48 protein-coding genes (1 of these 48 running past the window's edge) are annotated in these 57671 nt (G+C 73.4%); 30 read left to right on the plus strand and 18 right to left on the minus strand.

Annotation, left to right across the window (positions count from 1 at the left end; translation table 11 throughout):
* Positions 1-90: 90 nt before the first annotated feature.
* Complete coding sequence (locus AB0B83_RS13825) at positions 91-1266, minus strand: acyltransferase (RefSeq protein ID WP_357578470.1); 1176 nt, start codon at positions 1264-1266, stop codon at positions 91-93.
* A 231-nt stretch (positions 1267-1497) separates the two neighbouring features.
* Between AB0B83_RS13825 and AB0B83_RS13830 the strand changes: the two genes are divergently transcribed.
* Together AB0B83_RS13830 and AB0B83_RS13835 are read left to right on the plus strand one after the other, a co-directional pair.
* The gene (locus tag AB0B83_RS13830) at positions 1498-3063 is read left to right on the plus strand and encodes a glycosyltransferase family 4 protein (protein WP_357578517.1); all 1566 of its coding nucleotides are present in this window, start codon (positions 1498-1500) and stop codon (positions 3061-3063) included.
* Positions 3064-3078: 15 nt separating this feature from the next.
* Complete coding sequence (locus AB0B83_RS13835; RefSeq protein WP_357578471.1) at positions 3079-4890, plus strand: hypothetical protein; 1812 nt, start codon at positions 3079-3081, stop codon at positions 4888-4890.
* 15 nt (positions 4891-4905) lie between these two features.
* Here the strand turns inward: AB0B83_RS13835 and AB0B83_RS13840 are convergent, their stop codons facing one another.
* On the minus strand, positions 4906-6258 hold the full coding sequence (locus AB0B83_RS13840; RefSeq protein ID WP_357578472.1) for a hypothetical protein: 1353 nt from the start codon (positions 6256-6258) through the stop codon (positions 4906-4908).
* Positions 6259-6544: 286 nt separating this feature from the next.
* Here AB0B83_RS13840 and AB0B83_RS13845 point away from each other — a divergent pair, with 286 nt between their 5' ends.
* The 4 genes from AB0B83_RS13845 to AB0B83_RS13860 all read left to right on the plus strand — a co-directional run bounded on the left by AB0B83_RS13845 (position 6545) and on the right by AB0B83_RS13860 (position 12893).
* On the plus strand, positions 6545-8116 hold the full coding sequence (locus tag AB0B83_RS13845; RefSeq protein ID WP_357578518.1) for a glycosyltransferase family 4 protein: 1572 nt from the start codon (positions 6545-6547) through the stop codon (positions 8114-8116).
* Positions 8113-9684, plus strand: coding sequence for a glycosyltransferase (locus AB0B83_RS13850; RefSeq protein WP_357578473.1), 1572 nt, complete (start codon positions 8113-8115; stop codon positions 9682-9684). Before AB0B83_RS13845 ends, AB0B83_RS13850 begins: the two co-directional genes overlap by 4 nt.
* 4 nt (positions 9685-9688) lie before the next feature.
* Positions 9689-10972: a nucleotide sugar dehydrogenase gene (locus AB0B83_RS13855; RefSeq protein WP_357578474.1), complete on the plus strand. Its 1284-nt coding sequence runs from the start codon at positions 9689-9691 to the stop codon at positions 10970-10972.
* A gap of 175 nt (positions 10973-11147) precedes the next feature.
* Entirely contained in the window at positions 11148-12893 is a 1746-nt protein-coding gene (locus tag AB0B83_RS13860; protein ID WP_357578475.1) for a CDP-glycerol glycerophosphotransferase family protein, read from the plus strand.
* Positions 12894-12950: 57 nt separating this feature from the next.
* On the opposite strand, the gene AB0B83_RS13865 is transcribed toward AB0B83_RS13860, so the two are convergent.
* Both AB0B83_RS13865 and AB0B83_RS13870 read right to left on the minus strand, forming a co-directional pair.
* Positions 12951-13493 (minus strand): acyltransferase, encoded by a 543-nt coding sequence (locus AB0B83_RS13865; RefSeq protein WP_357578476.1) that lies wholly within the window; start codon positions 13491-13493, stop codon positions 12951-12953.
* Between the two features lie 159 nt (positions 13494-13652).
* A complete protein-coding gene (locus tag AB0B83_RS13870; RefSeq protein WP_357578477.1) occupies positions 13653-13991 on the minus strand; it encodes a DUF952 domain-containing protein in 339 nt (112 codons plus the stop codon).
* Positions 13992-14105: 114 nt separating this feature from the next.
* Between AB0B83_RS13870 and AB0B83_RS13875 the strand changes: the two genes are divergently transcribed.
* The 3 genes from AB0B83_RS13875 (at position 14106) to AB0B83_RS13885 (ending at position 16676) form a co-directional block, all read left to right on the plus strand.
* Entirely contained in the window at positions 14106-14417 is a 312-nt protein-coding gene (locus tag AB0B83_RS13875) for a hypothetical protein (protein ID WP_311412826.1), read from the plus strand.
* Positions 14418-14558: 141 nt separating this feature from the next.
* Positions 14559-15215 (plus strand): response regulator transcription factor, encoded by a 657-nt coding sequence (locus AB0B83_RS13880; RefSeq protein ID WP_357578478.1) that lies wholly within the window; start codon positions 14559-14561, stop codon positions 15213-15215.
* A gap of 9 nt (positions 15216-15224) precedes the next feature.
* On the plus strand, positions 15225-16676 hold the full coding sequence (locus AB0B83_RS13885) for an ATP-binding protein (RefSeq protein WP_357578479.1): 1452 nt from the start codon (positions 15225-15227) through the stop codon (positions 16674-16676).
* A 35-nt stretch (positions 16677-16711) separates the two neighbouring features.
* Here AB0B83_RS13885 and AB0B83_RS13890 read toward each other — a convergent pair whose 3' ends face one another.
* The 4 genes from AB0B83_RS13890 to AB0B83_RS13905 all read right to left on the minus strand — a co-directional run bounded on the left by AB0B83_RS13890 (position 16712) and on the right by AB0B83_RS13905 (position 21079).
* Positions 16712-17677, minus strand: coding sequence for a TAXI family TRAP transporter solute-binding subunit (locus AB0B83_RS13890; RefSeq protein WP_357578480.1), 966 nt, complete (start codon positions 17675-17677; stop codon positions 16712-16714).
* 146 nt (positions 17678-17823) lie between these two features.
* Positions 17824-18498: a hypothetical protein gene (locus AB0B83_RS13895; RefSeq protein ID WP_151454376.1), complete on the minus strand. Its 675-nt coding sequence runs from the start codon at positions 18496-18498 to the stop codon at positions 17824-17826.
* Positions 18499-18600: 102 nt separating this feature from the next.
* Positions 18601-19398, minus strand: a complete 798-nt coding sequence (gene yaaA / locus AB0B83_RS13900) for a peroxide stress protein YaaA (RefSeq protein WP_132235796.1) — start codon at positions 19396-19398, stop codon at positions 18601-18603.
* Positions 19399-19459: 61 nt separating this feature from the next.
* Positions 19460-21079, minus strand: coding sequence for a hypothetical protein (locus AB0B83_RS13905; protein WP_357578481.1), 1620 nt, complete (start codon positions 21077-21079; stop codon positions 19460-19462).
* A 210-nt stretch (positions 21080-21289) separates the two neighbouring features.
* Between AB0B83_RS13905 and AB0B83_RS13910 the strand changes: the two genes are divergently transcribed.
* Positions 21290-22330, plus strand: coding sequence for a phosphatase domain-containing protein (locus AB0B83_RS13910; RefSeq protein WP_311412832.1), 1041 nt, complete (start codon positions 21290-21292; stop codon positions 22328-22330).
* A 28-nt stretch (positions 22331-22358) separates the two neighbouring features.
* On the opposite strand, the gene AB0B83_RS13915 is transcribed toward AB0B83_RS13910, so the two are convergent.
* Positions 22359-22808: a pyridoxamine 5'-phosphate oxidase family protein gene (locus AB0B83_RS13915; protein WP_357578482.1), complete on the minus strand. Its 450-nt coding sequence runs from the start codon at positions 22806-22808 to the stop codon at positions 22359-22361.
* 365 nt (positions 22809-23173) lie between these two features.
* Between AB0B83_RS13915 and AB0B83_RS13920 the strand changes: the two genes are divergently transcribed.
* The 6 genes from AB0B83_RS13920 to AB0B83_RS13945 all read left to right on the plus strand — a co-directional run bounded on the left by AB0B83_RS13920 (position 23174) and on the right by AB0B83_RS13945 (position 29009).
* Positions 23174-23551: a PadR family transcriptional regulator gene (locus AB0B83_RS13920; protein WP_357578483.1), complete on the plus strand. Its 378-nt coding sequence runs from the start codon at positions 23174-23176 to the stop codon at positions 23549-23551.
* The gene (locus AB0B83_RS13925; RefSeq protein ID WP_357578484.1) at positions 23470-24225 is read left to right on the plus strand and encodes a hypothetical protein; all 756 of its coding nucleotides are present in this window, start codon (positions 23470-23472) and stop codon (positions 24223-24225) included. Before AB0B83_RS13920 ends, AB0B83_RS13925 begins: the two co-directional genes overlap by 82 nt.
* Before the next feature lie 103 nt (positions 24226-24328).
* Complete coding sequence (locus tag AB0B83_RS13930) at positions 24329-24817, plus strand: hypothetical protein (RefSeq protein ID WP_357578485.1); 489 nt, start codon at positions 24329-24331, stop codon at positions 24815-24817.
* A 142-nt stretch (positions 24818-24959) separates the two neighbouring features.
* The gene (locus tag AB0B83_RS13935; RefSeq protein ID WP_357578486.1) at positions 24960-25457 is read left to right on the plus strand and encodes a hypothetical protein; all 498 of its coding nucleotides are present in this window, start codon (positions 24960-24962) and stop codon (positions 25455-25457) included.
* A 178-nt stretch (positions 25458-25635) separates the two neighbouring features.
* Positions 25636-27660 carry a family 10 glycosylhydrolase gene (locus AB0B83_RS13940; RefSeq protein ID WP_357578487.1) on the plus strand — a complete coding sequence of 675 codons (2025 nt, stop codon included), beginning with the start codon at positions 25636-25638 and terminating at the stop codon, positions 27658-27660.
* 101 nt (positions 27661-27761) lie between these two features.
* Positions 27762-29009 (plus strand): PQQ-binding-like beta-propeller repeat protein, encoded by a 1248-nt coding sequence (locus AB0B83_RS13945; protein ID WP_357578488.1) that lies wholly within the window; start codon positions 27762-27764, stop codon positions 29007-29009.
* A gap of 43 nt (positions 29010-29052) precedes the next feature.
* Here the strand turns inward: AB0B83_RS13945 and glgB are convergent, their stop codons facing one another.
* The 3 genes from glgB to AB0B83_RS13960 form a co-directional block, all read right to left on the minus strand.
* On the minus strand, positions 29053-31155 hold the full coding sequence (gene glgB / locus AB0B83_RS13950) for a 1,4-alpha-glucan branching protein GlgB (RefSeq protein WP_357578489.1): 2103 nt from the start codon (positions 31153-31155) through the stop codon (positions 29053-29055).
* Positions 31143-33236: a maltotransferase domain-containing protein gene (locus AB0B83_RS13955; protein WP_357578490.1), complete on the minus strand. Its 2094-nt coding sequence runs from the start codon at positions 33234-33236 to the stop codon at positions 31143-31145. Before AB0B83_RS13955 ends, glgB begins: the two co-directional genes overlap by 13 nt.
* A 333-nt stretch (positions 33237-33569) precedes the next feature.
* A complete protein-coding gene (locus tag AB0B83_RS13960) occupies positions 33570-33797 on the minus strand; it encodes a winged helix-turn-helix domain-containing protein (RefSeq protein WP_327027548.1) in 228 nt (75 codons plus the stop codon).
* 517 nt (positions 33798-34314) lie between these two features.
* Between AB0B83_RS13960 and AB0B83_RS13965 the strand changes: the two genes are divergently transcribed.
* Positions 34315-35547 (plus strand): helix-turn-helix transcriptional regulator, encoded by a 1233-nt coding sequence (locus tag AB0B83_RS13965; protein WP_357578491.1) that lies wholly within the window; start codon positions 34315-34317, stop codon positions 35545-35547.
* On the opposite strand, the gene AB0B83_RS13970 is transcribed toward AB0B83_RS13965, so the two are convergent.
* Positions 35544-36182 (minus strand): class I SAM-dependent methyltransferase, encoded by a 639-nt coding sequence (locus AB0B83_RS13970; protein ID WP_357578492.1) that lies wholly within the window; start codon positions 36180-36182, stop codon positions 35544-35546. The genes AB0B83_RS13965 and AB0B83_RS13970 overlap by 4 nt on opposite strands.
* Here AB0B83_RS13970 and AB0B83_RS13975 point away from each other — a divergent pair.
* Positions 36084-36323, plus strand: coding sequence for an AbrB/MazE/SpoVT family DNA-binding domain-containing protein (locus tag AB0B83_RS13975; RefSeq protein ID WP_357578493.1), 240 nt, complete (start codon positions 36084-36086; stop codon positions 36321-36323). The genes AB0B83_RS13970 and AB0B83_RS13975 overlap by 99 nt on opposite strands.
* Positions 36324-36353: 30 nt before the next feature.
* Here the strand turns inward: AB0B83_RS13975 and AB0B83_RS13980 are convergent, their stop codons facing one another.
* A complete protein-coding gene (locus tag AB0B83_RS13980; RefSeq protein ID WP_357578494.1) occupies positions 36354-36908 on the minus strand; it encodes a Uma2 family endonuclease in 555 nt (184 codons plus the stop codon).
* A gap of 69 nt (positions 36909-36977) precedes the next feature.
* Complete coding sequence (gene glgA, locus AB0B83_RS13985; protein WP_357578495.1) at positions 36978-38177, minus strand: glycogen synthase; 1200 nt, start codon at positions 38175-38177, stop codon at positions 36978-36980.
* 95 nt (positions 38178-38272) lie between these two features.
* Between glgA and glgC the strand changes: the two genes are divergently transcribed.
* Positions 38273-39505 (plus strand): glucose-1-phosphate adenylyltransferase, encoded by a 1233-nt coding sequence (glgC, locus tag AB0B83_RS13990; RefSeq protein ID WP_132235810.1) that lies wholly within the window; start codon positions 38273-38275, stop codon positions 39503-39505.
* A complete protein-coding gene (pgm, locus tag AB0B83_RS13995; protein WP_357578496.1) occupies positions 39502-41148 on the plus strand; it encodes a phosphoglucomutase (alpha-D-glucose-1,6-bisphosphate-dependent) in 1647 nt (548 codons plus the stop codon). The genes glgC and pgm overlap by 4 nt, the downstream gene beginning before the upstream one ends.
* Before the next feature lie 635 nt (positions 41149-41783).
* Here the strand turns inward: pgm and AB0B83_RS14000 are convergent.
* Positions 41784-42713: an NAD(+)/NADH kinase gene (locus AB0B83_RS14000; protein WP_357578497.1), complete on the minus strand. Its 930-nt coding sequence runs from the start codon at positions 42711-42713 to the stop codon at positions 41784-41786.
* A gap of 212 nt (positions 42714-42925) precedes the next feature.
* Here AB0B83_RS14000 and AB0B83_RS14005 point away from each other — a divergent pair, with 212 nt between their 5' ends.
* The 6 genes from AB0B83_RS14005 to AB0B83_RS14030 all read left to right on the plus strand — a co-directional run bounded on the left by AB0B83_RS14005 (position 42926) and on the right by AB0B83_RS14030 (position 50133).
* Positions 42926-43870, plus strand: a complete 945-nt coding sequence (locus AB0B83_RS14005) for an NAD-dependent epimerase/dehydratase family protein (protein WP_357578498.1) — start codon at positions 42926-42928, stop codon at positions 43868-43870.
* A gap of 223 nt (positions 43871-44093) precedes the next feature.
* The gene (locus tag AB0B83_RS14010; RefSeq protein WP_357578519.1) at positions 44094-45032 is read left to right on the plus strand and encodes an NAD-dependent epimerase/dehydratase family protein; all 939 of its coding nucleotides are present in this window, start codon (positions 44094-44096) and stop codon (positions 45030-45032) included.
* Positions 45033-45046: 14 nt separating this feature from the next.
* Positions 45047-46444 carry an oligosaccharide flippase family protein gene (locus AB0B83_RS14015; RefSeq protein ID WP_357578499.1) on the plus strand — a complete coding sequence of 466 codons (1398 nt, stop codon included), beginning with the start codon at positions 45047-45049 and terminating at the stop codon, positions 46442-46444.
* Positions 46441-47772: a glycosyl transferase family 1 gene (locus AB0B83_RS14020; protein ID WP_357578500.1), complete on the plus strand. Its 1332-nt coding sequence runs from the start codon at positions 46441-46443 to the stop codon at positions 47770-47772. Before AB0B83_RS14015 ends, AB0B83_RS14020 begins: the two co-directional genes overlap by 4 nt.
* A complete protein-coding gene (locus AB0B83_RS14025) occupies positions 47769-48977 on the plus strand; it encodes a glycosyltransferase (protein ID WP_357578501.1) in 1209 nt (402 codons plus the stop codon). Before AB0B83_RS14020 ends, AB0B83_RS14025 begins: the two co-directional genes overlap by 4 nt.
* Complete coding sequence (locus tag AB0B83_RS14030) at positions 48964-50133, plus strand: glycosyltransferase family 4 protein (protein WP_357578502.1); 1170 nt, start codon at positions 48964-48966, stop codon at positions 50131-50133. The genes AB0B83_RS14025 and AB0B83_RS14030 overlap by 14 nt, the downstream gene beginning before the upstream one ends.
* Here AB0B83_RS14030 and AB0B83_RS14035 read toward each other — a convergent pair.
* The gene (locus tag AB0B83_RS14035; RefSeq protein WP_357578503.1) at positions 50020-51270 is read right to left on the minus strand and encodes an O-antigen ligase family protein; all 1251 of its coding nucleotides are present in this window, start codon (positions 51268-51270) and stop codon (positions 50020-50022) included. The two genes, AB0B83_RS14030 and AB0B83_RS14035, sit on opposite strands and share 114 nt — an antisense overlap.
* Before the next feature lie 293 nt (positions 51271-51563).
* On the opposite strand from AB0B83_RS14035, the gene AB0B83_RS14040 reads away from it, so the two are divergent.
* From AB0B83_RS14040 to wecB, 4 genes are read left to right on the plus strand one after another with little or no spacing between them, the layout of a single operon-like run.
* Entirely contained in the window at positions 51564-52604 is a 1041-nt protein-coding gene (locus AB0B83_RS14040; RefSeq protein ID WP_357578504.1) for an SDR family NAD(P)-dependent oxidoreductase, read from the plus strand.
* Positions 52598-53725, plus strand: a complete 1128-nt coding sequence (locus AB0B83_RS14045) for an NAD-dependent epimerase/dehydratase family protein (protein WP_357578505.1) — start codon at positions 52598-52600, stop codon at positions 53723-53725. Before AB0B83_RS14040 ends, AB0B83_RS14045 begins: the two co-directional genes overlap by 7 nt.
* Positions 53722-54960 (plus strand): glycosyltransferase family 4 protein, encoded by a 1239-nt coding sequence (locus AB0B83_RS14050; RefSeq protein ID WP_357578506.1) that lies wholly within the window; start codon positions 53722-53724, stop codon positions 54958-54960. The genes AB0B83_RS14045 and AB0B83_RS14050 overlap by 4 nt, the downstream gene beginning before the upstream one ends.
* Positions 54957-56081, plus strand: a complete 1125-nt coding sequence (gene wecB / locus AB0B83_RS14055; RefSeq protein WP_357578507.1) for a UDP-N-acetylglucosamine 2-epimerase (non-hydrolyzing) — start codon at positions 54957-54959, stop codon at positions 56079-56081. The genes AB0B83_RS14050 and wecB overlap by 4 nt, the downstream gene beginning before the upstream one ends.
* Positions 56082-56142: 61 nt before the next feature.
* Here wecB and AB0B83_RS14060 read toward each other — a convergent pair whose 3' ends face one another.
* Positions 56143-57671, minus strand: partial view of a nucleoside-diphosphate sugar epimerase/dehydratase gene (locus AB0B83_RS14060; protein WP_357578508.1) — the 3' portion only. 343 nt of this gene lie beyond the right edge of the window; the window shows 1529 of its 1872 coding nt (coding positions 344-1872); the start codon falls outside the window, past its right edge — the gene reads right to left on this strand; the stop codon is at positions 56143-56145.

Below are 57671 nucleotides of genomic sequence, written 5' to 3' on the forward strand. Positions count from 1 at the left end.
ATGCCGTCCAAGATGGTGGTCAGGTTGTGGTGGAAGGTCTCCTCGGCGTTGAGGTGAGCGCCGTCGACGACGAGCCGGGCGATGGTGGGGTCAGAAGACCGCGCGGACGTACGGGATCTTCGACGCCAGCATGGAGACGGCGAAGGAGATGACCAGCACGGCCGGGTAGGTCAGCCCGATGACCACCAGCGACCGTCCGGCCTCCACGTCGGGGATGAGCTGCCGGAAGACCTCGAAGACCAGCAGGTGGATCAGGAACACCCCGAACGAGGCGTCGGAGAGGCGCGTCACCAGGCGGCCCACGGCGGGGCGCCAGGTGACCCGGGACCCGATGCTCACCGAGGCCATGAAGATCAGCAGGGTGGCGGCGGCGACCAGGGTGCCGGTCGCCATCACCGGGAAGGTGGCCTGGAGCAGGCGGTGCTCGGGCGCCACCCCGAACTGCCAGATCGCCTCGGCCAGCAGCAGGCCGGCGCCGAGCAGGGCGAGCGCCGTCCAGAGCCGGTTGAGCACCACCCGGCGCAGGGCCCAGCCGGCGATGAAGAAGCCGACGTACGGCCACCACCGGTTCCAGCTGGTCAGGATGTTCGGCCGGGAGTCGCCCAGCATCAGGGCGATGCCCGGGATCATGTACGCCACCATGGTCCAGCCCAGCGCCACCCCGGCGGTGACCAGCGCGCGGTGCCGCCCGCCGGCGTGCAGGAACGGCGCGATGACGGGCGCGAGCACGTAGAGCCCGGCGATCAGCCAGAGGAAGTACAGCGCGGTGAAGACCTTGCCGTCGATCAGCAGCCGGGTGAGCAGGGTGAGGCTCACCTCCTCGCCCCGCATCGCCATCCGCACCACGACCACGTACACCACGTGCCAGACGATCATGGCGGGGAGGATCCGGGCGAACCGCTTGCGGTAGAACGCGGCCGGGCCGGCCCGGTGCGCCCGCGGATCGAGCACGAACGCCCCGCTGATCATGATGAACGCGGGCACGGTCCAGATCGCGCCGATGTCGATCGCGGTCGCGACCCACCAGCCGAGGTTGCCGCGCAGGTCGTCCTGGCCGACGACGACGCCGAAGACGTGGATCGCCACCACGCCGCAGATCGCCACGACCCGCAGCGCGTCCAGCCCGTACTCGCGGGGTGGTGGTCCGCCGGCCCGGCCCTCCGGGTGCGCGGTGGCGACGGCGCCGTCCGACCGGGGCGGGGCCGGTGACGGTGCGGGGCCGGCCCCGACGGCCGGCGCGACGTTGACAGGGTGGGAGGCGGTCACCGGGCCATGCTAGTGCCCCGGGCGGGGGTGTCCGCCGACGCCGCCGCGGCCGGTGGGTGGACCGCCGCGCGACGGCCGTCGACCGCCCCGGCGCACCGGGAGCGTGGCGTCCGGGCGGCCGCCGCTGCCGTACACTCGCCGGGGCCCGACGGGGCCGCACGGACGGAGGAGACACCCATGACCGACGGCGCCGCCGGACCGGCCACCCCCGCCACCCGGGGTCGGGTGGTCATGCTCGTGGACAACGCCGTCGAGGGCGACTCCCGGGTGCAGAAGACCGCCGCCTCGGCCGCCGAGGCCGGCTGGGACGTGGTCCTGCTGGGCCGCTCGGCCACCGGCAAGGTCAAGACCTGGCAGCTCGGCGGGGCCGAGGTCCGGCTGCTGCCGATGACCACCTCGCTCGCCCGGGCGCCGCACGAGTTCCGCCGCCACTGGGTGCGCGGCCCGCTGGCGTACCCGCCCACCGGCATCGCCGCCCGCCGCGAGCAGGAGGTGCGCGCCCGTCGCGCCGACCTGGAGGCGCGGCTCGGCGCGCTGAGTCAGGCCCGGGGGGAGGGGCGCTCCTCCGCCGGGCTGACGCTGAGCCGGCAGCTGCTGCGGGGTGAGCTGCTGGCGACGAAGGTGTCGCGCCGCTGGGTGTCGCTGCGTCGCCGCCAGCTCAGCCGGGCCCAGGAGGCACGCAAGGACCTGGCCACCCCGGTCGACCAGCTCTACACCAAGTTCTGGCAGACGGTGGCCGGCGACCGCGCCTGGCGCCGGCTCGACCCGGCGCTGTGGGACTTCGAGCTGGCCTACGGGCCGGTGGTCGACAAGCTGCGGCCGGACCTGATCCACGCCAACGACTTCCGCATGCTCGGGGTCGGCGCGCGGGCCAAGCTGCGGGCCGCCGCCAAGGGCCGGCGCGTCGCGCTGGTCTGGGACGCCCACGAGTTCCTGCCCGGCATCCGGCGCTGGAACGACAGCCCCCGGTGGCTGCCGGCCAACACGGCCCACGAGCGGGAGTACGCCCCGTACGCCGACGCGGTGCTCACCGTCTCCGACGGGCTGGCCGACCTGCTGCGCGAGCGGCACCACCTGCCCGAGCAGCCCACAGTCGTGCTGAACACCCCGAGCAGCGCGGACGCGGCGGGCGGCGGCGACGGGGTGCCCGACATCCGCCAGCTCTGCGGGATCGGGCCGGACGTGCCGCTGCTGGTCTACAGCGGTGCCGCCGCAGAACAGCGGGGCCTCGGCATCATGGTCGAGGCGCTCACCGAGCTGCCCGGCGCGCACGTGGCGCTGGTGGTGCCCCGCCCCGCCGCCCCGTACGTGCAGGGGTTGGTGGTGCGGGCGGGTGAGTTGGGGGTGGCTGAGCGGGTGCACGTGTTGTCGTACGTGCCGCATCATCAGGTGGTGCCGTTCTTGTCGGGGGCTTCGGTGGGGGTCATTCCGATTCATCATTGGCCGAATCATGAGATTGCGTTGATCACGAAGTTCTTCGAGTATTCGCATGCGCGGTTGCCGTTGGTGGTCAGTGATGTGCGGACGATGGCGGAGACGGTGCGGTCGACGGGGCAGGGTGAGGTGTTCCGGGCGGAGGATGTGGGGGACTTCGTGCGGGTGGTGCGGGGGGTGTTGGGGGATCCGGGGCGTTATCGGGAGGCGTACGAGCGTCCGGGGTTGTTGGAGTCGTGGACGTGGGAGGCGCAGGCGCGGGTGCTCGACGGTGTCTACTCCCGGCTGCTGCCCGACCACCCGCCCGCTCCGACGCAGCCCCCGGCGGCCGGAGCGGAGGCACCGTGGAGCACGTCGCCATGAGTAGGATCGGGCACCGTGACCGCAGCGCATCCCCCGGCGACAGACCTCTCCACCGACGCCGCCGAGGAGCGCGCGCCGGCTGATCCGCCGCGGGAGCCCCGCCGGCGCCGGCCGGACCTCCTCGCCGTGCTCGTCCTCCTCGCCGGCGCGCTCTGGGTGACCGCCCGGGGTTGGCGCGACGTGCACGGCCGGGTGCTCGGCGCGCAGCCGGCGGACCAGGACTTCAACGAGTGGATGCTGGCCCACGCGGCGCACGCGGTGGCCAACCTGGAGAACCCGTTCTTCACGACGTTGCAGAACGCGCCGGACGGCGTGAACCTGATGACAAACGTGGGCATCCAGTTGCCCGGCATCATGCTCGCGCCGGTCACCCTGCTGGGCGGCGCCTCGCTGTCCTACCTGGTGCTGATGACCCTCAACCTCGCCGGCACCGGCTTCGCCTGGTACTGGGTGCTCTCCCGGCACGTGGTCGGCAACCGCGCGGCGGCGCTGGTCGGCGCCGCCTGCTGCGCCTTCGCGCCGGCCCTCATCTCGCACAGCAACGGTCACCCGCACATCACCGCGCAGTGGCTGGTCCCGCTCATCGTGTGGCGGGTGGCCCGGCTCACCCGCGGCGGGCGCCCGCTGCGCGACGGGCTCATCCTCGGTGCGCTTGTCTCCGCGCAGTTCTTCGTCAGCGTCGAGATCCTCTTCATCCTCGCCCTGGCCTGCGTGATGGCGCTGCTGGGCCACGTGCTGTTCCGGCCCCGGGCCGCGCTGGCTGCGGCTCCCCGGGCGCTGGCCGTGCTGGGTGTCGCCGGCGCGCTGACCCTGCTGGTGACGGCGTACCCGCTCTGGATGCAGTTCCTCGGCCCGCAGCACCGCAGCGGACACCCCACCGACCCCGACAAGTACGCCCTGCGGCTCGCCTCCTACTTCAGCTACGCGACCGAGTCGCTCGGCGGCGGCCCGCAGGGTGACCGCCGGCTGGCCGCCAACGTGACCGAGGAGGCCAGCTTCTACGGCTGGCCGCTGGTGCTGGTGGCGGTCGCCGCGGTGGCCTGGCTGCGCCGGGAGCACCTGGTCCGGGTGCTGGGGTTCACCGCGGTGCTGGCGGCGCTCTTCTCGCTGGGCAACACGATCAACTGGGCGGTCCGCGGGCCCGGGGTCCCCGGGCCGTTCCGGCTGTTGAACGGCCTGCCGGTGGTCGACGCGATGGTGGTGGCCCGCTTCGCCCTGATCACCACGGCCGCCCTCGGGGTGCTCGTGGCGATCGTGGTGGACCGGTTGCTCTCCGGCCGGGTCCCGGCCCGGGTGGGCGTCGTGCCGGTCCGGCCGCTGGTAGCGGTGGCGCTGGCCGTCGCGCTGGTGCCGCTGCTGCCGACCCCGCTGCCGGCCGTGGGCCGCCCGGAGGTGCCCGACTTCGTCACCGCCGGCGGGTGGCGGGAGCACGTCGCGCCCGGGCGGACGCTCGTGCCGGTGCCGGTGGAGAACATGACCTCGGTGCGCTGGGGCGCCGCCGCGGGTGTCGGCTTCGCCGTGCCGCAGGGCTACTTCCTCGGACCGACCTCCCCCACCGACGACACCGGCCGGTGGGGGGTGGACCCCCGGCCCACCGCGGTCCTGCTGACCCAGGTGGCCACCGGGGAACGCCCGGCGCCGGTCACCATCACCCCCGCGGAACGCGCGCAGGCGGAGCTGGACGTGCGGCACTGGCGGGCGGACGCCGTGGCGCTGCCCCGGCATCCCCGCGCCGAGGCGCTCCGCGCGGTGCTGGACGCGTGCTTCGGTCCGGGCCGCCGGGTCGACGACGTCTGGCTCTGGGACGTCCGCCCGCTGACCCGCTGACCGCCCGGGCGGTCCCTACTCCGAGGGCTGCCGCCCCGACCCGGCCGCCGTGTCCGACCCGGCCGCCGTGTCCGACCCGGCCGCCGTGTCCGACCCGGCCGCCGTGTCCGGCCCGCCCGCCGTGTCCGGGGCGGGCGCCGGAGCGGGTCGGGCGGGTCTGCCCAGCAGCATGGCGAGGCCGACCACCACCGGCAGCCAGATGACCAGGACCAGCCGGTCCGCCTCGGACTCCTTGGGGTGGGCCACCAGCGTGAGCAGTCCGGTCGCCCCGGCCGTGGCGAAGAGCAGCGCGGCCCGGCCGGGCAGCGCCCGGAACAGGGCGGCGAAGCCGATCAGCAGCAGGGCCAGGAACGGCGACGCGGCCAGCGGCGCGCCCTCGTTCCACCAGGCGTTGAGCTGGGCGGGCCAGAAGTCCCGGTTCAGCTCCACCAGGCGGGGCCACGGGTCGGGCACGTCCGGCCGGGTGAAGTGCACGGTGAACTTGTCCTGGAGCGTCTCCGCCGCGCCGGGGATGTCCAGCGCGGCGCTGAGGCCGAGCCAGACCGCCGTGGCCACGCCGCAGGCGGCGGTGAGCACGACCAGCCCCGGCTCCCAGCCGGCCCGGCGGCGGCGCGCCAGGGTCAGCGCGCCGAGCACCGCCGTCAGCGCGCCCGACAGCAGCAGGCCGGTCGCCGGCCGGGTGACGGTCGAGCCGAGCAGCCCGGCCAGCACCGCGCCGCCGAGCAGGAGCCGGCCGCGCGTCGGGCCGCCCGGCCGCAGCAGGGGTACGGCGGCGCAGAGCGCGGCCAGCGCGAACGCCGTCGCGCCGGCCTCGGCCAGCAGCCGGCTCAGCCAGAACCCGGTGGGCAGCAGGAAGAGCAGCGCGGTGGCCGCGAGCGAGCTGACCAGGCCGCCACCGAGCAGCCGGACCGCCAGGGCCGCCAACACGCCGGCCAGCACGGCGAGCGCGGCCGTGGCCAGCACCATTCCCCGCTCCCCGAAGGCCAGCACGAACGGTGCCACGGTCAGCGAGTAGCCGGGCCGGGTGGTGAAGATCCGCTGGTAGCGCGGGGGCATGCTGGCGGCCCACTGCCGGGTGGCGGCGACGCAGGAGACACCCGGGCGCGGGCTCGGCATGCCCTGGCGGCAGACCAGCCGGGCGGCGAACCGGTCCGCCTCGGCGGACGGCGTGCCGGTCATGGTGACCGCCTGCCGGGCGTACCAGTAGGTGTCCGGGTAGGCGTGCTGCGGCGCGGTCTCCCAGCGGGCCACCCACAGCAGGCTGCCGAGCGCGGCGGCGGCGAGCAGGCCGAGCACCAGCCGGACGCGGGCCCGGCGGGCGTCCGGCGCGGCCACCGGCGCGCCACCGAGGTTTTGGCTACTCGACATCTCGCCCTACTTCCGGCGGAAGGTATCCGGCTGACAGTTTCCTCGCGCGGAGCGCGCATCGACGCGGTCGGCGCCGGGACGGACAGCGGGGAGGGTACGCTCCGGGGCGCGCGGAGGCGAAGTCGACCCGCGCTTTCCCACATCCATGGTGCGAGGGTGCCGGCCGGCGGTCTCGTACAATCGCTCGGGATCCGGGCCGGGTGACCCGGCCGGACGGCACCGGGCAGAGGCGGAGTAGCAGACGATGGGGCTGAACGGCGGCGCCGGCGCCCGGGGGCGTGTTGTCATGCTTGTCGACAACGGGGTCAACGGTGACTCCCGGGTACAGAAGGCCGCCCGTTCGGCCGCCGACGCCGGCTGGGAGGTCGTCCTGCTCGGCCGCACAGCCGCCGGGCGCGAACAGAGCTGGCACCTCGGCGACGCCGAGGTGCGCCTGTTGCCGATGCCCGAGCCGCTGGCCAAGCGCCGGCACGAGTTCCGCCGTGGCTGGCTGCGCTGGCCGCTGGCGTACCCGCCCACCGGGATCGCCGCGCACCGCAGCCAGGCGATGAAGGCCTGGCGGGCGGACCTGACCTTCCGGCGGGCCGCCCTGACGGTGGCCGCGCGCGCCGGTGGCGCCGGCCGCCCGTCACCGCTGCGGTGGCACGCGCTGCGCGCGGAGGAGCTGGTCGCCGGGGCGACCCGCCGCTGGGTCTCGTTCCGCCACTGGCAGCTCACCCGGTCCCGGCGCGGCCGCAAGAAGCTGGACGGGCCGCTGGACCGGGCGTACACCAGGTTCTGGCAGGCCGTGCAGGGCGACGGCGCCTGGCGGCGGCTGGAGCCGGGGCTGTGGGACTACGAGCTGGCCTACGGCCCGACGGTCGACGAACTGCGGCCGGACCTGATCCACGCCAACGACTTCCGCATGCTCGGGGTGGCCGCCCGGGCCAAGCTGCGGGCCGCCGCCAAGGGCCGGCGGGTCGCGGTCGTCTGGGACGCCCACGAGTACCTCCCCGGCGTGCAGGCGTGGCGCGACAACGTCCGGTGGCTGCCGGGCAACATGGCGCACGAGCGGGAGTTCGTGCCGTACGCGGACGCGGCGACGACCGTCTCCGGCGGGCTGGCCGACCTGTTGCAGCAGGAGCACGGTCTGGCGGAACGGCCGGAGGTCGTGCTCAACGCCCCCTCGCTGGCCGAGCTGCCCGGCCCCGGTGACGAGCCCGCGCCGGACATCCGCCAGCTCTGCGGGATCGGGCCGGACGTGCCGCTGCTGGTCTACAGCGGTGTCGCCGCCGCGCGGCGGGGCCTCGACGTCATGGTCGAGGCGCTGCCGCAACTGCCCGGGGCGCACGCCGCCTTCGTGGTCAACAAGCCCGACTCCGCGTACGTGCAGGGGTTGGTGGTGCGGGCGGGTGAGTTGGGGGTGGCTGAGCGGGTGCACGTGTTGTCGTACGTGCCGCATCATCAGGTGGTGCCGTTCTTGTCGGGGGCTTCGGTGGGGGTCATTCCGATTCATCATTGGCCGAATCATGAGATTGCGTTGATCACGAAGTTCTTCGAGTATTCGCATGCGCGGTTGCCGTTGGTGGTCAGTGATGTGCGGACGATGGCGGAGACGGTGCGGTCGACCGGGCAGGGTGAGGTGTTCCGGGCGGAGGATGTGGGGGACTTCGTGCGGGTGGTGCGTGGGGTGTTGGGGGATCCGGGGCGTTATCGGGAGGCGTACGAGCGTCCGGGGTTGTTGGAGTCGTGGACGTGGGAGGCGCAGGCGCGGGTGCTCGACGGCGTCTACTCCCGGCTGCTGCCCGCCGGTCGCGGTGCCGGCGGTGACGACACCACCCCGGGCGCCGAGCCGCCAGCCCTGCGGGTCGGCGCGTGACCACGCCCGACGTGACGGTGGTGACGGCCGTCTACAACACGATGCCGGACCTGACCCGGTGCCTGACCTCCCTGGTGGAGCAGACCATCGGGCTGGACCGGCTGGAGGTCGTCGCGGTCGACGACGGCTCCACCGACGGCAGCGGCGCCGAGCTGGACCGCTTCGCGGCGGCGTACCCGGGCACCGTGAAGGTGCTGCACCAGGCGAACTCGGGTGGCCCCGCCGCCCCCAGCAACCGCGCGCTGGAGCACGCCACCGGCCGCTACGTCCTGTTCATCGGCGCCGACGACCACCTCGGGCCGGAGGCACTGGCCCGGATGGTCGCCGCGGCCGACGAGTGGGGCTCCGACGTGCTGCTCGGCCGGATGGTCGGGGTCAACGAACGCTACGTCCACCAGGCGATCTTCGAGAGCACCCGGGCCGAGGTGGACCTCTTCTCCTCCGCGCTGCCGTTCGCCCTGTCGAACACCAAGCTGTTCCGGCGCGACCTGATCGAGAAGTACGCGCTGCGCTACCCCGAGGACATGCCGGTCGGCAGCGACCAGCCGTTCACCCTGGAGGCGTGCCTGCGGGCCGGGCGCATCTCGGTGCTCGCCGACTACGACTACTACTACGCGGTCAAGCGGCTCAACGCCGGCAACATCACCTACCGCAGCAACCACCTCGCCCGGCTGCGCGGCGTCGAGCGCGTGGTCGAGGTGGTGGCGGAGCTGATCGAGCCCGGCGAGCGGCGCGACGCGGTGCTGTACCGGCACTTCACCTGGGAGATCGCCAAGCTGCTCCAGGACGACTTCCTGACGCTGGAGCCCGACGTCCAGGAGCAGGTCCGCGCGGGCGTGGCCAACCTGGCCCGCAAGCACCTCACGGACCCCATCCGGGACCGGCTGGGCGTCACCGCCCGGGTGCGCATCGGCGCCGCCTGGCTCGGGTCGCTCGCCGACCTGCGGGCGGTGATCAGGCAGGACGTCGAGGAGGGGCTGCCGCCCACGGTGGTGCAGGACGAGCGCTGGTACGCCCTGTACCCTGGCTTCGGCGACCCCCGTTCCGCCCTGTCCGAGGAGTGGTTCGAGGTCAGCCGGTCCGACCCCAAGTGGCTCGCCCGGCTGGAGGCGGTCTCCGCGACCTGGTCCCCCGACCGGGGCGGGGAGAGGACGCTGACGGTCGCCGCGCGCAGCCCCTGGCCGGAGCTCGCCGAGCTCGCCGACGGCGGGCTCACCTTCAAGGTGGGTTCGGCCGCCGGCACGGTCACCGGCCTGACGGAGGACCCGCTGGGGACCACCGTCCGGGTCACGTTCCGGGCCGTCGACCTGCTCGCCGGCCTCCCGCCGGGAGGCCGGACCCGGACCGTCCGGGTCACCGCCGTGGCGGCCGGGGAGAGCGGTTCCACCCCGCTGCGCGGGCCACGTCCGCCGGTCCGGCAGCGGGTGCTCCACCGACACGGCGGACAGCTGTACGTGTTCACCACGACCACGAACCACAAGGGCCACCTGGTGATCGCCGTCTCGCCGGTGACGCTGCGCCGGGTGGTGGCCCGCCTGCGACGCAGGCTTCCACTAGGAGGAAAGTAGTTCCATGAACATCTGCGTCGTCGCGCTGGGGAAGATCGGTCTGCCGCTCGCCGTGCAGTTCGCCACGAAGGGCCACCGGGTGATCGGTGCCGACGTCTCCGAGCGGGTCGTCGGGCTGGTCAACGACGGGGCGGTGCCCTTCCCGGGCGAGACCGACCTGGACGTCAAGCTCAAGGAGACCGTCGCCGCCGGGCTGCTGAGCGCCACCACCGACACCGCCGCCGCGGTCGCCGAGTCCGAGGCGGTCGTGGTGGTCGTGCCGCTCTTCGTGGACGCCGAGGGCGTGCCGGACTTCGGCTGGATGGACGACGCGACCCGCGCCATCGCCGCCGGCCTCAAGCCGGGCACCCTGGTCAGCTACGAGACCACCCTGCCGGTCGGCACCACCCGCAACCGCTGGGCGCCGATGCTCGAGGAGGGCTCGGGGCTGACCGCGGGCAAGGACTTCCACCTGGTCTTCAGCCCCGAGCGGGTGCTCACCGGGCGGGTCTTCGCCGACCTGCGCCGCTACCCGAAGCTGGTCGGCGGCGTCGACGAGGCGTCGGCGCAGCACGGCGTGCGCTTCTACGAGGCGGTGCTGGACTTCGACGAGCGGCCCGACCTGGAGCAGCCCAACGGCGTCTGGGACCTCGGCTCCGCCGAGGCGTCCGAGCTGGCCAAGCTGGCCGAGACCACCTACCGGGACGTCAACATCGGGCTGGCCAACCAGTTCGCCCGGTTCGCCGACACCGTCGGCGTGGACGTCACCAAGGTCATCGCGGCGTGCAACACCCAGCCGTACAGCCACATCCACCAGCCGGGCATCGCGGTCGGCGGGCACTGCATCCCGATCTACCCCCGGATGTACCTGTGGAACGACCCGGCGGCCACCGTCGTCCGCTCGGCCCGCGAGGCCAACGCTGCCATGCCGGAGTACGCGGTGGACCTGCTCGCCGCCGCCTACGGCGACCTGACCGACGTCGGGGTGCTGGTGCTGGGCGCCGCCTACCGGGGCGGGGTCAAGGAGACCGCCTTCTCCGGTGTCTTCCCGACCGTGGAGGCGCTGCGGCAGCGGGGCGCCCGGCCGTACGTCTCGGACCCGATGTACACCGCCGAGGAACTCACCGCGCACGGCCTGCCGCCGTACGACGGTGAGCCGCTCGGCGCGGCCGTCGTGCAGGCGGACCACGCGGAGTACCGCACCCTCAGCCCGGCCGACCTGCCCGGCGTGACCGTCCTGGTCGACGGCCGCCGGGTCACCGACGCGGCCCGCTGGGCCGGCGTGCGGCGGGTGGTCATCGGCGGCTGATCCGCCGTCGCGTCACGGGGCCCCGGTCGACAACGGCCGGGGCCCCGTCGCGTCGAGCGGGATGCCGCCGTGGCCCGCTGGTGGGCTGCGCGACACCCCGGCAATACTCGAAGGACATGCCACGTTAAGGTCGCACCTGCCCGGATTCGCCGGTGATCGATAGGGGAGTGTGTCTTTGTTCAGCAAACTGCGCAGGCAGCCGGACGCCGGCCTCATCGGCGCGCTACTGCTGTCGTACGCCGTCATGGTGCTGGCCGGGGCCCTCGGCTGGATGATCCCCTTCGCGGTCGCCGGCCTGGCCGTGGTCGCCGGTGAACTCACCCTGCTGCGCCGCCCGGCCGGCGGGGAACTGCTGGACAAGGCCGGGATCGGGAGCCTGTACCGGCACCTGGCCCGGGACCTGGCGGTCGTCCTGCTGATCGTGACGACGGTCCGCCCCGGCCCGACGGCGCTGGTCCTGGTGCTGCTGCTGCCCGCGGCGCTGCTGGCGCTCGCCCTCGGCACGGGCGTGCTGGCGCGCCTCGGCGAGCGGGGCGCCGCCGCCGTCGCCTTCGTCCGCAACATCGAGGTCGGGCGGTCCTCCGGGGCGCCCCGGCCGCCGGCCTGGGCCGTCGCCGTCGAGGGCGACCGGCTGCCCCTGCTCAACCTGGCGCTGGTGCCGGCGGCCGTGATCGCGGTGCTGGCCGACGACGTGGCGCCGGTGGTGCTCACCGCGGCGGTCACCCTGGTGGCGGGGGCGCTGGTCGCCGCCGTGCTCGCGCTGACCTGGCTGCGCGGGCGCGGCCGGGCCACCTCGGCGCTCCCGGCGGTGCAGAGCTGGCTCGCCCGCGAGCAGCCGGACCTGGCGCTCTACTTCGCCGGCCCCGTCAAGGACGTCTACCAGGCCAACATGTGGCTCGCCCCGGTCGAGGCGACCGGCCGGCGGGCAGTGGTGCTGATGCGCCAGGAGGAGGCGTTCCGGGCGCTCGCCGACACCCGCCTGCCGGTGGTCTGCGTACCTGCCGGCACCGACTTCATGAACCTCGAACTGGGCAGCCTCCGGGCCGCCCTCTACGTGGCGAACGTCGGCGCCAACATCCACCTGCTGCGCGAGCCGGGCGTGAAGCACGTCTTCGTCGGCCACGGCGACAGCGACAAGCAGGCCAGCGTCAACCCCTACAGCAAGGTGTACGACGAGGTCTGGGTGGCCGGTCCGGCGGGGCGGGAACGCTACGCCCTCAGCGGCGTCGGCGTGCTCGACCGCGACATCGTCGAGATCGGCCGGCCGCAGCTGGCCGGCGTGCACACCTTCGGCTCGACGGCCACGGAGCGGCCGTTCACCGTGCTCTACGCCCCGACCTGGGAGGGCTGGCTGGAGGAGGAGGTCTACCACACCTCCGTGGTGCTGATGGGCGAGCGGATCGTCGCCGGCCTGCTGGCGACCCCCGGGGTGCGGGTGATCTACAAGCCGCACCCGCTCACCGGCAGCCGGTCGGCGAAGGCCCGGTCGGCCAACGACCGGATCGTCCGTCGGATCCGGGCCGCCGGCGGGCAGAGCGACGCGACCTCGCTGGCCGGCGACGCGCACCTCGTGGTCACCGGCCGGGCGCCGGGGCTGTTCGACTGCTTCAACCAGACCGACCTGCTGGTCAGCGACATCTCCAGCGTCGTCTCGGACTTCATGCAGAGCCAGCGGCCGTACGTCGTGGCGAACCCGGCCGGGCTGCCCGAGGACGAGTTCCGCCGCCGGTACCCCACCGCGCGGGCCGCGTACCTGCTCGGTGCGGACTGCGGGGAGCTGCCGAAGATCGTCGCGGTGACCCGGGCCGGTGACGACCCGATGACCGAGGCGCGTCGGGAGCTGAAGACGTACCTGCTGGGCCCGGACGAGCCGAACGCGATGGACCGGTTCCGGGCGGAGATCGACCGGCTCTGCGGCTGACGCGTTGACGCGGGGGCGGTGACCGGCACGACCGGACACCGCCCCCGCGTCGTCCGTTCAGCCCCGCTGCGGCGGGTTCTCCACGTCCCGCGAGACGACCTCGCCGCGCTCGTCGACCCAGCCCTTCGGGCGCGCCGGGTTGCCGGCGACGAGCTGGTACGGCGCCACGTCCCGGGTCACCACGGAGCCGGCCGCGATCATCGCGTACTCGCCGACCTCGATGCCGCAGACGAGGGTGGCGTTGGCGCCGATCGAGGCGCCCCGGCGGACCAGGGTCGGCGTGATCGTCCAGTCCGGATTCTGCGCCCGGGGCCGGAAGTCGTTGGTGAAGACCGCGCACGGGCCGACGAAGACCTCGTCCTCGATGGTGACGCCCTGGTACACCGAGACGTTGTTCTGGATCTTGACCAGGTCGCCGACCGTCACGCCGGCGTCGACGTACACGTTGCGGCCGATGACGCAGCCGGCGCCGACCTGCGCCGAGGACCGGATGTGGGCGAGGTGCCAGACCTTCGTGCCGTCGCCGACGCGGGCACCCTCCTCGACGTCGGCCGTCGGGTGGACGAAGACGGAGGGGGGCAGGGAACTGTTGTCAGTCATCCTTCAACTCGCATGGCTCGGGGCGCGGCGTCGCGCCGTCGGTGATCCGCGTCGGCGTACGCCGGGCGGGCGTCGATCGCGCGGATCGGTTCTGCCACACCCGCCCCGGGGCGCGCGGGCGAGGCCGGGGGAGCGGACTCGGCGTAGCATAGCGACCCGTCAGGCGAGCAGCGCCGCCACCGCGTCGGCGACCGGCCGGTCCGCCGGCAGCGCGTCGGCGGCCACCACGGCGGGCACCGGCAGCGGGCCGTACAGGTGCGGGAAGAGCGCCCCGTCGCGCGCCGGCTCCCAGCGCAGCGCGTCGCCCAGCCGCTCCGGGTCCACCGTCAGCAGGGTCAGCCCGGTGGCGCCCGCGAAGTACCGCCGGGCCGTACCGACCACCTGGTCGGCGCCGGAGAGGTGGATGAACCCGGACTGCCGGTCCAGCGCCGTACCGTCGAGGTGGCCGGCGGCCAGCGCGTCGTCCCACTCGGTGGTGGTGAGGAGCTTGTAGATCACCCCGGCAGCCTACGCGCGGCCGGTCCCGCCGGCGGCCGTCCCGGTTTCCCGGTACCGCCCCGGTGCCCGCCGCCGCCCGGCATGCTCGGGGCAGCGGGTCGCGGAGGGATGGCGATGGAGAGCTACGACGAGGACTGGACCGACAGCCAGCGGGCGCTGTACGACGAGTGCCACCGGGCGGGCGGCGAGTGGGCCGGCGACCCGGACACCCCGACCGAGGACGTGCAGCACGTGATCAACCTCGGCCAGGCGGACGACGACACCCTCCCGGACGCCGAGATCGACTATCCGCCCCTGGTCGACGCGGTCACCCAGGCCACCGGCGAGATCGTCACCAGCGTGCCCGCCAGCCACGACGACCCCGGCTTCCGGGGCTTCGTCGACGGGGTCCGCGACGCCACGGCCGACGAGGTCTTCGGTCTCTGACCTGCCGGTCGACCATCACCGGCGCCCCCGCGCCGGCGCGCCGACGGGGCTGTCGCCGGGTCGGTGCGGGACCGGCCCTCCCGTCGCGGGCGTACTTCTGCCACCATTCGGGGTCGACGGACCGACGAATGGGGGCCCCGGGTGCGCATCCTGCTGGTCGAGGACGACCGCCGGGTGGCCGCCGCGCTCTCCTCCGCCCTCACCCGCCGGGGGTACGAGGTGGAGCACGCCGCCACCGTCGCCGCGGCCCTCTGCGCCGCCCCCTGCGACCTGGTGCTGCTGGACCTGACCCTGCCCGACGGCGACGGCACCGACCTGTGCCGGGAGCTGCGGCGGCGCAGCAGCCAGCTCGGCATCATCGCGGTGACCGCCCGGGGCGAGGAACGGGACCGGGTGCTCGGACTGCGGCTCGGCGCGGACGACTACGTGGTCAAGCCCTTCTCCATGACCGAACTCCAGGCGCGCATCGAGGCGGTGCTGCGCCGCGCGGCGCACGCCGTGCCGGAGCGCAACCTGATCGAGGTGGGGCCCGTACGCGTCGACGTGGCCGCCCGGACGGTCACCGTCGAGGGCCGGCCGGTGGCGTTGACCCGCAAGGAGTTCGACGTCCTGCTCTCCCTGGCCCGGCAGCCCGGCGTGGCGGTGGCCCGGGAACGGATCCTGCTCGACGCGTGGGGCTCGACCTGGGGCGACGGGCACACGGTCGAGGTGCACGTCGGCTCGCTGCGTGGCAAGCTGGGCGACCCCGGCCTGGTGGAGACCGTACGCGGGGTCGGCTACCGCCTGCGCGGCGAGTGAGGGGACGCCGTGCGACGTCGGCTGGTGATCAGCTATCTGCTGTTGATGGTGCTGGTGCTGATCGCGTTGGAGACCCCGCTGGCGGTCACCCTGGCGAACCGGGAGACCGACCGGGTACGCGCCGACCGGCTCGCCGACGCCACCCGGTTCGCCTCGTTGGCCGGCCCGGCGCTGCGCGGCGGCCCCCCCGGCCCGCTCGCCAACGAGCTGCGCAGCTACGACGCCCTGTACGACATCGGCGCGGCGGTGGTCGACCGGGAGCGTCGGACGGTGGCGGCCTCCGGGAGTTGGCGGATGGCCCCGGGTTCCCGCGAGGCGTTGGACATGGCGCTCTCCGGCCAACAGGCCAGCGGGCCGGACTCGGTCTGGCCGTGGGTCGACGGGCCGATCGTCGTGGCGGTGCCGATCAACGACGGTGGCGAGGTGCTCGGAGCGGTGGTCATCACCACCCCCGCCGATCAGGTCCGGCGGGCCGTGACCGTCTGGTGGCTGGCGCTGGCCGGAACGGGCCTGCTCGCCGTGCTGGCCTGCGTGCTTACCGCGTTCGGGCTGGCCGGCTGGGTGTTGCGCCCGGTCACCGAGCTGGACGCGGTCACCCATGAGATCGCCGAGGGGGACCGTGGCGCGCGGGTGCAGCACCGGCTCGGCCCGCCGGAGCTGCGTCGCCTGGCGACCAGCTTCAACCACATGGCCGACGTCGTCTCCGACGTGATGGACCGGCAGCGGGCCTTCGTCGCCCACGCCAGCCACCAGCTGCGCAACCCGCTGACCGCGCTGCGGCTGCGCGTGGAGGAGCTGGGCCCGAGCCTCACCGACGCGGACGGGCGGGCCGAGCACCAACTGGCCCTGGAGGAGACCGACCGGCTGGCCCTCGTGCTGGACGCGCTGCTGACCCTGGCCCGCGCCGAGCGGCGGGAGAACCAGCGGGTCACCGTCGACGCGGCGGCCGTCGCCGCGTCCCGGGTGGCCGCCTGGGAGCCGCTCGCCCGGCACCACCGCATCACCCTCCGGCTGGTGGCCGGGGACGCCCCGGCGTACGCGCGGACCGTGCCGACCGCCATCGACCAGGCCCTGGACGCGCTGATCGACAACGCGGTGAAGTTCAGCGACGCCGGTGGGGAGGTGACGGTGACCGTCCGGCACGACGGCGACGGCACCGCGCTGGAGGTCCGGGACACCGGGCCGGGCATGACGGCGAGCCAGCTCGGGCAGGCGACCGAGCGGTTCTGGCGGGCCCCGGAGGTGCAGAACATCGACGGGGCCGGGCTGGGCCTCACCATCGTCGCCGTGCTTGTCGACGCCTCGGACGGGCGGCTCACCATGCGCGGGGGCGAGCCGCGCGGCCTGGTCGCCGGCCTCTGGTTCCCCGCCCCCGCCGCCGCTGGCCCCGCCGCACTCGCCCCCGCCGACGCCGCCCCCACCCTCGCCGACGCCGCCGCTGGCCCCGCTGACGTGCCGTAGGGCGGGCCTGGCGGCGGGCGCGGGGGTGCCGCGGGTCAGGGCTTGGCGGCGCGGTACCAGTCGGCGGCGCCGGGGTGCAGCGGCAGGGGGGCGGTGGCGATGGCCGAGCGGGGGCTCATCCGCCCGGCGGCCGGATGCGCGGCGGCCAACTCCTGGCGGCGTTCCATCAGCAGTCGGGTCACCTCCCGGATCAGCGGCGTCGGCAGGTCGGCCCGGACGATCAGGAAGTTCGGGTTGGCCACCGTGGTCACCGGGTCGGTGCCGTACACCGAGCGGGGGATGTCCCGGGAGACGTAGACCTCCGGGTTGCTCTCGCGCAGCGGCCCGGTCCACTCGCCGAGGTCGACGATCCGGGTCGCGCTGTCGTCCGTGAGCTGCTCCAGCGCCCTGACCGGCAGCCCGCCGGAGAAGAAGAACGCGTCGATCGTGCCGGCCCGCAACGCCGCGACCGAGTCGTCGAGGCCGAGGTGCTCCTGGCGTACCCGGTCACCACCGAGGCGCGCCACCTCCAGCAGCCGGACGGCGGTGATCTCGGTGCCGGAGCCGGACGCGCCCACGGACACCCGCCGCCCGCGCAGGTCGCTCAGGGTGCGGACGGGACCGCCGGCGGTGGTGACCAGGTGCAGCAGGTCGTCGTAGACCCGGGCGACCGCGACCACGGACGGGTGCGTCGCCGGCGCCGCCGGCAGCACGTCGGCCTGGGTGAAACCCAGCTCGGCCTCGCCGGAGCCGACCAGCCGGACGTTCTCCGCCGAGGCGGCGGTCACCACCACGCTGGCCCGGACGTCCGGCAGCTCCCGGTTGAGCACGGCGGCCAGGGACTGCCCGAAGGCGTGGTAGACCGCCGTCGGGCTGCCGGTCGCGATCCGGATCCGTACCGGTGGCTCGGGAGCGTCCTGGCAGCCGGCGACGCCGGGCAACGCCACCACCAGCAGCAGCGCCAGCAGCGCCGGCGGGCGGACACGGCGCGGGCGGACACGGCGGAACCCGGTGCGACTCACGCGCTGCACTCTGCGCCGTGCGGGCCGTCGCCGCAACCCGCCGCCCACCGACCGGGCTAGGAACCCGGCGGCGGGTGGGTGACGATTGTCAGCTCGCTGCGGTACGCGGCCGGTCCGCAGCGCCGCCGAACGTGCTCATCCGGCAATCACGACCGCTCGCGCAGGTGGGCGGGATCCAGCGCGGTGCTGTGCAGGATCCGCTGGCGGTCCGGGCCGTCGGCGACACAGACCAGGTAACAGCCGGTGCCGGGGCGTAGCAGCGCCGGAACGTCCAGCAGGGCGGCCCCGCGTACCAGGATGGCGGCCAGTTCCCGGTCGGTGATCCGGACGCCGAGGATGTGCCGGCGGACGTGCCGCCCACCGGCGAGCAGGGCGGCCCGCCAGGCGGCCGCCGCCAGCCGGGGCCGCCACGCCCGCCGTACGGTCGACGCGCCCGGGACCGGCCCGCCCAGCAGTTCGCGCCGGCCCTGCCGCCAACCGGCCTCGAGCGTCCTCGCGTACGCCGGCCGGTGCTGGTGCGGCACGGAGAGCCGGTGCAGCTCGAAGCGGCGGCGCAGGCCGCCCACGGTCACCTCGTGCTCGATGGGGACGTCCAGCCGGTGGAGGAGCTGACGCATGCGGTGCGCCGCCTCCTCCCGGTTGAACTCCACCGACGGGGGGCGGTGCTCCGCCGCCGGCCGGCGGGTGCCGACGACGGCCGGCGGCGGCGTGCAGCGCAGCAGGCAGGCGGCCTCGAACGCGTCGGCCAGGGTGGACCAGTCCAACGGCGGCGGCGTCGCGGGCAGGCGCGGCCGATCGAGCAGGATCTGTTCGGGAGCCAACGTGGGCACTCCTTGTCGGCGTCGGGGGTCCCTCTACCGTGGTCGCTCGACGCCGCCGGGGAAACCGATCGGCCCCAGCCTTGAGGAAATCTTGCGGCTGTCCTACAGCTCCGTGACGATCACGTCGACCTGGCGTGGCCGACCGGGCGGGGCGGGCTGCTCCAGTACCGGATACTTCAGGTCGCGCAGCGCGGTCAACAGCCCGCCGACGGTACGCGGCCGGGCGCCCGCGGTCAGCAGGTCGCGGACCAGCCGGCCCTTGGTCGCCTTGTTGAAGTGGCTCACCACCGACCGGACGGGCACGCCGTCGACCTCCCGCTCGTGCAGCACCCGGACGGTCACCGTGCGGTCGGCCACCTCGCCGCGCGGCGCCCAGGTGGCCGCGTACGCGCCGGAGCGCAGGTCGAGCACCGGCCCGTCGCCGGCCGCCGCGGCCATCGCCGGTGCGAGCGCCCGCCGCCAGTACGCCGACAGCGCGCCGAGCCCCGGCAGCCGCGCCCCGATCGGGCACCGGTAGGGCGGGATCCGGTCGGTGAGGCGTACCGCACCCCAGAGCCCTGAGCTGATCAGCACCGACCGGCGGGCGGCCCGCTGCGCGGGCGCCGGCAGCGAGGCGAGATCGAGCGCCTCGTAGAGCACCCCGGTGTAGACGCGGCCGGCGGGCGCGGTGGCCGCCGCCCGCAGCCGGGCGTTGCGGCGCAACTCGCCGCGCTGGCCCTCGCTGATCCCCAGCGCCGCCAGGGCCGCCCCCTCGTCGCCGTCGGCGCTGAGCGCGACAAGCGCCGTCAGCACCTCCTCCCGGGCGCCGGTCAGCTCCGGCAGGGAGAGCCCGGCGAGGTCCAGCCGCCGGCCGGTGCCGGCGTCGGCCTTCCCCTCGGAGGGCGGCAGCAGGATGAGCATCGGTGACTCCTCGGCTCGGTGCGGCGTCCGCGCACCGGTCCGGCCAGCGTACGGGCCGGCCCTACCGCCACGGCCGCACCGGCGTCTCCGGGTGGTACACGCGATACCCGCCCACGTCGGCGATGAGCGCGGCGTCGGCCCGGTCGCCCAGCAGCCGGCGCAGCCGCCGCTCCGCCGCCGAGCCGGCCGCCAGCACGTACCCGGGCCGGTCGGCCCGCCCCACCTGCCGCCAGTACGCCGGATAGCGGTTCTGCCCGGGGGTGAGGTCGCCGTCGAGCACCGCGCACACCACCGCCTCGGCCGTGTTGAAGATCAGTCGGTTGCAGGTCCAGTAGTCCCCGTACACCTCGCGGGGCCCGCCCGCGCGGAGCGTGTCGGCCAGCTCGCGGGCCTGCCGTTCCTCGGTCCGGGACGCCGCGGTGCCGGTGACCGCGAACAGCACGGTGACCACCAGCGTGGTCGCGGCCAGCGCGGCGAGCACGGCGGTGGCCAGCGCGCCGGCCAGGCGGCCGAACGCGCCGACCGTGCCCCGCCAGCAGGCGACCGCCGCCACCCAGAGCGGCCAGAGCACCGCCGGCAGGGAGAGCTGGAGCACCGACAGGTAGCGGGCGTTGTCCAGGGGGCTGGTGGCCGCGAGAGGGCTGCGCACGTACGACAGCAGGGTCAGCGCCGCGCCGACGACCAGCGCGAGGTGCACCACCGGGCCGACCCGCTCGCCGCGCGGGGCGCCTGCGGCCCGGCGGTACGCGAGGACGGCGAGCGCGGCGGCGACCGCCAGCAGCACGGGGTAGAGCAGCCCGAACCAGCCCTGCCAGCGGGCGCAGCCGTCCACCGGGCAGAGGCCGGCGGCGAGCGGCACACCCTCCAGCAGCCCGCCGTCGAGGCGCCGCGACCACGGCGGCGTCGGCCCGGCCTTGGTGCTGATCTCGCGGAACACCGACAGCGAGTCCTCGCCGGGCGGGGCGAGCAGGTTGTCCCGGATCATCGGCGCGATCCCGACGGCGAACCCGGCCAGCAGCAGCGCCCCGGCCCAACCGAGCAGCTCCCGGCGGGCCACCCACGCCAGCACCAGCGCGGCCACCGCCAGGTAGGGCAGGATCAGCCAGTCCGACCAGACGGACACCCCGGCGAGCAGGCCGAAGAGCCCGACGGCCAGCCGGCGGTGGCGCACCGTTCCCCGGGCGAGTCCCACCGCGATCAGCAGCATCAGCAGCACCGCGACCTTGACCTCCGGGCGGCCGCCGACCGCGGTCAGCTGATCCCGGACGACCCGTTCCCCGCCCAGTGCCAGCAGGCCGACGATCCCGGTGGCGAACCAGGGCGAGCCGATCCGCCGGGTCAGCCGGTGGATCAGCCAGAGGAAGAGGGCGTAGAGCAGCAGCAGCGGCAGGCGCAGCAGCGGCCAGCTCGGCCCCGCCACCGCGATCAGCGGCGCGGCCAGGTACGACTCCAGCACCCCCATGTAGCGCTGCCCGTAGAGGAAGACCGGCAGCTCGCGGCCCTGCGCGATGTGCAGCGCGGCCAGCCCGAACGTCGCCTCGTCGCTGTTGGAGACGGGCACCGTGTGCAGGGTCAGGACCAGCCGGTAGCCGACCCCGGCGAGCCCGAACAGCAGCGCCACGAGCGCCGGCCGGTCGAGCTGCGGGCGCCACCGCCCACGCTTGCGCACTGGTTGCGACACGACCAACGCCCCCGTCGTCGTCCCGACCGGAGTGTTTCACGCCGTCGGGGCCGGCCGGGGCGGATCGGCGCAGCGCGGACGATCCGCCGGACCACGGCGGGCATGGCGTCGGGCCTCCCGGCGGCCGGGGAGGGCGTCGGGCCCTCCCGGCGGCCGGGGGAAGATCGCCTCGCGTGGCCGAGGTGGCCAGGTTGTGGCAGGGTTGCTGGCGTGCCACCCACTGCCGCCGGCCAGTTGGCCGTACCGAACCTGCACCGGGCCGCGCGGATCGAGGACGCCGTGCACTCGCTGGTCGAGCGCCGGCTGCGGCGCACCGGCTGGCGGACGAACGTCATCGCGTACACCGGCTACGGCGCGCCCGGCTGGGTGCGGGTGATGTGCCGGGTGCTGCTCAGCCGGCCGGACACCCGCCAGCGTGGCCGGCTGGAGAAGGTGCGCGGGTGGCGCAGCTTCACCACGCTGCCGGCCAAGCACGTCACGGTCACCATCGAGGCCGGCGGGGAACGGCACGAGGCGCGGGCCGACCGCAGCGGGTTCGTCGACGCCGTGGTCGAGGCGGACCTGCCGCCCGGCTGGGGCTCGGTGCGGATCAGCCTGCCGGACGCCGAGCCGGTCGAGGCTCCGGTGCGCATCCTCGACCCGGAGGTGCGCTTCGGCATCCTCTCCGACATCGACGACACGGTCATGGTCACCGCGCTGCCCCGGCCGCTGCTCGCCGCCTGGAACACGTTCGTCCTCGACGAGCACGCCCGCAACGCCGTGCCCGGCATGGCGGTGCTCTACGAGCGGCTGGTCACCGCGCACCCGGGCGCCCCGGTCTTCTACCTCTCCACGGGCGCCTGGAACGTGGCGCCGACGCTTACCCGGTTCCTGTCCCGGCACCTCTACCCGGCCGGGCCGCTGCTGCTGACCGACTGGGGGCCGACCGCCGACCGCTGGTTCCGCAGCGGGCGGGAGCACAAGCGGGTCACCCTGGCCCGGCTGGCCAAGGAGTTCCCGGACGTGAAGTGGCTGCTGGTCGGCGACGACGGGCAGCACGACCCGGAGATCTACCGCGAGTTCGCCGCCGCCCACCCGGAGAACGTGGCCGGCGTCGGCATCCGCCGGCTCTCGCCCACGCAGGCGGTGCTGGCCGGTAGCCTGCCCACCCCGGCCGGCGAGTCGTCGGCGGGGCCGGTGGGGCAGAAGTGGCTCTCCGCGCCTGACGGCGCCGGCCTGTGGAAGCTGCTGCGCGACGCCGGCCTGGTCTGACGCTGGCAGCCCGGAGGGCGCCTGCGGGTCAGACGAGCCAGCGGCCGTCGCGCATGAGCTCGCGACCGGGCAGTTCGTTCTCCTCCCGCCATGCCAAGATCCGCTGCGGGGTGACCTGGTAGTAGCTCCAACGAGTACCGCCGTTGCGGGCCTCCCACAGCTTCGCGGCGAACGCGTCGGCCAGTTCGGCGGGCACGGTGTTCGCGGAGAACGCCTCGACGGTCCCGTTGACGAGGACGACATCACGGGTCGGACCGATGGCCATCCGCACTGTCGGGCGCGCTCGCAGGTTGCGGCCGGTCACGCTGGTGGGGCCTGTCGCGAACGTGAGCGTCCCGCCGTCCCAGAGAAAGGACAGGGGCACCAGGTGGGGAACGCCGGTGTCGCTCGCCGTGGTGACCCAGGCGTCGAGGTCCTTGCCAAGGCGGACGAGAGTGTCGTGCTTGCGCTGTTCGAGGGTTCGCGGTTGCGCTGCCATCCGGTGTCCTCCTGCCGATGGTGACGGTGACGGCGGCGACCAGGCAGAGCCCGGCGTTGCGCCCGAAGGGCAGGTTGCCACTTGAAGCAGGCTTCAGCTCAACCCAGTCCTCGCCGGTCCGCCTGGCACACAGCGCCCCCGGCGAACGACCGTGGAACCTGTAACAGCCATGTAGTTACGGGAAGTAGCTGGTTTCGGCTTCTGCCTACCTCGCTCCGCTCGCTTTGGCATCCACATGACCGGGCCCCGCCGGGGTCGCACGGCATCGAGCCTGCCCCGCGGGCAGGTACCGCTCGCATCGCACTCATGGCCCCGCCGACCGTAACTACTTGGCAACGCATAATAGTCGAGGTAGTGTGTGCCGCATGATAGCGGTCGGCTCCGGGGCCTCCGACGACGGCGACAGGCAGACGCAGTTGCTGCGTGGCGCCCTCGACATGTGTCTGTTGGCCCTGCTCGCCAGGCGGGCGACGCATGGCTACGAGCTGGTCGGCCGACTTGAGGCGATCGGCATCGAGGGCGTCGGCTACGGCACGATCTACCCACTGCTGACCCGCATGCGTCGTCTCGGCCTCGTCGTCGACGAGGTGCAGGCCAGCCCGACAGGGCCGCCCCGCAAGGTCTACGCGGTCACCGACGCCGGCCAGGAGCGTCTGGACGCGTGGCGGCGGCAGTGGACGCGGTTCGTCCACACCGTGAACACCGCTCTGACCGACTCCACCTCCGAAAGCGCAAGGAGTTGATTGTGGACGCCATCGACGAGGCCATGGTGGCTGCTGAACGGGAATGGCGGGCGTACGGCATTCGTCGCCGGGATCGCGCGGTGCTCGCTGCCGATCTCCGGCTGGAGTTGCGCTCAGCCGCCGCCGACGGTGTCACGCCGGAGCAACTCCTGGGCTCCGACCTTCGGGGGTTCGCGCGACAGTTGGCCGACGAGGCCGGAGTGCAGCGCGTTCGACACGAGTACGCCCGCCTGACGCGGACCGCCCTGACCGGCGCCGTACTCGGTGCCTGCGTCGGCGCGATCGCGCTTGTCCTCGTCTACCCGATCCTGGTCGCGTGGATCGACGTGCCGCGCGGGTTCCGGATGCCGACCGTGCTGGCGGTCCTGCTCTACTACGGCACCGCAGCCGCGCTCGCCGTCGGCGGCGCGGTCATCGCGGTACGGGCGCGGCTGGGGCATCTGCCACGGATCCGGCAGACCGCGAACGCCATGATCGTGCTGCTGCCGATCGGCGGCGCGATCGCCGTGCCGATCACCATGGGGTTCGCCAGGGCGGTCGGCTACAGCACCCACCCGCTCATCGTGGCCATCGAGGCCGCGCTCGTCGCCGCCGCCGTCACGGGTGCCACCCTTGTGGCCCGCAAGTGGTCGCTGCGTGACGGTGGCGGGTACGAAAGGGCGGTAGCGGCGTGAGGCCGGCTCAACGCATTCACGCTGCCTGCTGCGACGTGGTCGTGGGTGTCCCTCTCCTGCTGAGAAGCGGATGAGGAACAGAACGAATTGGGCAGGTGGCCTGATGCTGTGGCTGCTGTTCGGATTCATGATGATCATGTTCAGCCTGAACCCCGCCAATGACTGGGGCGAGCTTGTCGCTGTCGCGAGCTTCTTCGGCGTCATCTGCTACCTGGTGTCCCTGGCATCGATGTTCTCCCTGGTGAAACCCCAGCGGAAAGCCTTGCTAGTGATCAACCCCGGAGCGGCGGTCACCGTGCCGTGGAGTCGGATCCGGTCGATCGACGCGCAGAACGGCCTCGTGGTGCAGGTGGTGGGCGCGAAGGAAGTGGTCTGCCACGCCTTCCAGGGGTCGTTGGTCGGCAGGATTTTCGGTGCCGCCAGCGCCAACCGTGCCGCTGACTCTATCGAGAGATATCGGACCAGGAGCGCCTCCCTCGAGGCGAGCGACGAGGTGGAGTCGAGGGTGCCGTTGAGGCGGCACCTGCTGTGGCTGACCTCGATCTGGTCCGTACTGGCTATTGCTGTCCCCTTGGGGGTGCGGCTTTTGTAGCACCTTCATTGGGCTGTGGTCGGGCAGTTCGACGGTGGCCTGCTGCGGGACCACCTCGGCCAGCCGGGCGGGGCGCCCGGGGCGGCGCCGGGTCAATGTCTAGCATCAGCAGAAACTTCCACTGGTTCGAGGCGGTCGCCAGTTGACGGCAGCGCAGAAGGTCCGGCGCGACTCTCGCGGCGTCAACGCTCTGCTCATGGCAGGGGTCTGCTTGATCGCGAGCGTCCTTCTCGGTGTCTGCGGGCAGACGGAGCCACCGCCGATCAAGGCCGATGACGTGCCGGGGACCTGGTGTTCCGGAAGCGGAGACCTGTTGACGGTGAAGAAGGAAGGTGGATTCGTTCTCGCGAAGTTGTCGCATCACTACTTCACCGTTCTTCGCGAGGATGACGAGTTCGTCGAAGGGTATGTGCTGGACCGGGATTTCGATAGCAGGCGGCCTGCGGGCGGACATGGCCGTTGGTCCTATGATGATGCCCGATCGCCCAGCCTCGATCTGGAATTCGAGGTGCTCGGCTCGTCGGTGAATGCAAGGTCTGCCGAGCTCAAAGTTCGCACAGTTGACGGCGAAATCGGGCTTTTTGGCTACGACGGTGATCCTGACCAGGGTTATACCGTCCGATTCCTCCGCTGTAAGTAGGGGGCCTACTCCGGCATTCGGTGCCGCTCGATCGGCGGCAGGGCGGTCGGGGGCCCACGGCCTGCGATCGCCCACAGGCTGGGTCGGCAGCCTCACCGTCGGGTGCCGACGCGACCCCGGTCGGTGAAAATCGTGAAGGATACTTGCGAAACGGCGTGGCAACGCTGAACATCTTTTCGTGCGTAGAGATTATGGTCGATACCTGTCCGGGCTGGCGCTGGTAGCGGCGCTCGCCCTCGGCGCGGCCGCCCCCACGGCCGCCCCCGCCTCCCGTCCCGCCACGCCGGACACCGTGCCCGTCGCCGCCCAGGCGGCGTGCGTGACCGACCCGGCCACCCCGAAGCGGCAGCTGCGCGGCATGTGGATCGCCAGCGTGGCCAACATCGACTGGCCGAGCCGCACCGGGCTCACCCCCGCCGCCCAGCAGGCGGAGTACCGGGGCTGGCTCGACCTGGCCAAGCAGCGGCGGATGAACGCCGTCGTCGTGCAGATCCGCCCCGCCGCCGACGCGTTCTGGCCGTCGACGTACGAGCCGTGGTCGCAGTGGCTGACCGGCACCCAGGGCGGCAACCCCGGCTACGACCCGCTGGCCTTCATGGTGGCCGAGGCGCATGCCCGCAACCTGGAGTTCCACGCCTGGTTCAACCCGTACCGGGTGGCGAACCACACCGACCTGACCAAGCTGGCGGCCAGCCACCCGGCCCGCAAGAACCCGGGCTGGACCGTCACCTACGGCGGACACATCTACTACAACCCCGGCATCCCCGCCGTCCGCGCCTTCGTGCAGGACGCGATGATGGACGCCGTCAAGCGCTACGACATCGACGCGGTGCACTGGGACGACTACTTCTACCCGTACCCGGTCAGCGGGGTGGCCTTCCCCGACCAGGCCACCTACGCCCAGTACGGCGCCGGTTTCAGCACCATCGGCGACTGGCGGCGCAACAACGTCAACCTGCTGGTCCGGGAGATGCGTGACAAGATCCGGGCGGCCAAGCCGTGGGTGAAGCTGGGCGTCAGCCCGTTCGGCATCTGGCGCAACGCCGGCACCGACCCGCTCGGTTCGCGCACCACGGGCCTCCAGTCGTACGACGCGATCTACGCCGACACCCGGCGCTGGGTGCGGCAGGGGTGGGTCGACTACATCGCCCCGCAGATCTACTGGCACATCGGCCACCCGGCGGCCGACTACGCGGAGCTGGTCCGCTGGTGGTCCGAGACCGTGACCGGCACCGACGTGCAGCTGCTCGTCGGGCAGGCCACCTACCGCGCCGGCGCGTCCGGGCAGGACGCCGCCTGGCAGGACCCGGCCGAGCTGACCGACCACCTCACGCTGAACCGCAGCTACCCGAGGATCGTCGGCGACATCCACTTCAGCGCCAAGGACGTCCGCGCGGACCGCATCGGCGCCGTCTCCCGGACGGCGACCGACCACTACCGCCGGCCCGCGCTGGCACCGGCCGGGGTGGGCGGCACCGCGCCCGCCGCCCCGAACCTCACCTCGGCGGTACGCGGCACCGGCGGCGTGACCCTCACCTGGCAGCGCGGCGCCACCGGCAGCACCGCCGCCTACGCGGTGTACCGGCTGCCCGGCGACGGCGCGGTCGACGCCTGCGACCTGGCCGACGCCCGCAACCTGCTCGGCACGGTCCGCGCCTCGGGCGGCACCGGGACGTTCACCGACGCCACCGCCGCAACCGGCTCGACGTACCGCTACCTGGTGACGGCGCTGGACCGGCTGCACCACGAGAGCGCCGCCAGCAATGCGCGGGTGGTCACCGGCACCGGCGGTACGTTCAGCGTGATCGTGGACAACGCCACGGCCGGCGGCTTCACGGCCGCCACCACCTGGGGCACGTCGTCGTACCTCCCGGCGCGCTACGGGGCCAACTACCGGTTCGCCAGCCCGCAGGCGGTCAGCGACCCGGCCTGGTTCACCGCGACGCTGCCCGCCGCCGGCTCGTACCGGGTCGAGGTCTGGTACCCGGCCGACCCCGGCTACAACAGCGCCACCCCGCACCTGGTGGCGACGGCGAACGGGAACGTCACCGCCACCGTCGACCAGCGCAGCGGCGGCGGGCAGTGGCGGGTGCTCGGCACCTACGACCTCGCCGCTGGCACGCGCCAGGTCGTCGGGGTCAGCCGCTGGACCAGCACCCAGGGGTACGTCGTCGCCGACGCCGTCCGGATCACCCGCCTCTGAGCGCGTGCCCGTTCCCCGGGGCGTCCCGCCGCCCCGGGGAACTGGCCGGCCGACGATAGGGTCGGGCCGATAGATACGTTTCCGGGACCGCGGGAGGGCTCATGCGTCGACGTGTTGTCGCCGTTTCGGCAGCCGTGCTGGCGCTGGCCGTGGGCGTCTCGGGATGTACTGACGACACGCCACCGCCGCCGCCGAAGACCACCGCCACCGCGAGCCCTTCCGAGTCGTCGCCACTCGACCCTCCGCTGGCCTTCGCCGCGAAGCCGGTCCGGATACCTCTGCCCAGCAGGATGTTCCAGCTCCGGGACGGGGCCGCCTACCTGCTGGAGGGCAACAAGGCCCTCGCCGCGTACGACCTGGCCACTGGCGCGCGTCGCTGGAGTGCGCCGCTGCCCGGTCGGCCCGTCAGGCTGGGCAACACCGGGCCGATGATCGCGCAGGTGGACGGCAGGCCGACCGCCTTCGTGACCTATCGGGTGCAGATCGCAGGCAGCGGAACGGTTCCCGACCGCACCGTGCTGCGGGTGGCGAGCTTCGGGCTGGCCGATGGCGCGCCCGGCTGGCAGTCGGACGTGGACGACAGGGGCATCCCCAAGGACGGCAGCCTCGGGGTCGACAAGGTGGTGGCGGCCAGCCCCGACCATGTCGTGCTGTCCACCGACTCGTACGACACGGGCGTCAGCGGCGACTTCACCGCCGTCCTCGACGCCAGGACCGGCAAGATCAGGTGGACGAAGCCCGACTTTCAGGCCCGAGCCCTCGACGGCGACGTCGTCGCCGGCATGACGTCCGGAGCGGATGCGTACAAAGTCCCGAGTTCGACGATCGGGCTTGCCGCGTCGGACGGTGCCCAGGTGTGGGCCCAGGAGGAGACGAGGCCCGCCGGCAACCTGATCAACGGCCCACTCGGCGGCGGGCTGCTACAGGTGTACCCGGTGGGCCGCCGCGGCGACGGGCCCAACGGGATCGTCGACATCAGGACCGGTCGCGAGGTCATCCGCCTGGAGACGGGAGGTGGCGCCAGCGTCTGTCGATACGACGACGAGAGCGTCGTCGTCTGCTCGCAGCACCTCACCAACCGGAACGGGACCATGGTCGCGTACGACGCCACGTCCCACGAGCGACTGTGGCAGGTGTCCGGGAAGGGTTCCGGACGGGAGGCGCCCAGGATCACGGCGGCCCGACGTGGCGTGGTCTACGGAACCACCAGCAACGGGCCGCTGATCCTCGACGCGCGCACGGGGCAGGACAGGCTCACGGAGCTCCCCTTCGCCCCCGAGGTCGTCGTTCCGGGCTTCGGGATCGAGGTCGAACAGAGGGAGATGACTGTCCATCCCGCGGTCGGCTGAGCCGTGCAGCGAGGAGGACGGCCGAGGCGTCTCCGGCGTACGGTCAGTCGCGGCGTAGCCAGAGCACGCCGAGCGGGGGCACCCGCAGCGCCGCCGAGGCGGGCAGCCCGTGCCACGGCACGTCCTCGGCGTGCACGGCGCCCAGGTTGCCGACCCCCGAGCCGCCGTAGTGGTGGGCGTCGGTGTTGAGCACCTCCGCCCACGTGCCGCCGGCCGGCAGCCCGATCCGGTAGTCCTCCAGCGGCAGGGCGGAGAAGTTCGCCACGCAGACCAGGGTCGCGCCGTCGGGGGCGATCCGGACGAACGAGACGGTGTTGTTGGCGACGTCGTCGCCGGCGATCCAGCGGAAGCCGGCCGGCTCGGTGTCCTGCGCCCACAGCGCCGGGGTGTCCCGGTAGACGCGGTTCAGGTCGCCGACGAGCCGCTGCACCCCGGCGCGGGCCGGGTCGTGCAGCAGGTACCAGTCGAGGCCCCGCTCCTCGCTCCACTCCCGGTCGTCGGCCAGCTCGCAGCCCATGAAGAGCAACTGCTTGCCGGGGTGCGCCCACATGTACGCCAGCAGCGCGCGTACGTTGGCCAGCCGCTGCCAGGTGTCGCCGGGCATCTTGCCGGCCAGGGAGCCCTTGCCGTGCACCACCTCGTCGTGGCTGATCGGCAGCACGTAGTTCTCGCTCCAGGCGTACGCCAGGGAGAACGTGAGCTGATGGTGGTGGTGCTGCCGGTGGACCGGGTCCTTCGACGTGTAGAGCAGGGTGTCGTGCATCCAGCCCATGTTCCACTTGAAGCCGAAGCCGAGCCCGCCGTCGGCCGTGGCGCGGGTGACCCCCGGCCAGGCGGTGGACTCCTCGGCGATCATCGTCACCCCGGCGTGGTGCTTGTAGACCGTCGCGTTGACCTCCTGCATGAGCGCGATGGCCTCCAGGTTCTCCCGGCCGCCGTGCCGGTTGGGCAGCCACTGCCCCTCCTGGCGGGAGTAGTCCAGGTAGAGCATCGAGGCGACCGCGTCCACCCGCAGGCCGTCGACGTGGAACTGGTCGCACCAGTAGAGGGCGTTGGCGACCAGGAAGTTGCGCACCTCCGGGCGGCCGAAGTCGAAGACGTACGTGCCCCAGTCGGGGTGCTCGCCCCGGCGCGGGTCGGGGTGCTCGTAGAGGGCGGTGCCGTCGAAGCGCCCGAGGGCCCACTCGTCCTTGGGGAAGTGCGCCGGCACCCAGTCCAGGATGACGCCGACGCCGGCGGCGTGCAGCGCGTCCACGAGGTGACGGAACTCGTCGGGGTCGCCGAAGCGGGACGTCGGCGCGTAGTAGCCGGTGACCTGGTAGCCCCAGGAGCCGCCGAACGGGTGCTCCATCACGGGCAGCAACTCCACGTGGGTGAAGCCCAGCTCCGTGACGTACGCGGTCAGCTGCTCGGCCAGCTCCCGGTAGCTGAGCCCGGGGCGCCACGAGCCGAGGTGCACCTCGTAGACGCTCATCGGCTCCTGGTGCGGCTGCCGCCGGGCCCGCCGCGCCAGCCAGTCGGCGTCGCCCCACTCGTACGTCGAGTGGTGCACCACCGACGCGGTGGCCGGCGGCACCTCCGCGTACGCCGCCAGGGGGTCGGCCTTGTCCCGCCACTGCCCGTCGGCGCCCAGGATCCGGTACTTGTAGCGGGCCCCGGCCCCGACGCCCGGGACGAACAGCTCCCACACCCCGCTGCCGCCGAGCGAGCGCATCGGCCAGCCGTCGTCCGGCGCCCAGCCCGCGAAGTCCCCGACCACCCGCACCCCGCGCGCGTTCGGCGCCCAGACGGTGAACGCCACGCCCTCGTCGAAGACCCGCGCGCCGAGCGCCTCCCAGAGCCGCTCGTGCCGGCCCTCGCCGATCAGGTGCAGGTCCAGCTCGCCCAGGGTGGGCGGGTAGCGGTACGGGTCGTCGTGGGTCCGGCCGTCGACCTCGACGCGGTAGTCGAGCACCTCGCCCGCGACCTCCGCCTCGAAGACGCCGACGTCGTGCACCCGCCGCATCCGGTGCCGCTCGCCGTCGACGACGAGGGCGACGTCGGCGGCGCCCCGGCGCAGCGTCCGGACGACCGTCCGCCCGTCGGCCGGGTGCGCGCCGAGGACGGCGTGCGGGTCGTGCGTGGCGCCGGCGATCAACTGGTCCATCGGGCGTCGTCCTTCTGGGCGGGAGTGGTGGGGGCGGTGCCGCCCGAGAGGTCGTCGGGGACGTCTTCGACGGTCAGGTCCGGCGCCGCCTGCGCCGGCACGGGGCCGGCACCGGGCGCGGGTCGCCGCACCGTCAGCACGTGCGCCGGTTGCAGGTACGGGTCGAGGCGCACGGCGTTGCGCTGCCCCCAGTCGTAGCTGGCGCCGGTCAGCTCGTCGCGCACGGTGAACCGGTCGTGCCAGTCGAGGCCGAGCGCGGGCATGTCCAGCGTGGTGTTGCCCCACTGCACCTCACGCGAGTCGAACGAGCAGACCACGAGCACGGTGTTGCCCGTCTCCGGGTCGTGCTTGGACCAGCAGAGCAGCGCCGGGTTGTCGATCTCGTGGAAGACCAGGTTGCGCAGCTGGTGCAGGGCCGGGTTCTCCCGGCGTACGCGGTTGAGCACCGCGACGAACGGCGCGAGGGAGCGGCCCTGCGCCTGCGCGCCGGCCCAGTCCCGGGGGCGCAGCTCGTACTTCTCGTTGTCGAGGTACTCCTCCGCGCCGGGGCGGGCGACGTGCTCGAACAGCTCGTAGCCGGCGTACATGCCCCAGGAGGGGGAGAGCAGCGCGGCCAGCACCGCCCGGATCTTGAACATCGGCGGGCCGCCGTGCTGCAACGACTCGTGCAGGATGTCCGGCGTGTTCGGCCAGAAGTTGGGCCGCATGTAGTCGGCCGCCTCGACCAGTTCCTCGCAGTACGCCCGCATCTCCGCCGCCGACGTGCGCCAGGTGAAGTACGTGTACGACTGGGTGAAGCCGACCTTGCCCAGCCCGTGCATGATCGCCGGCCGGGTGAACGCCTCGGCGAGGAAGAGCACGTCCGGGTCGACCTTCTTCACCTCGGCGATCAGCCAGTGCCAGAAGTCGAACGGCTTGGTGTGCGGGTTGTCCACCCGGAAGATCCGGATGCCCTCGCCGATCCAGTGCAGCACCACCCGCAGGACCTCGGCCCGGATGCCCTCCGGGTCGTTGTCGAAGTTGACCGGGTAGATGTCCTGGTACTTCTTCGGCGGGTTCTCCGCGTACGCGATGCTGCCGTCGGCCCGGGTGGTGAACCACTCCGGGTGCTCGGTCACCCACGGGTGGTCCGGCGCGCACTGCAACGCCAGGTCCATCGCCACCTCCAGGCCCTGCTCGGCGGCGGCGGCGACGAAGTCGCGGAAGTCCTCCGGCGTACCCAGGTCGGGGTGGATGGTGTCGTGGCCGCCCTCGGCGGCGCCGATCGCCCACGGCGAGCCGACGTCGTCCGGCCCGGCGGTCAGCGAGTTGTTGGGGCCCTTGCGGTTGACCCGGCCGATCGGGTGGATCGGCGGCAGGTAGAGCACGTCGAAGCCCATCGCCGCGACGCCGGGCAGGCGCTCGACGGCGGTGGCGAACGTGCCGGAGCGCGCCGGCGCGTCGGCGGTGGCCGGGACGGCCCCCTCCGAGCGGGGGAAGAACTCGTACCAGGCGGAGAAGAGCGCCCGCCGGCGGTCCACCCACAGCCGGTGCTCCGCGCCGGTGGTGACCAGCTCGCGGACCGGGTGCTCCCAGAGCAGGTCGGCCAGCTCCAGCGCGGGGGCGACCCGCCGGGGCAGCTCCCTGTCGGCGTCGCCCAGCGCCGCCACCGCCGCGCGGACCCGCCCCGCGTCGCCGGCCGGCACCAGCTCCACGGCCGCGGTCAGCACCCGGGCGCCCTCGGCGAGGTCGTTGGCCAGGTCCGCCGGCCCCTGACCGGCGGCGATCTTCTTGGTGACCGCGTTCTGCCAGGTCAGGTACGGGTCCTGGAACGCCTCCACGGTGAACACCCACTCGCCGACCGCGTCGGGGCGGATCACCGCGTGCCAGCGGTCCTGCCCGGGCTCGCCGGGGCGCATCCGGGTGAACGGTCGGGCCCGCCCGTCGGGACCGCGCCAGACCACGTTGCAGCCCAGCGCGTCGTGCCCCTCCCGGTAGGCGCGGGCCGACACCGGCACGGGCTCGTCGACCACCGCCTTGGCCGGGTAGCGACCGCAGGAGACGACGGGGGAGACGTCTTCGATCGGGAACCGTCCAGTCACCGGTTCAACCTACTGCGCGAGATCCTTTCGCGCGCGGCCAAGCACCCATCGCCCTGGCCACGATAGCGGGCGTGGGCGCGGTGGCACGCGTGGGCGGTGGCGAGGGTGGGCGGTGGCGCGCGTGGGCATGACGACGCGCCCCGGCAGGGCCATCGGCGCACGGTGGCGGGGCGTCGGCCGGCGGCAGGTGGTTGGCGGGGCGCGGTGGCGGGGTGCGGGTAGGGGCCTTGTAGATCTTGGTACCAAATGGCCCCTCCAAGGGCCGTTTCCTGCCAAGATCTACTGCCATCCCGAGATTCGGAACGCTATGCCCAGCCGGTGGAAGATCGGGGTTCAGGCGGGCGGTTCGGTTGCCACGAACGAGCCCTTGCCCTGCCGGGTCACGATCCAGCCTCTCTCCTCCAGGATCCGCAGCGCGTATCGCACGGGCCATGCGCTCGATTGGTACTGCTCGCGCATCTCGGCGATAGACGGCAGCTTGTCGCCGGGCTGAAGGGTGCCCGCGCGGATTGAGGCCGTGACGTCGGCGATTATCTGCTCATACAGCGGTGCTTGCGGCATGGTGGCGCCACCTCTCGTCAGCGAACCGATCTTCGCACCCGGAGTGACGCGCCGTGCATGCTCTGTTGACTGTGAAGGCAGTGCCTTCTAAGTTGGCATGGCAGGGGTTCTCTCGTCAGCAGCGGAGCGCCCCGGGGCCGGGCGAGGGAACGCGGATCGTCCTCTCCGCCCGACCCGCCCTGACCCGCACCTCGCCTTGAGCCGTACCGCGCCCTGATCCACACCTCGCCCTGATCCACACCGCACGCTTCGCGCACCCCGTCCTGACCTGCACGCTTCGTACTCACCGCAAGGAGGCTCACCATGCAGGAGCGTCCGCCTGACGGGCCGCTGCCGGCGGCGCATCCGGTTCCGGGTGCCCGCGCTCGGCACCCCGACGGAGATCAGGTGCCCTGTCCGCCCCGCCCGCAGCGCGCGCCGCTCACCCGTCGCCAGCACGCCTACGGCATCACGGTGGCGCTGCTCGTACTCGTGCTCGTCGTGGCCGGGATCCTGCGGTGAGCGGGACGGGCCGGCGGTGACCGGCCTGCCGGTGGGCCGGCGGGTCGCCCAGTGGCGGGTGCGGCGCAACATGACCCAGCAGCAGTTCGCCGACCGCCTCGGCAAGTCGAAGAGCTGGGTGGACAAGGTCGAGCGCGGGGTGCGCCCGCTGGAACGGATGTCCAACCTGCGGGAGGTCGCCGAGGCGTTGCGGATCGACCTGGAGGTACTGCTCGCGGAACGGATCGGGCAACCGGACGTCGCCGTTGCCGGTGTGGCGCGGGTCCGGGCCGCCCTGGCCCGCTACCACGTCGAGGCGTCGTCCCGGCCGCCCGACGTCGCGAAGGTGCGGGCTCGCCTCGACCATGCCGAGCAGAGCTACCGGCACGCCCGGTACCCGATCCTGCTCGGCCTGCTGCCCGGGCTGCTCGACGCCGCCCGGGAGGCGCGGGTTGCCCGCCCAGACCCGGTCACCGGCGAACTGCTGGTGCGCGCGTACGGGCTCGTCGCCCTGGTGCTTGTCAAGGTCGGACAGGGGGAGTTGGCGTGGCTGGCCGCCGACCGGGGGATGGCCGTCGCGCTGGCCACGGACGACGCACGGCTGGCCGCCGTCGCCACCGTACCGCTGAGTCAGGCGCTGCGGGCCGTCGGCCGGCGGCGTTCCGCGATGGAGACGGCGCTCGTGGCCGCCCGCCGTCTCCCGCCGCGCGAGTCGGCCCAGGGCGCCCTGCCGCCGGGCGAGTCGGCCGAGGGTGCCCTGCCGCCGGCTGGTGACGGTGCCCCGTCGCTGCACGTGACGTTGCTGCTCCAGGCCGTCCTCGCCGCTGCTGGCCGGGGAGACGAGCGCCGGATGGCCGCCCTGCTCGACCAGGCCGAGGCGGCGGCAGCGGTCGGCGGCGGCTTCGGCCGGGCGTCGGTCGAGGCGGCGCGGGTGGTGGCCGAGGCCGCCGTCGAGGCGGTGCGCGTGGTGGCCGAGGCCGCCGTCGGGGACATGCCGGCGGCGACGGTACGCCACGAGCGGCTGGTCGCCGGTGGGCAGTGGCGGTGGCTGCCGCCCGAGCACCGGGCGGCGTACCTGCTCGACGTGGCCCGCGCGCAGGCCCTCGCCGGCGACGTGCCCCGGGCGGGCCGGGCGCTGCTGGACGCCGAACGCACCGCGCGCGGCGAGGTGCACGACCGGCCGGCGGTACGCGACCTGGTCGCCGCCGTGGCCCGCTCACCGGCCGCCCCGCCCGACCTCACCCGCCTCGCCGCCACCCTGCGCGTCTAGCTCGATCGTTGCGCGACGAACACGAACTCCCGGCCCGGGCGGTCGGGTGCGTCCCGCACGTCGAGGACCCGGTAGCCGTTGGTGGCCAGGCTCGACTCGACCTCGTCGCGGCTGCGGAACCGCAGGGTCGAGTCCGACGTGACGACAACACCATCGGCCAGGAACCGGTACGTGTGCCGGAAGGAGACGAACGGCAGGTCGACGTCGGTGACCTCCAGCCGCTGTTCCACCGGCCCGACGCCCGGGACGTCACGGCTGACCGGAGCGGCGTCCGACCACTCCTGCCACGCGCGACGCTCGGGGCGTCTGGTCTCGAAGACGAGGTGGCCGCCCGGGCGCAGCGCGCCGTGGATACCCCGCAGGGCCTGTGCCCAGTCGGCGTCGGTGCGGAAGACCTGGGCGACGTTCCCGGTCATCGTGGCCAAATCGGCCCCGACCGCTGGCAGCGCGGTGGCGTCGCCCCGGAGGCAGCGGACCTTCCCAGTCGGATCCTTCGACCGCGCCACGTCGAGTGACGCCTCCGCCGGGGAGGCCGGATGAAGCTCAACAGCAAGGGCCAGGTCACCATCCCGGCCGCCTTGCGGGCACGGCACGGGCTGCACGAGGGCGACGAGATCGACGTGGTGGAGGAGCACGGGACGCTGCGGATCGTCCGGGTAGCCGGTGCCGAAAGCAGAGGACAGCGCCTGGTGCGGCACATGCGCGGTCGCGGTAGCACGAAGCAGACCGAGGGCATGTCCACCGACGAGCTGATGGAACTGCTACGTGGCGAGTGACCGGCTTCGCGCCGTTGCGCGTGTCTTCGGTCAGCCGAGGTCGTGCTCGGCGGGGCTGGTGTTGAGCAACCAGGCGAGCGGCATGCGTGCCCGCACGTCGTAGACCTCGCCGTCCAGGGTGTGCATCGTGACGGTCTGCGCCGGGTCCTGCTCCACGATCCAGTACTGCGGGATGCCGGCCGTGGCATACTCGCCGCGCTTGGTCACCGTGTCGGTGCCCTCCGACCCCGGCGAGACGATCTCGACCACGAGAAGGACGTCACCGGCCGGCAGCCACACGCCGTCGGACTGGGCCTTGCTCCAGACCACCAGGTCGGGAATGCGTCCGCCGACCCCGCCGCCGCGACCCGGGATGCGCAGCCCGACCGCCTGGGCGATGCGGTCCGCCGGCACACCGCCCTGGGCGAGCCACACCATGAGCCGGGTCGCGATGATCGCATGGGCGTATCCCGGCGGCGGCATGATCGAGAGAACTCCCTCAGGGCTGATCTCGTACCGATGGTGCTCGTCCGCGGCCATCATCGCGGTCAGATCGTCGAGCGTCACCACGGGGGGCATCGACCTGCCGACCGCCTCTGCGCTCATGCCGGCATAGTACCGGCCCCGGCGGGCTGACGACCGCGCCGGACACGCGCCGGACACGGCCAGGGGTCCTCACCGCACCGAGTGGTAGACCTCCAGGGTGCGGGCGGCGATGGTGTCCCAGGAGAAGTGCTCCACGGCGCGTCGCCGCCCGGCCCGGCCGAAGCTGGCGGTGCGAGCCGGGTCGGCGAGCAGCTCGTTCATCGCCGCCGCCAGGTCGGTCACGAAGCGGTCCGGGTCCAGCGGCCGGCCGGAGCCGTCGGTGGCCTGCTCGATGGGGACCAGCAGCCCCGTCTCGCCGTCGGCGACCACCTCGGGGATGCCGCCGGTGGCCGTGGCCACCACCGCCGTCTCGCAGGCCATCGCCTCCAGGTTCACGATGCCCATCGGCTCGTAGACCGAGGGGCAGACGAAGACCGTGGCGTGGGTCAGCACCTGGATCACCTCGTGCTTGGGCAGCATCTCCGCGACCCACACCACCCCGGAGCGCTTCGCCCGCAGCTCCGCCACCAGGCCCTCGACCTCGGCGGCGATGTCGGGGGTGTCCGGTGCGCCGGCGAGCAGCACCAGCTGGGTGCCCGCCGGCAGGTCGCGCGCCGCGCGCAGCAGGTAGGGCAGGCCCTTCTGCCGGGTGATCCGCCCCACGTAGACCACGCTGGGCAGGGCCGGGTCGATGCCGAGCCGGTCCACCACGTCCGTGCCGTGGTCCGGGGCGTACTGCGCCGTGTCGATGCCGTTGTGCACCACCCGGACCCGGTCCGGGTTCACCGCCGGGTAGGCGGTCAGCACGTCGCGCCGCATCCCCTCGCTGACCGCGACGACCGCGTCGGCCGCCTCGAACGCCGTGCGCTCGCACCAGGAGGAGAGCGCGTAGCCGCCGCCGAGCTGCTCGGCCTTCCACGGCCGCAGCGGCTCCAGGCTGTGCGCGGTCACCACGTGCGGCACGCCGTGCAGCAGCTTCGCCGTGTGCCCCGCGAAGTTGGCGTACCACGTGTGGCTGTGCACCACGTCGGTGCCGGCGCAGGCCGCGGCCATCTCCAGGTCCACGCCCATCGTCCGCAGCGCGGCGTTCGCGCCGGTCAGGCCCGCCGGTTCGGCGTACGCGGTGACACCCGCCTCGGTGCGTGGCGCGCCGAAGCAGTGCACCCGTACGTCGGCGAGCCGGCGCAGCTCCCGGGCCAGGTACTCGACGTGCACACCGGCGCCGCCATACACCTCGGGCGGGTACTCACGGGTCAGCAGGTCGACGCGCAGCCCGGCGGAGTCGTTCATGAACGGCACCCTAGTGCAGAACGCGCCGCCGCACCCGGCTGTGGAACTGTGCCGTACGAGTGGTGAAGTGACGGCGGGGTAGATAGCGTCTGGACATGGCTGCCAAGGTGCTCGCGATCGTCCTGGCCGGCGGAGAAGGCAAGCGCCTGATGCCGCTCACCACGGACCGGGCCAAGCCGGCCGTCCCGTTCGGCGGGATGTACCGCATGGTCGACTTCGTCCTGTCCAACCTGGCGAACGCCGGCTATCTCAAGATCGTCGTGCTGACCCAGTACAAGTCCCACTCGCTGGACCGGCACATCACCAAGACGTGGCGGATGTCGACGCTGCTCGGCAACTACGTCACTCCGGTGCCGGCGCAGCAGCGCCGCGGTCCGTGGTGGTTCGCCGGCTCCGCCGACGCGATCTACCAGAGCTTCAACCTCATCCACGACGAGCAGCCCGACCACGTGATCGTCTTCGGCGCCGACCACATCTACCGGATGGACCCCCGGCAGATGGTGGAGGACCACATCGCCTCCGGCGCCGGCGTCACCGTGGCCGGCATCCGGCAGCCGCTGTCGATGGCCGACCAGTTCGGCGTCATCGAGGTCGGCGAGGACGGCCGGCGGATCCGGGCGTTCCGCGAGAAGCCCACCGACGCGGTCGGCCTGCCCGACGCGCCCGACCAGATCTACGCCTCGATGGGCAACTACGTGTTCAGCACCAAGGCGCTGTGCGAGGCGGTCGAGCGCGACGCGGAGGACAAGACCAGCAAGCACGACATGGGCGGCAGCATCATCCCGATGCTGGTCGAGCGCGGCGAGGCCAACGTCTACGACTTCCGTGACAACGAGGTGCCCGGCAGCACCGACCGGGACCGCGGCTACTGGCGCGACGTGGGGACGCTCGACTCCTTCTACGACGCCCACATGGACCTGATCAACGTGCATCCGGTGTTCAACCTCTACAACTTCGACTGGCCCATCTACACCGGTCAGCTGACGTACCCGCCGGCCAAGTTCGTGCACCAGTGGGGCGAGCGGGTCGGCCGGGCGGTCGCCTCGATGGTGTCGCCCGGCGCGGTGATCTCCGGCTCGCTGGTGGAGAACTCGGTCGTCTCACCCAAGGTGAAGGTGCACTCCTGGGCGCACGTGGACGGCGCGGTGCTGATGGAGGGGGTCGACATCGGCCGGCACGCCGTCGTGCGCCGGGCGATCCTCGACAAGAACGTGATCGTGCCCGAGGGGGCCGAGATTGGCGTCGACCTGGAGAAGGACCGGCAGCGCTACACGGTCTCCGACAACGGCATCGTGGTGATCGGCAAGGGACAGAAGGTGGAACCGTGAGCAGTCATCCCCGGGCCGGCAAGCCCGCCCAGCCCGCCGACCTGGTCGACGTGCCGCGGCTGGTGACCGCCTACTACGCCGAGCACCCCGATCCGCAGGACCCGGCGCAGCAGGTCTCCTTCGGCACGTCCGGGCACCGCGGGTCGAGCCTGCGCCACGCGTTCAACTCCGACCACATCCTCGCGGTCACCCAGGCGCTCTGCGACTACCGCCGCGAGCAGGGCCTGGACGGGCCGCTCTTCCTCGGCCGCGACACCCACGCGCTCTCCGCCCCGGCTACCGTGGACGCGCTCGAGGTCCTCGCCGCCAACGAGGTCACCGTGCTGCTCGACAGCCGCGACGGCTACACGCCCACCCCGGCGGTGTCGCACGCCATCCTCACCCACAACCGGGGCCGCACCAGCGGGCTCGCCGACGGCATCGTCATCACCCCGTCGCACAACCCGCCCGACGACGGCGGCTTCAAGTACAACCCCACCCACGGCGGCCCGGCGGACACCGACGCCACGAGGTGGATCCAGGACCGCGCCAACGCCATCCTCGCCGACGGCCTGAAGGAGGTCCGGCGGATCCCGTACGCCCGGGCCCGCGCCGCCGACACCACCGGGACGTACGACTTCCTCGCCCGCTACGTCGACGACCTGCCGGCGGCGATCGACATCGACGCGATCCGCGACGCCGGGGTGCGCATCGGCGCCGACCCGCTCGGCGGCGCGAGCGTGGCCTACTGGGGCGAGATCGCCGAGCGGCACCGGCTGGACCTGACCGTGGTCAACCCGACGGTCGACCCGACCTGGCGGTTCATGACCCTGGACGGCGACGGCAAGATCCGGATGGACTGCTCCTCGCCGAACGCGATGGCCTCCCTGATCGCCGCCCGCGCCGACTACCAGGTCTCCACCGGCAACGACGCCGACGCCGACCGGCACGGCATCGTCACGCCCGACGGCGGCCTGATGAACCCCAACCACTACCTCGCGGTGGCGATCGGCCACCTGTTCCGCACCCGGACGCAGTGGGGCCCGGCCGCCGCCGTGGGCAAGACCCTGGTCTCCTCCTCGATGATCGACCGGGTCGCCGCGGACCTGGGCCGCCCGCTGCTGGAGGTGCCGGTCGGCTTCAAGTGGTTCGTCCCCGGGCTGCTCGACGGGGCGGTCGGCTTCGGCGGCGAGGAGAGCGCCGGCGCGTCGTTCCTGCGCCGCGACGGGAGCACCTGGACGACCGACAAGGACGGCCTCCTGCTCTGCCTGCTCGCCGCCGAGATCATCGCCACCACCGGCCGTACGCCCAGCGAGCACTGGGCGGAGCTGGCCGAGCGCTTCGGCGCGCCCGCGTACGCCCGCATCGACGCGCCGGCGACCCGCGAGCAGAAGGCCGTGCTCGGCAAGCTCTCGCCGGAGCAGGTGACCGCCACCGAGCTGGCCGGCGAGCCGATCACCGCGACCCTCACCACCGCCCCGGGCAACGACGCGTCGATCGGCGGGCTCAAGGTGACCACCGAGTCGGGCTGGTTCGCCGCCCGGCCGTCGGGCACCGAGGACGTCTACAAGATCTACGCCGAGTCCTTCCAGGGCCCGGAGCACCTCGCCCGGATCCAGCAGGAGGCGAAGGACCTGGTCTCCGAGGTGCTCCAGCAGGCCTGAACGCCCGAGCCACCCTCGTCAACCACCTTCTCGCCGGCTACTCATCGGTCACCTGTCGCCCCGGAGCCGAGTCCGCCTGGGCACACCAGTCCCGGGCGGCCTTCCGGCTTGGCCGGGTGCTGGGCACCTTCGGCGCCGTCGCCATCTCGCCCGGCTACCCGGCCGCCTGGTCCAGCATCGTCGTGCGGTGCGCTGACGCGCCGCGGGTCGCGTGGGCCGGACCGTGCGATATCGGACCGTGCGGTGTTGAACCGTGCGGTGTTGAACCGTGCGGTGTTGAACCGTGCGGTGTCGGACGGTGCGGTGTTTCAACCGTGCGGTGGCGGGTCCTGTGATGCCGGATCGGCGTGGTGTGGTGCCAGGGTCCTGGGCGCAGTGTGCGCGCTGTCGAGCTGCCCCTATAGCTGGGGCAGGGAGGCTGCGCGAGAGTGGTCCCATATGTGGGGCAGCTCGACAGCGTTGTACCAGGTCCGTGGCGCCGGTCCCGCAACCGCCGCACGATCAGCAGCCGCACGCCAGCCGCACGCCAGCCGCCAGCCGGCCGTGAGCAGCCACCAGCCAGCAGTCAGCCGCCAGGCACCCGGGCTGCCGGGGTGCCGGGGTGCCGAGGGCCGGGGCGGGGCGTGGGGGCATGGTCAGCGGGGCGGGGGCAGCTCGCGGCGGTTGAACTTCTCCCGCAGGCCCTCCGGCAGCAGTTCGCGGAGCTGGTCGGGAAGCAGGGGCAGGTCCAGCAGGCTCAGCTTGAGCTGGTTGCGTTCCTGGTAGCGGCGCGGGTCCAGGCGGACGACCAGGCCGGCGTCGTGCCGGTAGCGGATCTGCACGACGCCCTCCGTCGCGGCGTCCCGGATGACCAGTCCGTCCACCTCCACCGCGACCGGGCCGGAGCCCTCGCGCAGTTGCAGGCGGACCGTCTCGTGGGGGGAGAGCACCAGCGCACGGGAGATGCCGGCCATCGGGGCGGACGGGGTCACCACCACCGCCTCGGTGGCCGGCGAGACGAGCGGGCCGCCGGCGGCGTAGCTGTAGGCGGTCGAGCCGGTCGGGGTGCTGACCACCAGCGCGTCGCAGCGGTAGTACCCGTACTGCTGTCCGTCGACGGCGAGGGAGGCGCTGACGAAGCCGGCACCGGGCTGGCGGATCAGCGCGATGTCATTGAACGCGACGAGGTCGTCGCCGCAGACGTCGCAGGCCAGGCAGCTGTGGTTCTCCACCGTGAAGTCGTGCGCCACCAGCCGGTCCAGGGCCCTCGGTAGCTCCGGCGGCTCCACCTCGACGAGGAAGCCGAGCTTGCCGACGTGTACGCCGAGCACCGGCTTCGGATCGTGGACGGCCGACCGGAGCGCGCCGAGCATCGTCCCGTCGCCGCCGATGGCGATCAGCGCGTCCGACCGGAGGGCCACCTCGCCCACCGGCAGCGGTTCGACCGTGGCCGGTACGCGGTGCCGGTCCTCGGCGCGTACGGCCAGGGCGATGTGGTGCCGGGCGGCCCAGGTCACGATGGTGTCGACCACCTCGGAGACGTCCCGGGTGGGGTGCAGCACCAGCCCGAGCCGGCTCCGCTCCATGCCTACAGCTCATCACATCCCGGGGCCCCGGGACGGGCGTACCGCGAGGCGGGCGGGCGACCGCGCGGCGTGCCACTTCGTCACGTCCGGGGTTTTCCGCGTGACGCGCCGGTGCACGGCTCGTTGGTGCAGACGGGAGCGGGCCTGCAGGGGCTCGATGTCCCGGGCCCGCGTGCAGGTGGCGCGCCGGGCGGGAACCACGAGGAGGATCTTTGAAGATCGTCGTTACCGGTGGCGCCGGTTTCATCGGCTCCAACCTGGTACGCGCCCTCGCCGACGCGCCGCAGGTCACCGAGGTGGTGGCCGTCGACGACCTCTCCACCGGGTCGCTGGAGAACCTGATCGACCTGCCGGTGCGGCTGCTCGCGGGGACGATCCTCGACCCCGACCTGCTCGACGAGGCGGTCAACGGGGCGGCAGCCGTGGTCCATCTCGGCGCCCTCGGGTCGGTGCCCCGCTCCATCGACGACCCGCTGCGCAGCCACCACGCCAACGCCACCGGCACCCTCAGCGTGCTGGAGGCCGTCCGGCGCCACGGCGTCCCCCACGTCGTGGTCGCCTCGTCGTCCTCCGTCTACGGCGCCAACCCCGTCCTGCCCCGCCAGGAGACGCTGCGGCCGATGCCGGTCAGCCCGTACGCGGTCTCGAAGCTGGCCACGGAGGCCTACGCGCTCGCGTACGCCGCCTGTTACGGCATCGGCGTGCTGCCGTTCCGCTTCTTCAACGTCTACGGGCCGCGTCAGGCGGCCAACCACGCGTACGCCGCCGTGGTGCCGAGGTTCGTCTCGGCGGCGCTGGAGGGCCGGCCGCTCCAGGTGCACGGCGACGGCACCCAGTCCCGCGACTTCACCTACGTCGGCAGCGTCACGGACGTGATCGTCGACGCGGTCCTGCGCCGCGTCTGCTCCCCGGACGTGGTTAACCTCGCCTTCGGCGCGCGGCTCTCGCTGCTGGAGCTGATCGCGGAGCTGGAGGAGGTGCTCGGCCGTCGGCTCGAGGTGGAGCACGGCCCGTCGCGGGCGGGCGACGTGCGCCACTCCGACGCGGACGACGGGGTGCTACGCGCGCTCTTCCCCGACGTGACGCCGGTGCCGCGCGCCCAGGCTCTGCGGGCGACCGTGCAGTGGTACGAGGCGCACGCGGAGCAGCTTGCCTGACGGCGGATCGGCCACCGGCCGGGGCGCGGGCGGCGGTGGCCCGGTACCCGCCCGAACGGGTTGGCGGGCGCCGCCGGTGCGACGGCACGCCGTTCTGATACGCAACCGTGACCTTGGGTGTTCGCTTGTCGTTGACTGTCAAGAAGGGTGCAAAAGGGTCATTTCGCATAGTTGGCGCCGGGAGGGCGGCAACGCGCGACATCGGGGGAAACAGTTGAAGATCGTGGTCAGCGGCGGGGCCGGTTTCATCGGTTCGAACCTGGTCCGGGCGCTCGCCGAGCAGCCGCGGATCAGCGAGATCGTGGTGGTCGACGACCTGTCGACCGGTTCGCTGGACAATCTGCTGGACGTGCCCGCCCGGCTCCTCGTCGGCTCGGTCTGCGACCCGGACGTGTTGGACGACGCGCTACCGGGCGCCGCGAGCGTCGTGCACCTCGGTGCCCTCGGCTCGGTGCCGGGGTCGATCGACGATCCGGCGCGTAGCCACCACGCCAACGCCACCGGAACGGTGAACGTGCTGGAGGCGGTGCGCCGCCACGAGGTGCCGCACGTGGTGGTGGCCTCCTCCTCCTCGGTGTACGGGTCGGCTCCGGGGATGCCCCGGCACGAGGCGCTGCGGCCGATGCCGGTGAGCCCGTACGCGGCCTCCAAGCTCGCCACCGAGACCTACACCCTCGCCTACGCCGCCTGCTTCCACCTCGCCGTGCTCCCGTTCCGCTTCTTCAACGTGTACGGGCCGCGGCAGGACCCCGAGCACCCCTACGCCGCCGTGGTGCCGAGGTTCATCGCCGACGCGCTCGACGGCCGGCCCCTGACGCTGCACGGCGACGGCCAGCAGACCCGCGACTTCACCTACGTCGCCGACGTCACCGACATCATCACCGACGCCGTGGTGCGCCGCGTCGGCGCGGCCGACGTGGTCAACCTGGCGTTCGGCACCCGTACGTCGCTGCGGGATCTGGTCGCCGAGCTGGAGGCCGTGCTCGGCCGGCGGCTCGAGGTGGAGCACGGCCCACCGCGGCCCGGCGACGTCCGCGACTCGCAGGCCGACTGCACCCGGCTGCGCGAGCTGTTCCCCGCCGCCCGGCCGCACTCGCTGCGCGCTGGCCTGATGGCGACCGTCGAGTGGCAGTCCGCTGCCCGCGCGCTGAGTCCGGTCTAGGGCGGCCGACCACGATGCACCCCACCGTCACGGAGTCGGCCGACGCCCGGGCCCCGCTGGCCGATCCGGCGGTGGCCGACCGGGGCCGCGACCGGAGGCTGGTGGCCGGCATCGCGACGACGGTGGGCAGCCGGGCGGTCGGGGCCGTCGTGCCGCTGCTGCTGCTCCCGCTCACCCAGCGGTATCTCGGCGTGGAGCTGTTCGGCCTGTGGCAGGCGGTGACGGCACTCACCGCGATGGCGGCCTTCGCCGACCTCGGCCTGGGCAACGGGCTGATGACCAAGCTGGCGGACGCCCACGCCCGGGGCGACACCGTGCAGGCCAGACGCTACGTCTCCACCGCCTACCTGACCCTGGCCGGCGCGGCGGTCGCGGCCTGCGCCGCCCTCTGGCTCGGGGCGCTCGCCATCCCGTGGGCAGCCGTGTTCAACCTGCCCGGCGCCGAGCTGGTGCCGACGGCCCGGGCCATGACGCTTGTCTGCCTGACCGTCTTCATCCTCAACGTGCCGATGTCGCTGGTCGTCCGGGTGCAGTACGGCGTCCAGCAGGTCGCCCGCGCCAACTCGTGGCAGCTGGCCGGGTCCCTGCTCTGCCTCCCGCTGACCCTGGTCGCCGTGGCCCTCGACGCCGGGCCGGTGCCCCTGGTGGCCGCCGCGGTGAGCGGCCCGCTGCTGGGCAACCTGGTGAACAGCCTGTGGTTGTACACCCGACGGATGCCGGAGCTGGCGCCGTCACTGCGGTACGTGGAGGCATCCGCCGCCCGGGCGTTGCTCCGGCTGGGCGGGATGTTCCTGCTGCTCACGGCCGTGCTGACGGTCGCGACCAACACCGACCCCCTGATCGTCGCCCAGACCCGCGGCCTGGCCGAGGTGGCCGTGTTCGCCGTGGCCGCCCGCCTGTTCGCCCAGTTGGGACTGCTCATGTCGATGATGACCACGGCGTTGTGGCCGGCGTACGGTGAGGCGCTGGCCCACGGACGGGTGGACTGGGTCCGCCGCCTCACCGGCCGGATGACCCTCGTCGCGGCGGCAGCCGTCGGGTTGCCGACCGTCGTGGTGGCGCTCGTCGGCGGGGAGCCGCTGGCCGCGCTGATGGGGATGGCACAGGCACCGGACCGGTGGCTGCTCGCTGGCCTCGGTGCCTGGTGGATGGTGCTCGCGGTGGCCTCGCCCTGGTTCATGGTGCAGAACGCCGCCGGGGTGGTCCGCCCGCAGCTCGTCGGCTGGACGGCGTACCTCGTTCTGGCGGTGCCGCTGAAAGCGTGGGGCGCCGGGGCGCTGGGGATGGCTGCGGTGCCGTGGCTGGGTGCGGGCGTCGGGCTGGTGACGGTCGTCCCGGCGGCGCTACTGGGCTACCGCCAGGTGGTGACCCGAGCCCGACCGGCGGCGCACGGGCAGCGGGTGACGGCATGAGCGGGCAGCCGGGCCGGGCTCGCGTCCTCGTCGTCGGGGCGGAGCCCTTCCGGGCCACCACGGGCAGCGGCATCACCCTGGCCAACCTCTTCGCGGGGTGGCCCCGGGACCGGCTCGCGCAGGTCTACACCGCCGCCGCGGAACCCTCCACCGAGGTCTGCTCCCGGTTCCATCGGATCGACCCGCGCAGCAGCCCGATCGACCACTACGGACGGCGGTTCCTCAGCCGTGGCGGCTCGCCGTGGGGGCAGGCGGATCCGGCGATCGGGGCGATACCGGTGTCGGCGGGGGCCCCCTCGTCGGCCCGGCTGCACGCCGAACTGCGGGCCCTGGCCGACCTGAGCCCGCTGCGGGTCGCCGGCCCGCTTGTCGAGTGGGTCCGGGCGTTCCGCCCCGACGTGGTCTACTCGATGCTGGGCAGCGTCCGGATCATGCGGCTGGCCGACCGGCTGGCCGAGTGCAGTGGTGCACCCCTGGTGCCCCACTTCATGGACGACTGGCCGGCGACCCTCTACGCCTCCGGTGAGTTGCTCGGCTACGGGCAGCGCTCGGTCCGGCGCCACCTGGACCGGGTCATGCGCCGCTGTGTCAGCGGCCTGTGCATCAGCGACGAGATGGCCAGGGAGTACGAGCGGCGGTACGACCGACCGTTCGCGGCGTTCGCCAACTGCGTCGACGAGAGCGCCTTCGTCGACCCGGTGGACGGTCGGGCGGAGCCCGGGGCGCTGCGCCTGAGCTACGTGGGGGGCCTGCACCTCGACCGGTGGGCAGTGCTGCGTCAGGTCGGCCTCGCCCTCGGCGAACTGCCCGGGGACCTGCCTCGACCGCGGTTGACGGTGCACGCGCCCGAGACGGACCTGGTCCGCTACCGGGACCGGTTCGCCGACTGCCCGCAGGTCGACCTCGGGGAGTCCCTGGGCGGCGCGGAGGTCACCCGCGCGTTGGCCGGGGCGGACGTCCTGGTGCACGTGGAGTCGTTCCGGGCGGAGCTGCGGCGCTACACCCGTTTCTCACTCTCCACCAAGATCCCCCAGTACCTGGCTGCCGGGCGACCTGTCCTGGCGTACGGGCCGGGGGAGCTCGCCTCCATGCGGCACCTCGACGCCGCGGGGGCCGCCGTGGTGGTGGGCGTCGAGAGCCGGGGAGAGCTGCGGCACGCCCTCGAACGGCTGTGTCGGGACGGCGCGCTGCGCGGTCGGCTGGCCCACGCCGGGCACGCCTGGGCGCGGCACCACCACAGCAAGGACCAGGTGGCCCGGGCCTTCGCCGCCCGCCTGGCAGAAGTCTCCGCCGTACCCGGCCCGGTGCCGGAGAGGACGATGCTATGACGGATCCATCCGGTTGGGTGGCGTACGTGGGGCCGTTCCGCTACCCGTGGGGCGAGGCATGCTCCAGGCGGGTCGACGGGATCGCCCGGTCGCTGGCCCTGGCCGGCCGGCACGTGGTGGTGGTCGGCGGGGAGCACACCCCGGCCGAGCCTCGACCGGTCGACGTCGTGACGGGGCCGGGCACGATATCCCACGTCGGGGTGGGCGAGCTGCCGCCCGCCGGGGCGAGCCCGGCGGCCAGGGCGACCCAGGTGCTCCTGCGCTGGGGGGCGCGGACCGTCGCCTGGCTGGCGGCGCAACCGACCCGACCGTCACATGTCGTGGTCTACGGCGGCGGGACGCCGTACATGGTCCACCTGCGCCGGTGGTGCCGGCGCCACGGGATTCCGCTGGTCGTCGACGTGGTCGAGTGGTACAGCCCCCGGCAACTGGTCGGCGGGGCGCTGGGCCCCCTGCACCTGTCGGCGAAGCTCGCCCTGCGCCACCACTACCCGCGCTGCTCCGGCGTCATCGCCATCAGCACCCTGCTCGAGGAGCACTTCCGGCAGCGGGGCTGCCCGGTGGTGCGGGTGCCGCCGACCCTCGACGTGCGGCAGCTGGCGGGCACACCGGAGGCCCCGGCCACCGGGTGGGACGGGCTCACCCTGGTCTACGCCGGCACCCCCGGCCGCAAGGACCTGCTCGGCACCGTCGTCGAGGCGGTCGAGGCGGTGGCGCGTTCCGGTGCGCGGCTGCGGCTGCGGGTGGTGGGGCCGTCCCGCCAACAGCTGCGGGACCTGCTCGGCGGCGACCCGCCGGAGATGGTGGAGGTGGTCGGCCGGGTGCCGCAGTGGACGGTGCCGCAGCTGCTGCGCGAGGCCGACTTCAGCGTCCTGCTCCGGCCGCCGGCGCGCTACGCCAACGCCGGCTTCCCGACGAAGGTCTGCGAGTCGATGGCGAACGGCACCCCGGTGATCTGCAACCTGACCAGCGACCTGGGCCGCTACCTGGAGGACGGCGTCAACGCCCTGGTCTGCGCCGACCACTCCGTGCCGGCGCTGGCGGCGACGCTGCACCGGGCGGTGCGGATGACCGCCGAGGAACGACTGCTCATGCGCAAGGCCGCCCGGGAGCAGGCGCTGGACTCCTTCGACGTCCGGGCGTACGCACAGCCGCTGGCGCGGCTGCTCGATTCTGTGCAGGAGGTAACGGGTGCTGGACACTGAGATGCCGGAGCGGATGCGGGTGTGCGTGGTGGGGCCGCTGCCGCCACCGATGGGAGGCATCGCCCGCGGGGTGGCGATGCTTGTCGACCGGTTCCGCGACGATCCGGAGGTCCAGATCGAGGTGGTCGACATCGCCCAGCGGTGGCGCGGCGTGCACGACCTCGGGCGGGGCCGACGCCTGACCGCGGGCGTACGCCAGCTCATGGCCGGCGCCGTGGCACTGCGCCGCGTCCTGGCCGTGGGCCGGACCGACGTCGTGCACCTGCATTCGTCCGGTGGCCCCGGCGTTCTCCGGGACCTGGCGTTGCTGATCATCGCCCGGGTGTACCGGCGACCGGCCATTTACCACCTGCACTTCGGGCGGATCCCTGAGATCGCGGGGCGCGGCAGCCGGGAGTGGCGGTCGATGGCCTCGGCGATGCGGCTGGCGACGGCGGTCCTGGTCCTCGACGAGGCGTCCGAGTCCACCGTCCGCAACCAGCTCCCCACGGTGTGGGTGCGGCGGATGCCGAACGGAGTGGACCTCGACCGGCTCCCGGCGCCGCACCGGGACCCCGCGCCGGCGGAACGCACGGTGCTGTTCGTCGGCTGGTTCCTGCCCGCCAAGGGGGTCGAGGACCTGCTGACCGCCTGGCGGACGGCCGCGCAGCCGGGTTGGCGGCTGCTCTTCGTCGGCCCCGCCGACCCGGCCTACCTGCGATCGGTGACCGAGCGGCACCAGCCGCCGGCGTCGGTGTCCTTCCTGGGCGAGCTGCCGCACACGGACGCCCTCGCCATGATGGCCCGCTGCGACCTGTTCGTCCTGCCCAGCCACACCGAGGGGTTCCCCAACGTGGTGGTCGAGGCGATGGCACTCGGCTGCCCGGTCGTCGCCACCGACGTGGGGGCGACCGCCGAGATCCTCGGCGACGACAGCGGGGTGGTCGTCGCGCCCTCGGACCCCGCCGGCCTCGCCGCGGCGCTGCGGGAGCTGATGACCGACCCGGTGCGCCGTGCTGACCTGGCCGACCGGGCCCGGGCCCGGGTGCACCGGCTCTACGGGCTACAGAGCGTGCTGCGCCAGCACACCGACCTGTGGCGTCGGGTCGCCGGTTCCCCCCGGCCCGACCGCCGACCGCCGGCCGCCGCGCCAGGGAAGCACCCCGTCGGGTCCTGACCGGTGGTCCCTGCGGTGGTGCCGGCCGCCGGTGCCCTGTGGCCGGTCGGCCGCGAGGGCGGGCACGAGCGAGAACAACGCCAGCGGTAGCCAGGCGGCCAGGGCGGCCTCCCAGTGCCCGGTGAGCCAGATCGGCAGGAACATCACCAGGAACAGCCCGGCCAGCCGCGCGCCGAGCCGGGAGGCGCGCCCGACGGGCCGCACGGCGGCGGCCAGGACGGCTGCGTAGCAGAGCACGCCCACGAGCCCGAGGTCGGCGCCGAGGGTGAGGACCAGACTGTGGGCGCCGATTCCCCAGGAGCTGACCGCCATGAACGCGCCCGCCCCGATCCCGGCGAGCGGGGACTGCCCCCAGACGGCGACGGCCTCGGGCCAGACCAGCATCCGGCCGGCGAGGTCACCGGTCGCCCGGTCGGCGACGAGGCCGTCGAGCCGCAGCAGCGTCGCCTCGCCCATGCCGAGCGGCACCAGGAGCAGGACCGCCGGGACGACGACCGCCGCCACCAGCCAGCACGCCCGGGGAGTCGCCCGGCTGCACAGCAGGTAGGCGGCCCCGAGCAGCAGCGCGGCCAGGGCGCCCCGCGTCCCGCTGAGCAGCACCGCGTAGCCCAGCAGCGCCGCGATCGCGTAGAGCACGAGGCGTGCCGCGCGGGGCAGCTCACCGACGGTGCTCAGGAGCACCGCCAGCAGGATCCCGGCGACCATCGTGTAGGCGGTCAGGTTGATGTTGAATCCCTCGATGCCGTACCGGACGCTGAGGTCGAAGGCTCCCGCCCGGCCCAGGTCGCCGCCGACGGAGGGGTCACGGATCAGCTCGTACGTCCGGACGAGACACCCGGCGAGGAACGCGCCGCCGACCGCGAGCAGGTCCCGGGCGGTGGTCACGATGTGCCGCACCGCGACCAGCAGCAGCACGCAGGTGCCGTACAGGTAGACGGAGCTGCGGGTCGCCGCGGTGTCGACCGTCCACCCGAGGCTGGCGACCACCCACACGCCGAGCAGCAGGGCGAGCACGTCGACCGGCCCGGGCCGGGGAAAGCGACCGCTGAGGGTGACGGCGACCAGCAGAGCGGGAGCCAGATAGGTCTGATCCACCGACCAGCAGGCCAGAAAGGCGACGCCGCTGAGGATCGCCACGCTGGCCAGCGTGGCGTAGCGCCGAGGGGCCCGTCGCCGGTGCGTGCCGAGCGGGCGGGCGGATCCGGACAGGAGGCCTGGAGGTACGTCTCCCACGCTGTAGCCCTTCGGATTCGGTGACCAGGCGGCATATCCGCTGCGGTCGCCAGTCTCCCATCTCTTTCTTGATTAAGCGGGCATTCGTAGTGATTGTCGGATGAAAGGCGTTTCTCCGGTACGGGAGTGGTCGTTCCTCCCAACGAACCCGCCGGGCGTACGGGGGCGGGGCACGGCGAACGGACATGGGAGCGGGAGTGACCACAAATTCCAACGGCCAGCGGGTACTCATCACCGGCGGCACGGGTTCCTTCGGCAAGACGATGGTCCGCCGCCTTCTCGCCCGCGGCGTCGGCGAGGTCCGGGTGCTCAGCCGCGACGAGGCCAAGCAGGACGACATGCGTCGGCAGCTCGGCGACGACCGGGTCCGCTACCACGTCGGGGACGTGCGCGACTACGACTCGGTGCTGCGGGCCAGCCGGGGGATCGACCACGTCTTCCACGCGGCGGCGCTCAAGCAGGTGCCCTCGTGCGAGTTCTTCCCGCTGGAGGCGGTGCGGACCAACGTCCTGGGCAGCGCCAACGTCGTCGAGGCGGCGGAGCGCAACGGCGTCGGCTCCGTGGTCGTGCTGAGCACCGACAAGGCCGTCCACCCCGTCAACGCGATGGGGATGAGCAAGGCCATGATGGAGAAGGTCGCCCAGGCCCACGCCCGGAACAACCCGAACAGCGCGACCACGGTCTCCTGCGTCCGGTACGGCAACGTCATGTACTCGCGCGGCTCGGTGATCCCGCTGTTCATCGAGCAGATCAAGGCGGGCCGGGCGCCCACCGTCACGGACCCGGGGATGACCCGCTTCCTGATGTCGCTGGACGACTCGGTGGAGCTGGTCGAGCACGCCTTCCAGCACGCCCGGCCCGGCGACATCTTCATCCGCAAGGCCGTCGCCTGCACCGTCGGCGACCTGGCCGAGGCGGTCTGCGAACTCTTCGACGTGCCCGCGAAGCTCGACGTCATCGGCGTACGGCACGGCGAGAAGCAGGACGAGACGCTGGCCAGCCGGGAGGAACTCGCCCAGGCGGACGACTTCGGCGACTTCCTCCGGGTGCCGCTGGACGCCCGCGACCTCAACTACGCGCTCTACGTCTCGGAGGGCGAGCTGGGCCGGGGGCCGCGGGAGGACTTCAACTCCGCCAACGCGCCGCGGCTGGGCGTACCGGAGATCGTCGAGCTGCTGAGGACGCTGCCGGAGGTACGCGCGGAGCTGGCCCTGCGGGACCCGGTGCTGGCGTGCTGAGGCTGGCCGTCACCGGCGCCGGCGGCTTCCTCGGCTGGCACGTGCGGGTGCTGCTGCGCGTCCTCGGCCGGCCGGAGCCGGTCGTCGTCACCCGGGCCGACCTGACCGACCCGGAGCGGGTCGCGGCGAAGCTCGACGGCGTCGACCGGGTGCTGCACCTGGCCGGGGTCAACCGGGGCGAGCCGGCCGACGTGGCCGCCGGCAACGTGCAGCTCGCCGCCCAGCTCGCGCAGGGCCTCAAGCACTGCCCGACGCCCCCCGGCGCGGTGGTCTTCGCCAACTCGGTGCAGGCCGGCAACGGCACCCCCTACGGCGACGCCAAGGCCGCCGCCGCCGGCATCCTGGCCGACACGGGCCTGCCGTTCGACGACGTCCTGCTGCCCAACCTGTACGGCGAGCACGGCCGGCCCTACTACAACTCGGCGGTCGCGACGTTCTGCCGGCTGCTCGCCGAGGGCGGGCAGCCGGAGGTGCACGGCGACCGCGAGCTGAGCCTGGTGCACGTCACCGACGCGGCGGCCCGGCTCGTCGGCGTCCCGGCCGGCGGCTCGTGGGACCCCGCCATGCCGGCGCTGCGGACCGGCGTACGGGCCCTCGCCGACCGGCTCGCCGACGTCGCCGCCACCTACCGCACGGGCGAGCTGCCGGCCCTGGTGGACCGGCACGACGTGCGACTGTTCAACACCTACCGCTCGCACTGCTTCCCGGCGCACTACCCGCTGGCGCTGCCGCGCCGGGCGGACGCCCGGGGCGAGCTGGTCGAGACGGTCCGGACGCACGGGGGAGGCGGCCAGACCTTCTGCTCCACCACCCGTCCTGGCATCACCCGGGGCGAGCACTTCCACCTGGCCAAGGTGGAACGCTTCGTCGTGCTGCGGGGCACGGCGGAGATCAGCCTGCGCCGGGTCGGCGACACCGGGGTGGTGCGGTTCGCGGTCTCCGGCGACGCGCCGGCGCTCGTCGACATGCCCACGATGTGGGCGCACAAGCTGGTCAACACCGGCGACGACGACCTGGTCACCATGTTCTGGACGAACGAGCTGTTCGACCCGGAACGGCCGGACACCTGGCCCGAGCCGGTGGAGACGGGCCGGCCGGAGCGCGCCGTGGCCGCCACGTGAGGATCGGCCTGGTCAGCCAGTGGTACCCGCCCGAAGGGGTGTTCATCCCCGGCAACCTGGCGCGGCAACTGGCCGAGCGCGACCACGACGTGCGGGTGCTCACCACCTTCCCGAGCTATCCGCACGGCCGGATCTTCCCCGGCTGGCGGCAGCGTTGGCGACACACCGAGGCCGACGGGCCGGTCGCCGTGCGGCGGGTGCCCGCCTATCCCAGCCACGACACGTCCGCCGCCCGGCGCGCGCTGAGCCACCTGTCCTTCGGGGCCAGCAGCGCGCTGGGCGGCGTCCGCTGGTTGGCGGGCGTCGACGTCACCTACGTCTACCACCCGCCACCCACCTCCGCGGCCGCGGCGGCGCTGGTCCGCCTGGCCCGGCGTACGCCGATCGTGCTGCACGTCCAGGACCTGTGGCCGGAGTCGGTGCTCGGCTCGGGCATGGCGCCCGCCGGCCGGGCGGGCCGGGCCCTGGAGCGCGGCGTCGCCGCCCTGATGCGCGCGACGTACCGCCTCGCCGGCGCCGTGGTGGTGATCTCGCCGGCGATGGCCGACCTGGTCGTGGCCCGGGGCGCGGACCCGGACCGGGTCCGGGTGGTGTGGAACTGGACCGACGACGCGCTGTTCCGGCCGGTGCCGGCCACCGACGAGGCCCGTGCGGCGCTCGGCCACCGCGGGCGCTGCACGGTGATGTTCGCCGGCAACATCGGCCTGTTGCAGGGGATCGAGACCGCGATCCGGGCGGCGGCCGTCGTGCGCGACCGGATCGACCTGGTGCTGGTGGGCTCCGGTGCCGGCGAGGAGGCCGCGCACCGGCTCGCCGCGGATCTCGGCGCCGACAACGTGCGCTTCGTCGGCCGGCGGCCCGCCGAACGGATGGCCGCGCTGTACGCCGCCGCCGACTGGCAGCTGATCTGCCTGCGCGACCTGCCGGCGCTGCGCGGCAGCATCCCGTCGAAGTTGCAGGCGGCGTTGGCCTGCGGCAGTCCCGTGATCGCGTCGGTGGGCGGCGACGCCGCGGCCCTGGTCCGCTCGGCCGGGGTCGGCCTGGTCTCCCCGCCGGGGGACTGGCGTGCGCTCGCCGCGCGCTTCTCCGTCGCGGCGGCCGAGTCCGCGGACGCCCGGGCGGAACTGGGCCGGCGGGCCCGACGGGTCTACCAGGAGCGCATGTCGCTGCGGGTGGGCGTGGACCAGTTCGAGGACATCATGACCAAGCTGGCAGCAGAGAGAGGACGGGCATGACCCGGATCATGACGGTGGTCGGCACCCGACCGGAGATCATCCGACTGTCCCGGGTGATCGCCCGGCTCGACGACACCGTGGACCACCTGCTGGTGCACACCGGGCAGAACTGGGACAGCACCCTCTCCGACGTCTTCTTCAAGGAGTTGCGACTGCGCGAGCCGGACCGCTTCCTGCGGGTGGACACCTCGTCGCTCGGCCGGGTGCTGGGCGGCGTGCTGGTCGGCATGGAGACGGCGATCGCCGAGACGCGGCCGGACGCGCTGCTCGTGCTCGGCGACACCAACAGCTGCATCGCCGCGCTGATGGCCCGGCGGATGCGGGTGCCGGTCTACCACATGGAGGCCGGCAACCGCTGCTTCGACCTCAACGTCCCCGAGGAGACCAACCGGCGGCTCGTCGACCACGTCGCCGACTTCAACCTGGTCTACACCGAGCACGCCCGACGCAACCTGCTGGCCGAGGGGCTGCACCCGCGCCGGATCCTGCACACCGGCTCGCCCATGCGGGAGGTGCTGGAGCACTACCGCGCCGACGTCGCCGCGTCCGGCGTCCTGCGTCAGCTCGACCTCGCACCCGGCCGGTACTTCGTGGTCAGCGCGCACCGCGAGGAGAACGTGGACCAGCCGGACCGCCTCCAGCGCCTGCTCGACTGCCTCCGGGCCGTCCGCGACCGGTGGGGGCACCCGGTGCTGGTCTCCACGCACCCGCGTACCCGCAAGCGGCTGGAGGCGCTGGCGCCCGACGCCGCCGCCCTCGACGGGATCGCGTTCCACGAGCCGTTCGGCCTCTTCGACTACGTGCACCTGCAGACCAGGGCGTTCTGCACGCTCTCCGACAGCGGCACGATCAGCGAGGAGGCCGCGATCCTCGGCTTCCCCGCCGTGACGCTGCGCGAGTCGATCGAGCGCCCCGAGGCGCTGGACGCCGGCGGGATCATCATGACCGGGCTCGACCCGCAGGGCGTCGTGGAGGCGGTCGAGGTCACCGTGGCTCAGGTCGCCGCCCAGGGGGTGCCGTGCCCCGTGGATTACCGGGTCCCGGACACCTCCCGCCGGGTGGTCGACTTCATCCTCTCCACCGTCCGCCGGCACCACGACTGGGCGGGCATCCGCCGCTGAGCCGTACCGCGAGGGGCCGGCGACCGGAGCTTCCCGGTCGCCGGCCCTCACCGTGTGGGCGTCAGCGGGACAACGGCACCTGCACCGAGGCGCGGGGGACCGGCACGACCGGGTGGTCGCAGAGCGCGGCCAGCTGCGCGGCCACCTTCTCCGGATCGTCGTACGGATCGAGCCCGCTCACCTCGATCGGGTCCAGGGCGGGCACCGCCACGTGCGACACCAGCGGGTGCAGCGGCCGGGCGTCGGTCTCGCCGGTGCCGAACAGGTCCTCGTGCAGCTTCTCGCCGGGGCGCAGCCCGGTGTAGACGATCGGCACGCCGCTCTCCGCCTGCTCGGCCATCTGCCGGGCCAGGTCGGCGATGCGGACGGGCTCACCCATGTCCAGCACCAGCGCCTCCCCGTCGCGGCCGATCTCGGCGGCCTGCAACACCAGGTGCACCGCCTCCTGCACCGTCATCAGGTAGCGGGTCACCTCCGGGTGGGTGACGGTGAGCGGGTGGCCCAGCTCGATCTGCCGCTGGAACGCGGTCACCACCGAGCCGCGGCTGCTCAGCACGTTGCCGAAGCGGACGCTGAGGAAGGTGCCGGGGAATTTGGAGGCGGCGTGCGCGGTCAGCCGCTCGGTGATCCGCTTCGAGTAGCCGAGGACGCTGATCGGGTCGGCCGCCTTGTCGGTGGAGATGTTGACGAAGCGGGCCACGTCGCGGCACGCGTCGAGCACCGAGAGGGTGCCCCAGACGTTCGTCTTCACCGCCTCGCCGGGGTGCCGCTCCAGCAGCGTGAGGTGCTTGAGCGCGGCGGCGTGGAAGATGACGTCCGGCCGGCGCTCCCGCAGGATCCGCCGGATGCCCTCGTCGTCGCGCAGATCGGCGAGGATCAGCTCGGGACCGTCCAGCATGGCCCGGCCGGTCAGCGACATCTGCAGGCCGTGCAGGGCCGACTCGTCGCGGTCGAGCATCATCAGCTCGCCCGGGTCCGCCTTCATCACCTGCCGGCACAGCTCCGAGCCGATGGAGCCGCCGGCGCCGGTGACCAGGACCCGTCGGCCGCTGAGCCCGTTGCCGCTCAGCGCCATGTCGGCGACGACCTGCCGACGGCCGAGCAGGTCGTCGATCTGCACGTCGCGGACGTCGGTGACGGTGATCCGGTGGTCGACGAGGTCCCGGACGGGAGGCAGCACCTTGAACGTCGCCCCGGTCCGGAGGGTGGCCTCGCGGATCTGCCGGATCAGCGCGGCGTCGGCGTTGGCGACGGAGAAGATCACCGTCGTCGCGCCGGTGCGCCGTACGGCCGCCGCCACGTCCTGACGGCCGCCGAGCACGCGTACGCCGCCGATGCGCAGGTCCCGCTTGTCAGGGTCGTCGTCGAGGGCGCCCACGGGCCGGTAGCGTCCGCGCGGATCGCCGAGCATGGCCCGCAGCAGCCCCTGCCCGGCGTCGCCGAGCCCGAACAGCAGCACGGGGTTGGAGGACCGGGCGTCGGGCCGCATGGCGAGGTCACGGCGGTGCCGGTAGGTGAACCGGGCGGTCAGCATGAACAGCAGCGCCAGGGCGCCGCCGACCAGCGGCGTGCTCGCCGGCACCGGTCGTA

This window comes from Micromonospora sp. NPDC049060 (genome assembly GCF_040649055.1).
GTDB classification, from domain to species: Bacteria; Actinomycetota; Actinomycetes; order Mycobacteriales; family Micromonosporaceae; genus Micromonospora; species Micromonospora reichwaldensis.

What these genes read in the sequence shown, in the direction of transcription:
- AB0B83_RS13830 (WP_357578517.1), top strand. Translation starts at nt 1,498, where the DNA reads ATGCTCGTGGACAACGCCGTCGAGGGCGACTCCCGGGTGCAGAAGACC.
- AB0B83_RS13840 (WP_357578472.1), bottom strand. Translation starts at nt 6,258, where the DNA reads ATGTCGAGTAGCCAAAACCTCGGTGGCGCGCCGGTGGCCGCGCCGGAC.
- AB0B83_RS13845 (WP_357578518.1), top strand. Translation starts at nt 6,545, where the DNA reads ATGCTTGTCGACAACGGGGTCAACGGTGACTCCCGGGTACAGAAGGCC.
- AB0B83_RS13855 (WP_357578474.1), top strand. Translation starts at nt 9,689, where the DNA reads ATGAACATCTGCGTCGTCGCGCTGGGGAAGATCGGTCTGCCGCTCGCC.
- AB0B83_RS13865 (WP_357578476.1), bottom strand. Translation starts at nt 13,493, where the DNA reads ATGACTGACAACAGTTCCCTGCCCCCCTCCGTCTTCGTCCACCCGACG.
- AB0B83_RS13875 (WP_311412826.1), top strand. Translation starts at nt 14,106, where the DNA reads ATGGAGAGCTACGACGAGGACTGGACCGACAGCCAGCGGGCGCTGTAC.
- yaaA (WP_132235796.1), bottom strand. Translation starts at nt 19,398, where the DNA reads ATGCTCATCCTGCTGCCGCCCTCCGAGGGGAAGGCCGACGCCGGCACC.
- AB0B83_RS13915 (WP_357578482.1), bottom strand. Translation starts at nt 22,808, where the DNA reads ATGGCAGCGCAACCGCGAACCCTCGAACAGCGCAAGCACGACACTCTC.
- AB0B83_RS13920 (WP_357578483.1), top strand. Translation starts at nt 23,174, where the DNA reads ATGATAGCGGTCGGCTCCGGGGCCTCCGACGACGGCGACAGGCAGACG.
- AB0B83_RS13930 (WP_357578485.1), top strand. Translation starts at nt 24,329, where the DNA reads ATGCTGTGGCTGCTGTTCGGATTCATGATGATCATGTTCAGCCTGAAC.
- AB0B83_RS13945 (WP_357578488.1), top strand. Translation starts at nt 27,762, where the DNA reads ATGCGTCGACGTGTTGTCGCCGTTTCGGCAGCCGTGCTGGCGCTGGCC.
- glgB (WP_357578489.1), bottom strand. Translation starts at nt 31,155, where the DNA reads ATGGACCAGTTGATCGCCGGCGCCACGCACGACCCGCACGCCGTCCTC.
- AB0B83_RS13960 (WP_327027548.1), bottom strand. Translation starts at nt 33,797, where the DNA reads ATGCCGCAAGCACCGCTGTATGAGCAGATAATCGCCGACGTCACGGCC.
- AB0B83_RS13975 (WP_357578493.1), top strand. Translation starts at nt 36,084, where the DNA reads ATGAAGCTCAACAGCAAGGGCCAGGTCACCATCCCGGCCGCCTTGCGG.
- AB0B83_RS13980 (WP_357578494.1), bottom strand. Translation starts at nt 36,908, where the DNA reads ATGAGCGCAGAGGCGGTCGGCAGGTCGATGCCCCCCGTGGTGACGCTC.
- glgA (WP_357578495.1), bottom strand. Translation starts at nt 38,177, where the DNA reads ATGAACGACTCCGCCGGGCTGCGCGTCGACCTGCTGACCCGTGAGTAC.
- glgC (WP_132235810.1), top strand. Translation starts at nt 38,273, where the DNA reads ATGGCTGCCAAGGTGCTCGCGATCGTCCTGGCCGGCGGAGAAGGCAAG.
- AB0B83_RS14000 (WP_357578497.1), bottom strand. Translation starts at nt 42,713, where the DNA reads ATGGAGCGGAGCCGGCTCGGGCTGGTGCTGCACCCCACCCGGGACGTC.
- AB0B83_RS14015 (WP_357578499.1), top strand. Translation starts at nt 45,047, where the DNA reads ATGCACCCCACCGTCACGGAGTCGGCCGACGCCCGGGCCCCGCTGGCC.
- AB0B83_RS14020 (WP_357578500.1), top strand. Translation starts at nt 46,441, where the DNA reads ATGAGCGGGCAGCCGGGCCGGGCTCGCGTCCTCGTCGTCGGGGCGGAG.
- AB0B83_RS14025 (WP_357578501.1), top strand. Translation starts at nt 47,769, where the DNA reads ATGACGGATCCATCCGGTTGGGTGGCGTACGTGGGGCCGTTCCGCTAC.
- wecB (WP_357578507.1), top strand. Translation starts at nt 54,957, where the DNA reads ATGACCCGGATCATGACGGTGGTCGGCACCCGACCGGAGATCATCCGA.